The organism is Moraxella haemolytica (genome assembly GCF_030177935.1).
GTDB classification, from domain to species: Bacteria; Pseudomonadota; Gammaproteobacteria; order Pseudomonadales; family Moraxellaceae; genus Moraxella; species Moraxella haemolytica.
Genome location: NZ_CP089974.1, coordinates 980,414 through 1,038,084 on the forward strand (window position 1 = coordinate 980,414; position 57,671 = coordinate 1,038,084).

Annotated in this window: 48 protein-coding genes (2 of these 48 running past the window's edge); 31 read left to right on the forward strand and 17 right to left on the reverse strand. The window is 42.5% G+C overall.

The annotated features are described in order from the left end of the window. Nucleotides 1-172 carry the end of a MotA/TolQ/ExbB proton channel family protein gene (locus LU276_RS04625; protein ID WP_284674468.1) on the forward strand. Its footprint begins 380 nt before the window's first position, so only the last 172 of its 552 coding nucleotides appear in the window; its start codon lies beyond the left edge, outside the window; the stop codon is at nt 170-172. 10 nt (nt 173-182) lie between these two features. Further along, complete coding sequence (locus LU276_RS04630) at nt 183-584, forward strand: ExbD/TolR family protein (RefSeq protein WP_284674469.1); 402 nt, start codon at nt 183-185, stop codon at nt 582-584. A 71-nt stretch (nt 585-655) separates the two neighbouring features. Here LU276_RS04630 and LU276_RS04635 read toward each other — a convergent pair whose 3' ends face one another. The 4 genes from LU276_RS04635 to dnaQ all read right to left on the reverse strand — a co-directional run bounded on the left by LU276_RS04635 (nt 656) and on the right by dnaQ (nt 5,116). Then, the gene (locus LU276_RS04635; RefSeq protein WP_284674470.1) at nt 656-1,945 is read right to left on the reverse strand and encodes a DUF2868 domain-containing protein; all 1,290 of its coding nucleotides are present in this window, start codon (nt 1,943-1,945) and stop codon (nt 656-658) included. A gap of 85 nt (nt 1,946-2,030) precedes the next feature. Further along, nucleotides 2,031-2,873 carry an RnfABCDGE type electron transport complex subunit B gene (locus LU276_RS04640; protein WP_284674471.1) on the reverse strand — a complete coding sequence of 281 codons (843 nt, stop codon included), beginning with the start codon at nt 2,871-2,873 and terminating at the stop codon, nt 2,031-2,033. A gap of 12 nt (nt 2,874-2,885) precedes the next feature. After that, entirely contained in the window at nt 2,886-3,746 is an 861-nt protein-coding gene (gene nudC / locus LU276_RS04645) for an NAD(+) diphosphatase (protein WP_284674472.1), read from the reverse strand. Beyond that, on the reverse strand, nt 3,743-5,116 hold the full coding sequence (dnaQ, locus tag LU276_RS04650; protein WP_284674473.1) for a DNA polymerase III subunit epsilon: 1,374 nt from the start codon (nt 5,114-5,116) through the stop codon (nt 3,743-3,745). Before dnaQ ends, nudC begins: the two co-directional genes overlap by 4 nt. 178 nt (nt 5,117-5,294) lie before the next feature. On the opposite strand from dnaQ, the gene LU276_RS04655 reads away from it, so the two are divergent. From LU276_RS04655 to LU276_RS04685, 7 genes are all read left to right on the forward strand, one after another. Next, nucleotides 5,295-5,963 (forward strand): class I SAM-dependent methyltransferase, encoded by a 669-nt coding sequence (locus LU276_RS04655; protein ID WP_284674474.1) that lies wholly within the window; start codon nt 5,295-5,297, stop codon nt 5,961-5,963. After that, on the forward strand, nt 5,953-7,179 hold the full coding sequence (locus tag LU276_RS04660) for a TIGR03862 family flavoprotein (protein WP_284674475.1): 1,227 nt from the start codon (nt 5,953-5,955) through the stop codon (nt 7,177-7,179). The genes LU276_RS04655 and LU276_RS04660 overlap by 11 nt, the downstream gene beginning before the upstream one ends. Nucleotides 7,180-7,376: 197 nt before the next feature. Continuing rightward, the gene (serC, locus tag LU276_RS04665; protein WP_284674476.1) at nt 7,377-8,459 is read left to right on the forward strand and encodes a 3-phosphoserine/phosphohydroxythreonine transaminase; all 1,083 of its coding nucleotides are present in this window, start codon (nt 7,377-7,379) and stop codon (nt 8,457-8,459) included. A 55-nt stretch (nt 8,460-8,514) separates the two neighbouring features. Beyond that, nucleotides 8,515-9,294, forward strand: coding sequence for a hydroxyacylglutathione hydrolase (gene gloB, locus LU276_RS04670; protein WP_284674477.1), 780 nt, complete (start codon nt 8,515-8,517; stop codon nt 9,292-9,294). A 9-nt stretch (nt 9,295-9,303) separates the two neighbouring features. After that, a complete protein-coding gene (locus LU276_RS04675) occupies nt 9,304-9,888 on the forward strand; it encodes a manganese efflux pump MntP (RefSeq protein ID WP_284674478.1) in 585 nt (194 codons plus the stop codon). Between the two features lie 149 nt (nt 9,889-10,037). Further along, nucleotides 10,038-10,895, forward strand: coding sequence for a 16S rRNA (adenine(1518)-N(6)/adenine(1519)-N(6))-dimethyltransferase RsmA (gene rsmA, locus LU276_RS04680; RefSeq protein ID WP_284674479.1), 858 nt, complete (start codon nt 10,038-10,040; stop codon nt 10,893-10,895). An 8-nt stretch (nt 10,896-10,903) separates the two neighbouring features. Continuing rightward, nucleotides 10,904-11,752, forward strand: coding sequence for a symmetrical bis(5'-nucleosyl)-tetraphosphatase (locus LU276_RS04685; RefSeq protein ID WP_284674480.1), 849 nt, complete (start codon nt 10,904-10,906; stop codon nt 11,750-11,752). A gap of 96 nt (nt 11,753-11,848) precedes the next feature. Here the strand turns inward: LU276_RS04685 and rpsT are convergent, their stop codons facing one another. Beyond that, complete coding sequence (rpsT, locus tag LU276_RS04690) at nt 11,849-12,115, reverse strand: 30S ribosomal protein S20 (protein WP_284674481.1); 267 nt, start codon at nt 12,113-12,115, stop codon at nt 11,849-11,851. Nucleotides 12,116-12,424: 309 nt separating this feature from the next. On the opposite strand from rpsT, the gene LU276_RS04695 reads away from it, so the two are divergent. The 5 genes from LU276_RS04695 (at nt 12,425) to LU276_RS04715 (ending at nt 18,858) form a co-directional block, all read left to right on the forward strand. After that, nucleotides 12,425-13,165, forward strand: coding sequence for a Rossmann-fold NAD(P)-binding domain-containing protein (locus LU276_RS04695; protein WP_284674482.1), 741 nt, complete (start codon nt 12,425-12,427; stop codon nt 13,163-13,165). Nucleotides 13,166-13,283: 118 nt separating this feature from the next. Next, complete coding sequence (gyrA, locus tag LU276_RS04700) at nt 13,284-15,992, forward strand: DNA gyrase subunit A (protein WP_284674483.1); 2,709 nt, start codon at nt 13,284-13,286, stop codon at nt 15,990-15,992. Between the two features lie 126 nt (nt 15,993-16,118). Further along, on the forward strand, nt 16,119-16,733 hold the full coding sequence (locus LU276_RS04705) for an IS607 family transposase (RefSeq protein WP_284673746.1): 615 nt from the start codon (nt 16,119-16,121) through the stop codon (nt 16,731-16,733). Continuing rightward, nucleotides 16,730-17,902, forward strand: coding sequence for an RNA-guided endonuclease InsQ/TnpB family protein (locus LU276_RS04710; protein ID WP_284673747.1), 1,173 nt, complete (start codon nt 16,730-16,732; stop codon nt 17,900-17,902). Before LU276_RS04705 ends, LU276_RS04710 begins: the two co-directional genes overlap by 4 nt. 287 nt (nt 17,903-18,189) lie before the next feature. Next, nucleotides 18,190-18,858: a glutathione S-transferase gene (locus LU276_RS04715; protein ID WP_284674484.1), complete on the forward strand. Its 669-nt coding sequence runs from the start codon at nt 18,190-18,192 to the stop codon at nt 18,856-18,858. Between the two features lie 73 nt (nt 18,859-18,931). Here the strand turns inward: LU276_RS04715 and LU276_RS04720 are convergent, their stop codons facing one another. Continuing rightward, nucleotides 18,932-21,031 carry a DNA primase gene (locus tag LU276_RS04720; RefSeq protein ID WP_284674485.1) on the reverse strand — a complete coding sequence of 700 codons (2,100 nt, stop codon included), beginning with the start codon at nt 21,029-21,031 and terminating at the stop codon, nt 18,932-18,934. 118 nt (nt 21,032-21,149) lie between these two features. After that, nucleotides 21,150-22,130 (reverse strand): outer membrane protein assembly factor BamD, encoded by a 981-nt coding sequence (locus LU276_RS04725; protein WP_284674486.1) that lies wholly within the window; start codon nt 22,128-22,130, stop codon nt 21,150-21,152. 202 nt (nt 22,131-22,332) lie between these two features. On the opposite strand from LU276_RS04725, the gene LU276_RS04730 reads away from it, so the two are divergent. Next, entirely contained in the window at nt 22,333-23,343 is a 1,011-nt protein-coding gene (locus tag LU276_RS04730) for an RluA family pseudouridine synthase (RefSeq protein ID WP_418001279.1), read from the forward strand. An 8-nt stretch (nt 23,344-23,351) separates the two neighbouring features. Next, nucleotides 23,352-24,203 (forward strand): purine nucleoside phosphorylase YfiH/LACC1 family protein, encoded by an 852-nt coding sequence (locus LU276_RS04735; protein ID WP_284674487.1) that lies wholly within the window; start codon nt 23,352-23,354, stop codon nt 24,201-24,203. Between the two features lie 67 nt (nt 24,204-24,270). Here the strand turns inward: LU276_RS04735 and LU276_RS04740 are convergent, their stop codons facing one another. Next, complete coding sequence (locus LU276_RS04740) at nt 24,271-24,540, reverse strand: lipoprotein (protein ID WP_284674488.1); 270 nt, start codon at nt 24,538-24,540, stop codon at nt 24,271-24,273. A gap of 3 nt (nt 24,541-24,543) precedes the next feature. Here LU276_RS04740 and LU276_RS04745 point away from each other — a divergent pair, with 3 nt between their 5' ends. Next, the gene (locus tag LU276_RS04745) at nt 24,544-24,723 is read left to right on the forward strand and encodes a hypothetical protein (protein ID WP_284674489.1); all 180 of its coding nucleotides are present in this window, start codon (nt 24,544-24,546) and stop codon (nt 24,721-24,723) included. Between the two features lie 5 nt (nt 24,724-24,728). On the opposite strand, the gene LU276_RS04750 is transcribed toward LU276_RS04745, so the two are convergent. Next, nucleotides 24,729-25,466, reverse strand: a complete 738-nt coding sequence (locus tag LU276_RS04750) for a hypothetical protein (protein WP_284674490.1) — start codon at nt 25,464-25,466, stop codon at nt 24,729-24,731. 313 nt (nt 25,467-25,779) lie between these two features. Here LU276_RS04750 and hrpA point away from each other — a divergent pair, with 313 nt between their 5' ends. From hrpA to LU276_RS04800, 10 genes are all read left to right on the forward strand, one after another. After that, nucleotides 25,780-29,946, forward strand: a complete 4,167-nt coding sequence (gene hrpA / locus LU276_RS04755) for an ATP-dependent RNA helicase HrpA (RefSeq protein WP_284674491.1) — start codon at nt 25,780-25,782, stop codon at nt 29,944-29,946. A gap of 163 nt (nt 29,947-30,109) precedes the next feature. After that, nucleotides 30,110-31,255, forward strand: coding sequence for a beta-ketoacyl-ACP synthase III (locus tag LU276_RS04760; RefSeq protein ID WP_284674492.1), 1,146 nt, complete (start codon nt 30,110-30,112; stop codon nt 31,253-31,255). Nucleotides 31,256-31,488: 233 nt separating this feature from the next. Continuing rightward, nucleotides 31,489-32,601, forward strand: a complete 1,113-nt coding sequence (gene trmA, locus LU276_RS04765) for a tRNA (uridine(54)-C5)-methyltransferase TrmA (RefSeq protein ID WP_284674493.1) — start codon at nt 31,489-31,491, stop codon at nt 32,599-32,601. Nucleotides 32,602-32,670: 69 nt separating this feature from the next. After that, nucleotides 32,671-33,747 carry a peptide chain release factor 1 gene (prfA, locus tag LU276_RS04770; RefSeq protein WP_284674494.1) on the forward strand — a complete coding sequence of 359 codons (1,077 nt, stop codon included), beginning with the start codon at nt 32,671-32,673 and terminating at the stop codon, nt 33,745-33,747. A gap of 343 nt (nt 33,748-34,090) precedes the next feature. Then, entirely contained in the window at nt 34,091-35,617 is a 1,527-nt protein-coding gene (gene lysS, locus LU276_RS04775) for a lysine--tRNA ligase (RefSeq protein ID WP_284674495.1), read from the forward strand. A gap of 141 nt (nt 35,618-35,758) precedes the next feature. After that, entirely contained in the window at nt 35,759-37,768 is a 2,010-nt protein-coding gene (dnaX, locus tag LU276_RS04780) for a DNA polymerase III subunit gamma/tau (protein ID WP_284674496.1), read from the forward strand. A 68-nt stretch (nt 37,769-37,836) separates the two neighbouring features. Further along, complete coding sequence (locus LU276_RS04785; protein WP_284674497.1) at nt 37,837-38,709, forward strand: LysR family transcriptional regulator; 873 nt, start codon at nt 37,837-37,839, stop codon at nt 38,707-38,709. 177 nt (nt 38,710-38,886) lie between these two features. Continuing rightward, nucleotides 38,887-41,253 carry a hypothetical protein gene (locus tag LU276_RS04790; protein WP_284674498.1) on the forward strand — a complete coding sequence of 789 codons (2,367 nt, stop codon included), beginning with the start codon at nt 38,887-38,889 and terminating at the stop codon, nt 41,251-41,253. A gap of 41 nt (nt 41,254-41,294) precedes the next feature. Continuing rightward, the gene (locus tag LU276_RS04795) at nt 41,295-42,971 is read left to right on the forward strand and encodes a hypothetical protein (protein WP_284674499.1); all 1,677 of its coding nucleotides are present in this window, start codon (nt 41,295-41,297) and stop codon (nt 42,969-42,971) included. 1 nt (nt 42,972) lies between these two features. Continuing rightward, nucleotides 42,973-43,173 carry a hypothetical protein gene (locus LU276_RS04800; RefSeq protein WP_284674500.1) on the forward strand — a complete coding sequence of 67 codons (201 nt, stop codon included), beginning with the start codon at nt 42,973-42,975 and terminating at the stop codon, nt 43,171-43,173. Nucleotides 43,174-43,235: 62 nt separating this feature from the next. Here LU276_RS04800 and accC read toward each other — a convergent pair whose 3' ends face one another. From accC to yajC, 7 genes are all read right to left on the reverse strand, one after another. Continuing rightward, nucleotides 43,236-44,588, reverse strand: a complete 1,353-nt coding sequence (accC, locus tag LU276_RS04805; RefSeq protein ID WP_284674501.1) for an acetyl-CoA carboxylase biotin carboxylase subunit — start codon at nt 44,586-44,588, stop codon at nt 43,236-43,238. Nucleotides 44,589-44,595: 7 nt separating this feature from the next. Continuing rightward, a complete protein-coding gene (gene accB / locus LU276_RS04810) occupies nt 44,596-45,018 on the reverse strand; it encodes an acetyl-CoA carboxylase biotin carboxyl carrier protein (RefSeq protein WP_284674502.1) in 423 nt (140 codons plus the stop codon). A gap of 267 nt (nt 45,019-45,285) precedes the next feature. Continuing rightward, the gene (locus LU276_RS04815) at nt 45,286-45,900 is read right to left on the reverse strand and encodes an LOG family protein (protein WP_284674503.1); all 615 of its coding nucleotides are present in this window, start codon (nt 45,898-45,900) and stop codon (nt 45,286-45,288) included. 34 nt (nt 45,901-45,934) lie between these two features. Further along, complete coding sequence (locus tag LU276_RS04820; protein ID WP_284674504.1) at nt 45,935-46,834, reverse strand: DMT family transporter; 900 nt, start codon at nt 46,832-46,834, stop codon at nt 45,935-45,937. 85 nt (nt 46,835-46,919) lie between these two features. Then, nucleotides 46,920-48,056 carry a protein translocase subunit SecF gene (secF, locus tag LU276_RS04825; protein ID WP_284674585.1) on the reverse strand — a complete coding sequence of 379 codons (1,137 nt, stop codon included), beginning with the start codon at nt 48,054-48,056 and terminating at the stop codon, nt 46,920-46,922. A gap of 9 nt (nt 48,057-48,065) precedes the next feature. Continuing rightward, nucleotides 48,066-49,943 carry a protein translocase subunit SecD gene (gene secD, locus LU276_RS04830; protein WP_284674505.1) on the reverse strand — a complete coding sequence of 626 codons (1,878 nt, stop codon included), beginning with the start codon at nt 49,941-49,943 and terminating at the stop codon, nt 48,066-48,068. Between the two features lie 118 nt (nt 49,944-50,061). Then, nucleotides 50,062-50,394 (reverse strand): preprotein translocase subunit YajC, encoded by a 333-nt coding sequence (gene yajC, locus LU276_RS04835; protein ID WP_284674506.1) that lies wholly within the window; start codon nt 50,392-50,394, stop codon nt 50,062-50,064. Nucleotides 50,395-50,762: 368 nt separating this feature from the next. Between yajC and LU276_RS04840 the strand changes: the two genes are divergently transcribed. From LU276_RS04840 to LU276_RS04850, 3 genes are all read left to right on the forward strand, one after another. Then, nucleotides 50,763-51,956, forward strand: coding sequence for a CNNM domain-containing protein (locus tag LU276_RS04840; protein ID WP_418001280.1), 1,194 nt, complete (start codon nt 50,763-50,765; stop codon nt 51,954-51,956). Nucleotides 51,957-52,079: 123 nt separating this feature from the next. Beyond that, nucleotides 52,080-52,649, forward strand: a complete 570-nt coding sequence (locus LU276_RS04845) for a hypothetical protein (RefSeq protein WP_284674508.1) — start codon at nt 52,080-52,082, stop codon at nt 52,647-52,649. A 206-nt stretch (nt 52,650-52,855) separates the two neighbouring features. After that, nucleotides 52,856-55,669 carry a LysM peptidoglycan-binding domain-containing protein gene (locus LU276_RS04850; protein ID WP_284674509.1) on the forward strand — a complete coding sequence of 938 codons (2,814 nt, stop codon included), beginning with the start codon at nt 52,856-52,858 and terminating at the stop codon, nt 55,667-55,669. Between the two features lie 58 nt (nt 55,670-55,727). Here LU276_RS04850 and LU276_RS04855 read toward each other — a convergent pair whose 3' ends face one another. After that, a complete protein-coding gene (locus LU276_RS04855; protein WP_284674510.1) occupies nt 55,728-56,486 on the reverse strand; it encodes a Nif3-like dinuclear metal center hexameric protein in 759 nt (252 codons plus the stop codon). A 247-nt stretch (nt 56,487-56,733) separates the two neighbouring features. On the opposite strand from LU276_RS04855, the gene LU276_RS04860 reads away from it, so the two are divergent. Then, nucleotides 56,734-57,671, forward strand: the 5' portion of a protein-coding gene (locus LU276_RS04860) for a trypsin-like peptidase domain-containing protein (protein ID WP_284674511.1). The gene runs 235 nt beyond the window's last position; only the first 938 of its 1,173 coding nucleotides appear in the window; the start codon lies at nt 56,734-56,736; its stop codon lies off the right edge, out of view.

The following is a 57,671-nucleotide window of genomic DNA, read 5'->3' on the forward strand; positions in this document are numbered from 1 at the left end:
CTTGGCACAGGTGGCAGGACCGGTGGGCGAAGCACTGATTATGACAGGTTTAGGCTTGGCGGTTGCTATCCCTGCGGTACTATTTTACAATATTGCCACTCGCATGAACCGCCGTGCCATTCATGTTGCTAATGATACCGCACATCAAATCTTGGCAGAAACCGCCAAATAAGGAGTAAGCGATGGCTTTTGAACTGGGAGACAGCGACAATCAAGGCATGAGTGAAATGAATCTTATTCCACTCATTGACATCATGCTTGTACTCATGATTATCTTTTTGGTAACGGCAACGGTTCTAAATCCGACTGTACCACTAGATCTGCCAAAGACCACTGCTACCGTCAATGAACAACCACCCCAAGTACTACAAATTAGTATTGATAGTCATGGTGATATCTACTGGGACAGTGAGAAAATTAGCCTTGCTGAGCTGGAACAACGCTTTGGGAATGAAGTCGCTAAGGGCGATGACCCACAAGTGCATCTGCGTGCTGACCGTGAAGGCAAATACGATATGGTTGCACAAGTATTGGCAACGGCAAGTAGTGCAGGACTATCTAAAATTGCTTTTGTGAGTGAGTGATTCTAAATAAAAAATAAGCCTTGATGACAGGCTTATTTTTTACAAAGATTTTGCCGATGAAGAAAAGTTGTTCATTCAACCATCATCACACCAAGCTCTTTTAGTTTTTGTTGCCATGTATGATGATGGCTATTTTGAGCATCATCAATACCTGCTAAGCGAACCACTAAGCCTGTCTGTGCCAATGCCATAATCCGTCTTACCATGCCACGGTCGGGCAAAATATGCACATCAATGATAAGATAAATGAAAGCATTGGCTTGTTTGGCGGTGTTGATGGCAAGCATTAAGCTATTTTTATCGTTAATTACTCCAAATTCATGGCAGATATTCACAGGTTCTGTTGTGTTAATGGCATCATTCATGGGGTATTCTAACGTTGCTAAGATGAATGATTTATCATGCACATCAATGATGGGCTGGCTACTTAGTGTGTCTGGGCGATGATCATCTTGATCAATGATATGCTGACTAAATTGACGAATTAAATTGGCATAATAATAAGACTTGATATCAATCGTAAAATAAGTAGCAGATTTCACCACGCATACCACATAACCCATCAATCTAGGCAAGATACCATATAAAACGATACATAGCATGGTAAGCCAAGCAAACCGAGCGTTCTGTTCGCTTTTGGGCATATCCGCACTGGGTAAATCAAAACCAAAAACAGTAGGCAAGGCCCCAAACAAATTCATGAACTTGGCAAAATGTATGTCGGTCAATAAGGTAGATTCCCATATAAAGTCATAATGACGAAATAAGAATAAACACAGCAATGCCACTAATGTTCCAAACAAAGACGACAGCCAAGCTTGATGTATGATTTTGCCTATATACCATCTTTTGATGGGGCGATGAATGTCGGATTGCAGAGCGAATGCGTGTTCAAGAACAGTGGGGTTGTCAGGATTGATGAGTTGGTACAGCAATGGTTTTTTTAGAGTAAGTTGTTCATAAACCACCATAAAAAAAGACTCATCATCTCGTCTAAATAGGCTGTATAGCCACCAAAGCATTGATAAAGTATGCCAGCCTAGTACTGCCAGTACCACATAAAAGAAATTCACCACCTGTGAGCCAAGCAATCCAAAAACACCGACAAACCCAAGCAAAAAACATCCCATACTAAGCAGTTGCGATGAGCCTTTGATGAGTTTTTTGGACTGGGTTAGTGTGCTTGCAATTTTACCATTACTGTCAATCCTGTATGCTCTGGTTAGGATTTTGTCAAGGGGTGTACCAGTATCTGTTTTGATGGCGTCTGTGATGGTCTTTGGATTTTGAGCAAAAATAAAACGGTTTTCTTCAAGTCGGCGTACCAATTCGGTATGCTCGTGGTTTGGGGCGTGTGTCATAACATCACCTGATTAAAGTGGCGTTGGAGAGATGATTTAAGATGATTAAAAGCAATTGTCTGGTAAATAATGACTCAATCAAGCGTCATGAGTCATGTTCTAATGATTGTAACTGCTCGGTTAATTGTGCTAACTTTGTCCGTATTTCGTCATTATCATGTATAGATAACTGCTTATTGAGTTTTTTAATCTGAGTTCTAAGTTTGGCAGCAACGATGGTGTTTTTTGCTGTGATTGGGTCAATGTTTGGCGTGGTGGTGTGATTGTGGGTGGTGCTTAGGACATTTGCCATCGCTGACTCGACAGTACTGACCACAGGTTTTGCACCTTGCTTAATGGTGGCTTCAACACGGTTTAAATGCTGATGGTAGCGTTGTCGGAGATGATTTTGCTCTTGGGTGCGAGCCGTATCATCAAGTGTGCGTACATGTGCAACCAAATCAATGCAGTCCACAGGGCATGGAATCAGACATAATTCGCAACCTGTACAAAGCTCGGTAATGATACTGTGCATGTGTTTGGCTGTGCCGATGATGGCATCAACAGGGCAGGCAGGAATACACTTAGTGCAGCCAATACAGTCTGCTTCTTGTATGACGGCACGCATCTCACTGGGTCGGTTTGTCTTGGGGTCGGTTTGCCATTTGCTTGGTGTGGCAGTCATGGGTAGAACACCCAAAATCTGTGTGATACCATCAGTAACCACCTGACCACCTGGTACGCATAAATTTGGTGGTTCTTGATTCATGATGACACCGTGAGCATAAGGCAGGCAACCATCGTGATGCCCACATTGCCCACATTGGGTTTGTGGCAAGATGGCATCTATCTGTGCGATGGCGATGCGTTTGTTCTTGTCAATCTCATCTAGGGTTAATGGTGAGAATAGTACAGGAAGGTTGTCTAATCGGTCGGTAGCGATGCTCATATTTTATCAAATTCAAATGGCGGATAAAGATTCGTCAATGCGAACGACTGCTTGAATAAGCTCGTAAGCTATCGTGCCTTTACTGGGTATTTTTGGCAAATGCTTGATATCAAAAAACTGTGCATCAGCCAGTTCATTCTCCTGTAGGTGAATGTTACCACTTTGATAATCAGCAATAAAGCCAAGCATTAGATTGCTTGGATAAGGCCATGGCTGACTACTTAGATATCTGGCATTCGTGATACATAGTCCAACTTCCTCTTGCACTTCACGAACTACCGCCGCCTCTAGCGACTCGCCTGCCTCTATAAAGCCTGCAATCAGACCATACATGCCTGTATCTTTGTGGTGGTGATGATGAGCAAGTAGTATCTGGCGACAATGGGTATCAGGACAAACACGAGTAATGGCGACGATGACACAGGGTTGTACTCGTGGATAGGCTCTATGATGACAATGGCGACAGACCATGGCGTGTTCGTACTGATGAACATGGGTGGGTTTGCCGCAGCGAGAACAAAAACGGTGGTCGCTTTGCCATAAGATCAGCTGTATGGCACGGCTAATGGTTTGTGCCATTGATGTATCTAGCATGCCTACGATATGACGATAGCTCAAAAACTGTAGGGACTTATGCTTGGCATGAACGCAGATATTGCCGTGCATACCGATGAGCTTGGCATTAAGAGCGTCATCTTTTGAGATGGCAAATGGATGGATATCTAGGCTACTACTGGTAGGCTTGTTACCATGAATCTCGCCAAATGCTAAGGATATCATCTGATCATGAAATGGTCCAACAAAAAGCACAGGACAGCTTTGCTCATCACACAGTACGCTGTCTTTGTCAATCACAAAGTAACGAACAGTCATGATAGCACCGATTCACGCCACGCTTGGTCGGCAGACTCATCGCTGACTGATGCTTTAAGCATGGTTGCAAATTCTGCCAAGCTAGAAAAGCCCGATGCAGCGGTTAGACCAGAGCCATCGTCATCTGTATATTCCATGTGCATGGCAATTTGTCCGCCTGTCATGGCAAGATAAACTTCTGCTAAAATCTCAGAGTCTAATAAAGCTCCGTGGAAAGTACGATCTTGTTTACCGACATCTAAACGACGCACGAGTGCATCAAGAGAGTTTTTTTGACCAGGGTAGAGTTCTTTGGCGATGGCAAGCGAGTCGGTTACTTTGACACGCTCGTGAAAATCTCTCAGTCCCACTTTGGCAAATTCCATGTTCAAAAACCGCATATCAAATGATGCGTTATGTGCTATGATTTCGCTATCCACCATGAATTCATAAATGGCATGAGCCACATCAGCAAACTTTGGTTTATCCACCAAAAATTCATTGGCGATACCATGCACTCGAATGACCTCTTCATCCATTACTTTGTCAGGGTTGATATAGACATGTAGTTTGTTGCCAGTAAAACGGCGACCAACCATCTCAACAATACCCACCTCAACAATGCGGTCGCCACCTCGGTCATCAAAACCTGTGGTTTCTGTATCCATAATCAGTTGTCGGTTGCTGACACCACGATTGACAGGTTTTGGTAATATTGCCCAAAAGTCCGGATTAACCCTGCGGGTATTGCCATCATAATTGGGATTTTGGTTGTCATCTGGGCTGATGGTAAAGCCAAGCGATGCAGATGATCTGTCGTCTGCATTGTCTGCTGATTGGTTATTATTGTCTGCTATATGAGTGTTTTTTTGACCGACAGTTGAGTCATTGTCGTTGTTATTATTTTGATTGTCATTACCATCGTGAGCAATGAATGACTCGCCTGCACCCAGAACGCCTTGATTGGCAAGTATGTCTGCCATCTCATTGCCTGCATGACCTGCATGACCTTTAATCCATTGCCAATCAATGCTACGACCTTGTGTTAATTGATCAAGCTCCTGCCAAAGCTCAACATTTAGCACGGGCTTTTTATCAGCTTTTTTCCAGCCGTTATTTTTCCAGTTAAAAATCCATTTGGTAATACCGTCTTTGACATAGCCAGAATCTGTCCAAATCTGAATGGGCATCTTAAAGGGTGTACGCTTTAGGGCAACAATTGCCGCCATTAGCTCCATGCGGTTATTCGTTGTGTCGCTCTCTCCGCCCCATATATTTAGTATATCGCCATTAGGGTATAAAATGTGTGCCCCAAAGCCACCCACTGATGCACCTTGCTTGCCATTACCCTTACAAGCCCCATCTGTATATGCAACAATAAAATCTTTCATAAACCACCACCAAAGATAAATGATGCGTCATTATAAATCATCATGCTTGTTTTGTCATTTTAAAGGCAGGGCTAAAGGTAAAAATTCGTAGATTTGTGCAGTTTTTTATGACAAATTTGTTATAATAAGGTCTTATCATTCGCCCAATTATAAAGTTTTAATCAACCAGTAATCTGCCATGACCGAATTATCTCATCGCTTTGAACGCCAGTTCCGCACTGATGCTATTTTTGCCCCAAAAGGCACTACGCCCATTTTTACTACTCGTCCCTTATTTCTTGAAATTGGTGCAGGCAAGGGAAAACATGCCTTATCGTTTGCCAAACAAAATCCTGATAAACATATTATCGCCATCGAACGCACTCAAGAGAAGTTTTTGGCATTCAAAAAACAAGCGGATGGTGAAAATCTGGATAATCTGACTGCTGTACATGCCGATGCCATTGCTTATACCGCACATCATATCCTGCCCAATTCTTTAGATGGCGTATTCATTTTATACCCCAATCCAGAACCTGCCAACAAAAATCAGCGTTGGCTGAATATGCCATTTTTTGAGTTTTTGGTATCACGACTAAAAGCAGGGGCAACCATTACAATCGCCGGTAACATTGGTGAATACATTGACGAAGCACAAAAACTACTTGATGAAGTGTGGCTACTGCCTTATGAACGATGTGTGATTAAGAGTGATTCTGTTCGTACACATTTTGAAATTAAGTACCTAGCACGGGGTGAAGTTTGTCAAGAATTGACCATCTTAAAGCCCAACTACTACCAAACTCGTTTTGATGATGCTGATGGTCAAAAAAGCAATCAAGCCATACAAGCAGACCATGACGCATAATCATACGCCCATTGTTGCCATCATTGGGGCAGGGGCATCAGGGCTTATGGCAGCAGAAATACTTTCGGCATCAGGCATTAGTGTGCAGGTCTATGAACAGATGCCAACAGCTGGTAGAAAGCTACTCATGGCGGGCAAAACAGGGCTAAACATCTCGCACAGTGAGCCACTTGATGAGTTCATCACTCGTTATAGCGATGTGCGTATCGGTAACTGGGTGCGTCAGTTTCATGCTAATGACATTCAAGCGTGGATGAGTGGACTTGGTATTGACAGTTATATTGGCTCAAGCGGACGAATTTTCCCTACGCAAATGAAAGCGTCAGCACTACTAAGAGCGTGGTTGCACCGTCTAGATGAACAGGGTGTGTGCATCTACTATCGACATCGTTGTACTGACATTCATGATGACATGGCAACTTTTAGCATACATGATAAAGATGGTCAGCCGATAGGGGTAATTAGTCGGTCTTTTGATATTATTATCTTGGCGTGCGGTGGTGGCTCATATGCTCGCTTGGGTAGTGATGGGGCGTGGCAAGCGTGGTTTGGTCAAGATGAGCTAACCCCTCTTTATGCTAGCAATGTTGGCATAGAGCGTACATGGTCGCCTTTTATGCACAGCCACTTTGGGCAGGCATTAAAGCGAGTAAGGGCAAGTGTTGGTAAGCATACAGATTATGGCGATATCATCATCAGTCATTATGGCATGGAAAGCGGTGTTATCTATAAACTTAATCGCTCCATGAAAGATGAACTAGACACGCAAGGAAAAATCTGCCTAACGCTTGATTTGTTGCCTGATAAGTCGCCCCAATTCATTACCAAAGTCTTTACGCAAACCAAAAAACAATCTTTAAATAACCTGTGTCGAAAAATAGGGCTTGACCCCATTAAAACCGCTTTATTAAGAGAATGCACCAACAAAAACGATTGGTCAGATTTTCAAAAAATGGCTAGTTTTATCAAGGCATTACCAATTTATTTTGACGGCTTTCGTCCTATAGATGAAGCGATTAGCACAGGTGGTGGGGTGAAATTATCAGCATTAAATCACACCCTGCAATCACGACACAATCCACACCTATTCGTAGTAGGAGAGATGGTGGATTGGGATGCACCTACAGGTGGTTATCTATTAACTGCTTGTCTTGCCATGGGTCGAGCGGTAGGGCATCATATAGCTACCTTATTGAATAAAAATACCAAAACATAGCCCAATAACAGCAATGATTGACTGGTGCTATGGTATGGGTGGCTTTGATGAAAAATAAATCTTACGCCATTGGCTTTCGCCCAAAAATTTAGTGCGAAAAACGCCAATTTTTGTGCACAATCTGCTACAATACCAACAGATTCATGATGAATGATGGCGATTTTAGCTGTCTACTTGATTATCTATAGGAATTTTTTATGAAGCGTCTTGCTAATTTTTGTGCAGGTCCTGCATCAATGCCGACCACTGTTCTCCAAAAAGCCCAAGCTGAACTGTTAGATTGGCGTGGCACAGGAACTTCTGTGATGGAGATTAGCCATAGAAGTGCTGATTATATTGAGATTGCCACCAAAGCTGAGCAAGACTTGCGTAAGCTGATGGGTATTGGCGATGATTATGCGGTGCTGTTTTTGCAGGGTGGGGCGGCATTGCAGTTTTCAGCCATACCACTAAATCTACTCAATGGCGGTACGGCAGACCATTTGATTACAGGTAGTTGGTCACAAAAGGCGTATACAGAAGCCAAACGCTACGAATCTCTTGGACTTGGTAAAATCAATCTGGTTGCCCAAGGCGATGGTACTGATGTGCCAAGCATGGATACTTGGCAGCTGTCCGATAAGGCGACATATTTTCACTATTGCCCAAATGAGACCATTCATGGTGTTCAGATATTTGAGACACCAAAAGTAGATGTTCCTATTGTGGCAGATTTTTCATCTTGTATTTTATCCACACCCATTGATGTTAATGACTTTGGCGTGATTTATGCAGGAGCTCAAAAGAATATCGGTCCTGCAGGGCTAACCTTAGTGATTATTCGCAAAGACCTGATGGAACAAGCATCTGCATGGTGTCCAAACATCATGAACTACAAAAATCAATTTGACAATGACAGTATGTTAAATACGCCATCAACTTATGCATGGTATCTGTCAGGTTTGGTATTTGAGTGGTTATTGGATAATGGTGGGGTAGATGCTATTGCCAAGATCAATCGTAAAAAAGCTGACTTGCTTTATCGCACCATTGATGAGAGCGATTTTTATGCCAACAAGGTCAATCCGCAGTATCGCTCCATCATGAATGTGCCGTTTCAGCTGGCGGATACAGCCTTAGATAAGCTGTTTTTAGAAGAAAGTAAAAAAGCAGGACTGCTAAACTTAAAAGGTCATCGTGTTGTTGGCGGTATGCGTGCTAGTATTTACAATGCCATCACCTTAGAGCAGGTGCAGGCACTGGTGGCATTTATGAAAGACTTTGAGCAAAAACACGCTTAATGCACATCATTACCAAAACCAAAGGTATGTGATCAAAGCCAAAACAGGAAGAAATATGCTTGCCATTACCGCCCTAAAAGCATTTAGCGATAACTATATCTGGGTAATCAGTCAGGACAATCAAGCCATCATCGTTGATCCAGGTGAAGCTACGCCTGTCATCAAACACTTGGCTCAATATCAGCTCAACCCCATCGCCATACTCATCACGCACCACCATGATGACCACATCGGTGGTGTATCAGCCATTCAAGATGTCTATCCAGACATACAGATTATTGCTCATCGTGAGCATGGTCTTGATGGGATATTTGTGGATGAGAGCGACAGATTTGAGTTGCTTGGGGCAGAGTTTACTACATGGCGAACAGCAGGGCATACCGATACGCACCTTTCTTATCTGTGCCAAGCAGATGATAAGTTGCTTGTATTTTGTGGCGATACTTTGTTTAGTGGTGGCTGTGGTCGTGTGTTTACAGGAACGATTAAAGAACTTTATGATAGCATGACTCGCTTTAATCAACTACCGACAGATACACTGTTTTATCCTGCTCATGAATACACACTTGCTAATTTAAGATTTGGTCTGTCAGTATGTACTGATGAATATAAAGATGATATTGCTCACGCCATCAATCTTACCCAAGAAAAGCTGGCACAAGGACAGCCATCACTGCCAACCACGCTTGAGCAGGAAAGACGCATCAATGTCTTTTTGCACACCCATCATGACAATCTTTATGACAGCATTGGTAAAAATCACTCCCAAAAAGACCACTCGGCTTTGGCGGTCTTTACTGCCTTGCGTGAACTAAAAAACAATTTTAGTGGTTGATATTGATTCATGAGTATCGTCTCTCTTACCGCCTTATCTTTTGGCATGTCTATGGATGCGTTTGCCAGTGCAATCGCCAAAGGAGCGACCGATCGTCAGACAACCTTGGTGCAGGCGTTTAAGGCAGGTCTTGTTTTTGGTGTGATTGAAGGTGTTGCCCCTATTATCGGCTGGTTGATTGGTGGCGTTGCCAGTCAATGGTTGTCTTACATTGACCACTGGATCGCTTTTGGTTTATTGCTTTTTCTGGGACTGCGTTTTATTCATGAGGCCGCCACCAAAACACATACACATCATCACACCACCAAGACAAATAAAGGCACTCAAGACAACTTTGGGCTGATGCTAATCACTGCCATTGCTACCAGTATTGACTCTTTGGTTGTGGGTGTGTCGTTGGCATTTTTAAAAGCGAATATATTGTTGGCGGCGACCCTTATTGGTATTGCCACGACCATCATGGCAACTCTTGGGGTGTATCTGGGCAACTGCTTGGGATTTCGCTTTGGTAGGGTGGCGATGTTTATTGGTGGACTGGTGTTGCTTGGTATTGGTAGCACGATTTTGTATAGCCATTTAACAACGCATATATGATATATCGCTAAGCTGTTTTATTATTCCTAACTGTTTTTATCCAACCCTAGCCATATGGAAAAATTAGCAAAATCATGCTATGATGGTGGATTGATGTGGATTTCATATTCACTAAGCATTCTACTTTTATTACATATTGACAAAACCTAATGCGACATATTCCAAAAACCCCCCAAGAAGCCCGCCATGCCCCAAGAAAACGCTTTGGGCAGAACTTTTTGCATGATACCAGTGTCATTCAGCAAATCGTTGCTAGCATCCGCTTGTCTTGTCAGGATAATTTACTAGAAATCGGTCCAGGACTTGGAGCATTAACCGAGCCACTATTGGCGGAGGTGAATGGCATGACGGTCATTGAGCTTGACCGTGATTTGGCAGCTCAGCTCAAAATCAACATTGGTGCAAATAGCCATGCTGATTTTACCATCATCAATGATAACGCCATGCACATTGACTATCGAGCATTGGCAAAACAGATTGGCAAAGGGGAATTTCGTGTTGTAGGCAATTTGCCTTATAACATTTCAACACCGATTTTGTTTAGACTGCTTGAATTTAGTGATGTCATCACGGATATGCACTTTATGCTCCAAAAAGAAGTGGTGGACCGTATCACTGCCGAGCCTAATAGCAAAGAGTATGGGCGATTGTCCGTCATCATGCAATACTGCTGCACAGCAGATTATCTATTGACCGTGCCAAAAGGGGCGTTTAATCCACCACCAAAAGTAACTTCGGCGGTATTTCGTCTAACACCATTTAAGCAAAAACCTTATACCGCTCAAGATGAGGCGTTGTTTGCCATCATTGTTCGTGAAACTTTTAATCATCGTAGAAAAACTTTAAGAGCTATTTTTAAGTCTGTATCTTTGTTGCCTACCTTAGAAGAAGCCGATTTTCAAGATATCGGCATCAGCCCACAAGCACGCCCAGAGTCGCTGTCGGTGGCTGATTTTGTGCGTCTGTCTGATTTGGTAGCTCAAAAGATGGCAACCTTAAAAGAGTAAGGTGGTTTATGACGCATCAAGCATACCAAACTTATCGTCATCAGTATGTCATCGGCGACCTTCAGGGGTGTTTTGGGGCATTTTTAAGCCTACTTAGACAGATAGACTTTGATGAAACCAAAGATAAAATCTGGCTAGCAGGCGATATTGTGGCTAGAGGCGAGGATTCGTTATCTACCCTAAGAGAGGCTAAGCGACTTTCTGACATTGGGGCATTGACTACCGTACTTGGTAATCACGATATCACACTTATTGCAGTGTGGCGTGGCATCATGCCACCCAAGCCAAAAGATAAAACAGCCCCCATCTTTGATGCACCTGATTGTGATGAGTTATTAAACTGGTTGCGCACACAACCACTGCTTGTCTTTCCTAGTGATGAGACGGTGCTGACCCATGCAGGCATACCGCCTAACTGGTCCATTGATGAGGCTAATTCATACGCCAAAGAGCTTCAAACTGCTTTAAGTGGCGATTTGTCAAGCCTAGATAAGCTACTACCAAAACTATACAGCAAAAAAATTGAGCCTTGGCATGATGACATAAAAGGGGCAAAACGCCTAAGACTCATCGCTAATTATCTAACCAGAATGCGTCTTTGTGATAAAAATGGTGTACTTGAATTTGGCTTTAAAGAAGGTTTGCTGGACAAAATGCCGGCTGGATATCGTCCTTGGTTTCTTTGGCACGCCCCAAGAAAAAGAAGGGTGTTATTTGGTCATTGGGCGGCACTGCAAGCAAAAGTTGCCAGTGATGATGTACGATCGCTTGATGGTGGCTGTGTATGGGGTGGTGATTTGGTGGCTTACCGTTTGTCAGATGGTGCTGTTATTCGGCTACAAGCGATGGATATTTAAGTATTGCACCAGAAGCGTTCTAAAAAATATTCCAACCGTTCAGTATAAAAAATGACATAAAAAAGACCTTGCAAGAAGGTCTTTTTTATTAAGCAATTAAGCTTGTAGTGCTTTGATTGCTTTGTTTAGACGGCTCTTATGACGAGCTGCTTTATTCTTGTGAATAACGCCTTTGTCAGCCATACGGTCAATCACAGGAACAGCTTTTTTATATGCTTCGGTAGCTAATTCGTATGATTTTGCTTCAATGGCTGCGTTCACACGCTTGATGAAAGTACGCACCATTGAACGCTGAGAAGCTAGTTGTTGGCGACGCTTGGTATTTTGACGAGCACGTTTACGAGCTTGGGCTGAGTTTGCCATGTTGTATCCTTGAGATAAAATGTTAAGGTGAAATTTAAATATGCTAAGCGTGATAACTCTGGCAGCCACCGAATTATCATTTTTCAAAAGCTCTTATAATAAAAGCCCCTAAAGTAGACACGATGCCTAACATAATAAAGCATGATTTTATCAAAATCTATAAAAATACTCAATAAAAATCAATACTTATCTGAGGATTGGTATATTTTACGGCATTTTTGGGGTATTTGGCAAGACTTTTACATGGGGATAAATATAAATTAAGTCATTTTATGTTAAAATAGGTTGATTGGTGTGTTTTTTTGTTTTATGAAAAGAAAAGCAATTTTAATTGGCAGTTCAAATCAGGTCGGTCAGGTACTCATGCGAGAGCTTGGGGCATTGTATGATACTTTGATTGTCATCACTCGAACACAGCCTTATAGCATCAGAGAAAACACACACATTTATCATGTGCAAAACTTTGATTCTTTATCCAGCATTATTGCCAGTATACCGATTGGTGCTGATACTGATGCGTTTAGCTGTCTTGATATGGATAAAAAAGACGCTGTCAGCTTTGATGAATTTTATCAAGTGAATGTCTTGTTTAATCTGGATTTTGCCAAAAGCTGTTTGGATAAAGGCGTTGCCCGAATGTTTTATTTATCGCAAGCGGGTGTTCATACCCCCAACAAAGACCCAAAGCTCACCGCCAAAGCCGATGTTGAACAACGCTTACAATCACTGGGCTTTGATAAACTTGTGGTCTTTCGTCCACATAAACTTACCTTGCCAAAAAACAAACTCTCCTTAAAAAATGCAAAAAACTTCAGTTTAAGTGCAGGCTTAGCCCTTGGCTTAAATCTTGCTAAAAATACCGTTAAAAGACTAGAGAGTCTTGTCTTGTTGGATAAACAAACTCCCCTTAGTCCCAAACGAGTCGCCACTGCAATGTCTTTGATAGCATATCGCCTACATCAAGACAATAAGCACCATAAGCATTCATCTCATTTTTTGGTATTTAGCCATGATGATATTCATGACTTGACTAAGATGGATAGACACTAGTTGCTGTTTTGATGATTTTGTGAGTAATCAACACTGTAATTCTGGGCTTTTTTGTGTTATTTTTTGTGCGTTTATGATAAAATAGACGCTTGATTTTAAAACGAAAAAAGGGTTTTTTATGACCGATAGCGTAACACCCGTTGGGATTGTTGATGAGTTAAAGCAATCCTACCTTGACTATGCGATGAGCGTCATCGTCTCTCGTGCCTTACCCGATGTACGAGATGGCTTAAAGCCTGTACACCGCCGTGTCATGTACGCCATGCACGAGCTGTCTAATGACTATAATAAACCTTACAAAAAATCTGCTCGTGTCGTGGGCGATGTTATCGGTAAATATCACCCGCATGGCGATACTGCTGTGTATGATGCGATTGTGCGTCTTGCTCAGCCATTTTCTATGCGTTATATGATGGTAGATGGGCAAGGTAACTTTGGTTCGGTAGATGGTGATCCGCCTGCCGCCATGCGTTATACCGAAGTGCGTATGCAAAAGCTGACCCACCAAATGCTTGCTGATCTTGACAAGGATACAGTGGACTGGGAAGATAACTATGATGGCTCTGAAAGAATGCCGTCTGTATTGCCCGCTCGTGTGCCAAACTTGCTTGTCAATGGGGCAACAGGTATTGCAGTAGGTATGGCGACCAACATGGCACCGCACAACCTAACCGAAGTGGTGAATGCTTGCCTTGCTTATGCTGATAACCCCATGATTGAAAAAGATGAGTTGGCTAGCCATATTAGCGGTCCTGATTTTCCTACAGGCGGCACCATCTATGGGCGTAGTGGTATCCGTGATGCCTACATGACAGGCAAGGGACGACTGCACATTCGTGGTCGATATGTCATTGAAAATATGGAAGGGAACTCAAAAGACCGTGAACGCATTGTTTTTACCGAGATTCCTTATCAAGTCAATAAAGCCAAACTCATCGAGCAAATCGCTCAGCTGGTCAATGATAAAAAACTAGACGGCATCACAGGGGTGCGTGATGAATCTGATAAAGAAGGTATGCGGATTGCCATTGATCTAAGGCGTGGTGAAAATGCTGAAGTTGTGGTCAATAATCTGTTTTTACAAACACCCCTAGAATCTAGTTTTAGTATCAATATGGTCGCTCTTGACAATGGGCAGCCACGCTTGATGACCTTGCATAACTTGATAGCAAGCTTCATTCGTCATCGCCAAGAGGTTGTTACCCGCCGTACCATTTTTGAGTTAAATAAAGCCAAAGCTCGTGGGCATCTGCTTGAGGGCTTAACCATTGCCCTTGCCAATATTGATGATATTATTGAAACCATCAAAAAGTCTGCCAATCGTAGCGAGGCTCGTGAGAACTTGCTTGGGCGGATTTGGCAATCAGGTGGTGTGGTCGCCATGCTACAAGCAGCAGGGGCAACATCGGTTCGTCCAGACATCATTGAAGGCGAGGACTTAAACGCACCATTTGGGCTAATCAATAACGATAAGGAATATCGCCTATCGCCTGACCAAATCAATGCCATCTTGGATATGCAACTTCACCGTTTAACAGGCTTGGAGCAGGATAAGCTATCTAAAGAATACCAAGAGATTTTGGGTGAGATTGCTCGTTTGCAGATGATTTTGGCAGATTTTGACAAATTGATGGGCGTGATTAAGGCAGAGCTGATTCAAATCCGTGATGATTTTGGCGATGAACGAAAAACTGATATTGTGGACGCACGAGCTGATTTTAGCCGTGAGGATTTAATCCCAGAACAGACGGTTGTGATGACTGTATCACGCACAGGCTACGCCAAAACCCAGCCAATTGGCGACTACCAAGCCCAAAAGCGTGGCGGTAAGGGTAAATCAGCCACTGCCATGAAAGAAGATGATGTGATTGATCATTTGCTTGTTACTAGCACCCATGCTCATATTTTATGCTTTACTAATACAGGGCGTGTGTTTGGCTTGCGTGGCTTTGAGGTGCCGATTGCTTCTCGTGGCTCAAAGGGAAGACCGCTTGTTAATCTTATCAACATAGAGTCTGATGAGAGCGTAACTGCCATTTTGCCTGTGGAGAGCCTTGCTGATGATGGCAAGTTTGTGTTTTTTGCCACCGCAAGCGGTACAGTCAAGCGTGTGGCATTATCGCAATTTGCTAATTTGCGTGCCAATGGGCTACGAGCCATTGATCTGGTGGATGGCGATACCTTAATTGGGGTGGCAATCACAGACGGCGAACAAGAGATCATGCTGTTCTCTAACGAAGGTAAGGCAATTCGCTTTAAAGAGTCTGTCATTCGTGCCATGGGGCGTACCGCTAAGGGCGTTCGAGGCATTCGTGTCAATTTGCTTGCCAATCTTGGCGTAGCAGGTTTAGATGACGATGAACCTACAGATGACGATACAGATGATACCAATGACGATAGTGTGGTATCCATCAGTCGTGTGGTGTCGTTGGTGGTTGCACCGCAAGCAGGCGAGATTTTGACAGCGTGTGAGAACGGCTATGGCAAACGCACGCCCATTGAAGATTATCCAACCAAAGGGCGCGGCGGTCAAGGTGTAATCGCCATCAAGACATCAGAGCGTAACGGTCAGCTTGTTAAAGCTGTGGCGGTAACTGGCGATGAAGACGTTATTTTGATTTCTGATAAAGGCACGCTCGTTCGCACACCGGTCGCCCAAATCGCTACCGCAGGGCGTAATGCACAAGGCGTTCGTCTCATTCGCATCGGCGAGAGTGAAACGCTTGTGGGGCTTGCGTGTGTGGAGCACGAAGAGCCAAGCGATGATGAGCTAAGCGAAAGTAGTGATGATGGCGAAGTGGTGGAGATTGATCAAGACGGTCAGTAACTAGCAAGGCAAAAAAGGCGGATTGATGTTCGTCTTTTTTGTTTGTAATTTTGTTTTCAACGCCATTAACCATAGGGCCTTGAACTATTCCTTGAAATCTAACTAAATCTATCTTATAATATCCAAATGAATAGATTAATTAGCATCAACGAAGCTTCCAAACAACTTGGCGTGTCCATCTCAACATTACGCAGATGGGACGAAAGTGGTGTGCTTGTTGCCGAAAGAACACCTAAAGGACACAGACGGTACGATATTAGTACAATCAACCCAAACCTACTGCATGGCATAGGCAACAAAGACCGAAAAACCATTGCCTATGCACGAGTATCAAGCCACGACCAAAAGGACGATTTAGAGCGTCAAATCCAAGTTTTAGAACTCTACTGTGCCAAACAAGGCTGGACTTATGAGGTCATCAATGATTTAGGTTCTGGCATGAGCTACCATAAAAAAGGACTTAAACAACTGCTTGACGGTATATTAAACAATGAAATCGGCAGATTGGTTTTAACCCATCAAGACCGCCTATTACGCTTTGGTGCAGAACTTGTCTTTGCTATCTGTGAAGCAAGAAATGTTGAAGTTATCATCATCAATCAAGGCGAAAACCTATCCTTTGAAGAAGAGCTTGCTCAAGATGTGCTAGAAATCATTACGGTATTTTCAGCAAGACTATATGGCTCACGAAGTAAAAAGAATAAAAAACTGCTTGAAGCCGTTAAGGTAGCATTGGAATGACGATTATTCGTGGACACATCATCCGACTTGACCCAACCAATAAACAAGCCACACATTTTAGCAAGGCGTGCGGTATCGCACGTCTAGCCTATAATTGGGCGTTGGCAGAATGGAAAAAGCAATATGAACAAGACAAAAACTACCGTGATGACTGTCAAGCAAACGGCATAACCATTGACGAAAACCGACTTAACAAACCATCACAAGGTAAACTAAGAAAACAACTTAACGCCATAAAACATGAAAAATACCCATTCATGCTAGAAGTAACCAAGTGCAGTCCACAACTTGCTATTATGCAACTAGGCGATGCCTTTAAACGCTTTTTTAAAGGCGAAAGCAAATATCCCCAATTTCGCAAAAAAGGTGTAAATGACCGTTTTAGCCTATCCAACGACCAATTTAAACTCAAAACCATCAATAACAAACCATACATTCAAATCCCAAATTTAGGTTTGGTAAGAATGCGTGAAAACTTACGCCATCAAGGGAAAATTTTATCCGCCAAAGTCTTTAAACAAGGCGAAAAATGGTTTGTCTCAGTTGCCGTTGAACTTGGTGAAATGAACAAACCATTAAACAAAACAGGCGAACAAGTTGGCATAGACTTAGGCATAAGTGATTTAGCCGTATTATCAGACGGCACAAAAGCACAAGCTCCCAAGCCATTAAAAACCAAACTCAAACAATTAAAACGACTAAGCAAACAGCTCAGCCGAAAACAAAAAGGCTCTAAAAATCGTGAAAAAGCGAAAACCAAGCTATCACGATTGCATGACAAAATCAGTTGTATCAGAAAAGACTTTACTCATAAGCTCACAACACAACTTGTCAAAAGTTATGGCGTGATTTGCATTGAAAACCTTAACGTTAAAGGTATGGTTAAAAACCGTCACTTAAGCCGAGCCATTAGCGATTTAGGGTTTTATGAGTTTAAGCGACAGCTGATTTATAAAGCCAACCAATGGGGTAAGACCATCAAAGAATTGGACAGGTTTTATCCAAGCTCTAAAACTTGTTCAAATTGCGGTTTTATGATGACAAAAGAAAACTTGACACTTGCGGTTAGACATTGGATTTGTCCTAGTTGCCATACCAATCATGACCGTGATATTAATGCAAGTATCAATATTTTAAATCAGGCAGATAAGGTTTTAACTTTATCTTAATATTAATCGTTGGTGGGTAAGTTCTATCCCCAACTAAAAACGCCTATGGAGTTGATGTCAGTCCAAGTTCAAACGAATAAGGCAAACAACATTGAAGTAGGAATTAAACGCTAAATTTGCCTTTGGGTAGGTTTAGGTAGGTTTTAAGGAACGGTTTATTAACAACCAACTGTTTGAGTGTTTGCTTTATTTTGAGTATCTTTGGTGGTATATGTATTTTGAAAACAACCAATCAGTAACTAATCAACTACAACAACCTACACAATAACCTTAAATTAAGAGGTATTATGCTGACTTTGCATCATCTAAACCATTCTCGCTCTTTTCGTATTTTGTGGCTACTGTGTGAATTACAGGCGGTATATCATACGCCATTTAATATCATCGTTCATGAACGCAATAAAAATTTTCTTGCACCCAAACAGATGCGAAAAATTCACCCTATGGGTAAAGCACCCATATTGGTGGATGAGGCTCGTCATAAAACCTTGGTGGAATCAGGTTTCATCATTGAGTATCTTTTGAAATATTATGACAATGATTGTCATTTTTTGCCCAATGAGGAGGCATGGGAAGACTATGCCTTTTGGCTACATTTTGGTGAAAGCTCAATGATGCCACCTTTGGTGATGGATTTGGTGATGACTAAAGTAGCCACCAAATCCCCTGTATTGATACGCCCTGTTGCCAAAGCGATTGCCAATAAAATCAAGCACTTGATGATTAAAGACAGTATCTATGACTGCTTTTCTTTGTTAAATCATCATCTGGCAGATAAAGATTGGGTGGCTCATCGTTTTACAGGGGCAGATATTCAGGTGTATTTTGCCGTTAAAGCCCTACAAAGTCGTGGCGGTTTGGTTCAATTTCAACACTTACAAGACTACCTAAGACGCTGTGAAAGTCGCTGTGCTTATCAAAGGGCGGTGGAGCAGGGTGGAGAGCTATTCAGCTAATAAAAATGACAATAAAGAGTGGGTTATGTCTGGTTATTTGATGTGCCATACAACCTAATTTTTGGTAAGATATTCAACAAGGTGAAACAGATTTTTTATCCAAAGCTGTAGCAAGTTTGTCTTTTTGTATTTTATCCCATTGGTTTAGTGCCAGTAGACGGCGTTTATGAATTTCAGATAAGATGATGTGCTTGCTTTGTTCATGTTGCTGTTTAAAAGTCTCCATGAGCATCTGACTTAATAGCTCGTTGGCAAGAGCGGTAATGCCGTCGTGCGACTGCTCGCCCATTTGTCTAAAGAACTCTGCCCAATGATTTGCTAACAGCTCTCTGGTATCTGCTGATAAACTCGCCATGATAAAGTGTGCCTGCTCATTGATGGCGTGCATATCAGCGGTAGGGATAAGGGGGCGAATAATGTCTCTTTGCGATAGTTTGACAAGATTCATAATAATATCGGTTAGTTCCGTCAATGTATCATCGCCCAGACTTCGCCAAGTGGGTAGGGGTGGTAGATGTAGCTGATGCTGTTCAAGTCTATCAATAAAATCCACATGCACATCAATCACGCCTGCTTGTGTCAAAATATGTGTCAATGGATCATCTGCTACAATGTGTGGTGCGTATAGTAGGCATAGGTATAGCAGTAGATTATCATTGGTGGAATGCTGATAATTGGCCTTATCAATAGATTGTCTTTCGCCTGTTTTTTTTGCCCCCAATCTTTGATAAATGTCGTTGTTTAGCCACCATTTAAAACTTGACCCCTTAGGGAATTTGGCAGTCAGCTCTTTTAAAGTTGCCATGGCGGCAGCTTTATTTTCAGGATACCTTACATCGTAGCGACTACTTAGCACACCAAATACATAATCAGAAGTGCTCATCGCCCCATCAATCTCATCTTTCATGGCATCAGCACCATGTGCTTTGATATAGGTATCTGGGTCGTGATTGTCAGGCAAGGTTAAAAATTTGAGCTGTTTGCCGTCAGCAAGTACAGGGGCTGCCACTTCTAAGGCACGCCAAGCGGCACGCTGTCCTGCACCATCGCCATCAAAGCACATGGTTAGTGTATCGTTGTATTTGAGTAGGCTTGCGATTTGCCCTTCGTTGGCGGCTGTTCCCATCGGTGCAACCGCACCATAGATGCCTGCTTGATGCAAGGCGATGACATCCATGTAACCTTCAACCATGATATAACTGTTTGCTCGAGCCTGACGAGCTTCGTATAGACCGTACAACACAAACTGCTTTTGAAAAACAGGCGATTCTGATGAATTGATGTATTTTGGCATCTCATCACCAAGCGAACGCCCTGCAAAACCTACCACTCGTCCTTGCCTATCCTTAATGGGAAATATCACTCTGTCTCGTAATAGGTTAAAATCTCGCCCTTTTTGGGAGGTGCGAACCAAACCAAGCAGTCTTAATCCTTCAATATCATGCGGAAAATTTTCTTCTAAGTGTTGCCAGCCTGAGGGTGCGTAGCCCAGTTCAAATGTGGCAATGGTCTCATGACTTAGCCCTCGAGAGGCAAAATATGCCATTGCTGATGGTGTATTGTGCAGTTGGTGCTGATAATAACGACAGATATTGCCTAGCAGAATGTACAAGTCGCCTTGTTCATCTGTTTCTTGTGGTGTATTAAGGCTTTGATGGGCTTGGTATGGGTCATATTGCTCATACATTGCATGAAGTTCTTGCCCATCATGCCAAGCGAATTCATCATCACGATGAGATAAATCATGTACACCTAATGCCTGCTCATGGGGTTGGCTAGGCAAGATTGCCATACTGCCACTGGGCATTGGCAAAGCAGAAGGGGTTTGGGCTGGTTTTTTGTTGGTTTTTTTATATTTGATGGATTGGTCAAAAGTCTCATCTTTGGGTAAATCAATGCCAGTCTGTTCAGACAAAGCATTGACTGCCTCCATGAAGCTCATGCGTTCAAAATCTTTTAAAAAAGTAACAGGGTTGCCCTTAGCACCGCAACCAAAGCAATAATACAGATTGGATTCAGGGTTTACATAAAATGATGGTGTTTTTTCGCCATGAAAAGGGCAACAGCCCTTGAACTCACGCCCTGCAGGTTTTAGGGTTGTATGACGGCGTATCATGCCCACAAGGTCGGCTTGACTGTTGATTTGCTCAATAATAGACTCTGGAATACGCATACACCACCTAAAATGACAATCAATCCCATAGTTGCTATGGGATTGATATGATTTATCTAGCCATATTTGACCATTTTTGCTTGCCTGTTTATTTGCAAGGTTTAAGCGTGAATGGGCGTTATTGTGCCAAGCTGTCGGCATCTGATGGCAGTGCCAAATTTACCGCTTGACGAATCAGCTGTGTGCGTGTCTCGCCTGTGTAATCACTACTGGCTTGCTCAAATTTATCTTTGTTTTGCCCAAGTTTACCAAAGCTAATCATTGACAAGGTTCGCTTGCCCCATGATGTTGCTGCTTGATTTGGCAGACGCACGCCACCTTGATTGTCTAGATACTGTGGGTAATTGATTTGTAGTAGAGTTTTGTACTGATTGGCAGTATCAGTCATGCCAAGCTTATGATAGCTGTACGCCATGATGGCGATTGCTTCAGGAGTCGCCTCTGATTGTGGGTAATATTGAAATACCCATTTGGCACGGTTGGCAGCGGCAAGATAAGCATCACGCTTAATGTACCAACGAGCTGCTGTCAGCTCATGTTCAGCGAAGTCATTATATAGAGCAATCATACGCTGAGCGGCGTCTGGGGTGTATGGGCTGTTTGGGTAGTTGCTGACTAAGGCTTGAAAATCACGAAATGCCAAACGCAACCAAGAAGTATCACGCTGAGACTGATCCATTTTAAATAGACGAGATGCCTTTGGCGAGCCACCCATGTGTGTTACACCTTGTGTGTACAGTGCATAGTCAATGTGGCGACTGATTGGATACGCTTTGATGAACTCCTCAGTACTTTGTGTTACCGCTTCAAAGTCATTGGCTTGATATTGAGCATACATTAAATCAAGTAACGCTGATTCTGCATAGCGACTGGTTGGATAAAAAGTGCGAATGTTATTTAATGCAGTGATGGCTTCACGATAGCGTTTGTTTGTCAAAGCGTCTTGGGCATCTTGATAGTACTCAACAGCAGACTTCTCTGCGGTAGCGACCACCTGCTCTTTTTTGCCAACAGCATTTTTTAATGTGGTACAGCCACTAACGGCAATACTGCCTGTGATAAGTGCTGCCAATAGTTTTAATTGTAGTGATGATTTCATAATGTCCTCGTGGTCTGTATTGTATTAAGTGCAAATGACAATTTTTTCATAAATTTGGGCTAGTTTACCACAATTTTCAATAAAAAAAACCCATCATTACTTTTCGCCATCATTTTACTAACAAAATCTTAGAAAAATCACAAGAAAAAAAAGCATAAATGTGCTAAAGTATTTAGTCATTTTTTAATTGCAAGCAACCACCATGACCACCACCGCCATGTCGCCTGATACCGATGGCGAATTTGAGTTTGATGATCATCAGCCACAAAAACGCATTGAGCTTAGCCATACCGTCTGTGAAAATGAACTAGGCATGAGATTAGATAAGCTAACAGCCACCGTGTTTGCCGACTTTTCACGCATGCAGCTACAGACATTCATTGAAAGCAAGCAACTGCTTGTCAATGACACCCTTCAAAAGCCAAAATATCGTGTCAAGTTGGGCGATGTGTTGCATCTTAGTGCCGTCATTGAGGATCATTCTAGCGATTTTCCAGAGAATATCGCCATTGAGGTGGTTTATGAAGATGATGAAGTGATTGTCATTAATAAGCCTGCCGGCATGGTTGTGCATCCAGGTGCAGGGAATCGAACAGGCACACTTGTCAATGCTTTATTGTATCATTATCCCGATAACGCCCATCTACCTAGGGCGGGGTTGGTGCACCGCATCGATAAAGATACAACAGGATTATTGGTTGTCGCTCGTACCAAGCCCACACAACTACACTTAATCGATCAGCTCAAGGATAAGAGTGTCTATCGCCACTACCAATGTATCTGCCAAGGCGTACCAAGCGATATTTTGCGTCATAGTACCATTGACCTTCCTATCGCTAGGCATCCGACACAGCGTACCAAGATGGCGGTACGAGATGGTGGCAAGCCTGCCATGACGCACATTATTAAGGCAACGGCATTAAACGACAGATATAGCTTGCTTGATGTTACCCTAAAAACAGGACGCACGCATCAAATCCGTGTGCATTTGTCGCATTTGGGCTTTGCTTTAGTGGGGGATAAAGTCTATGGTCAGCCCATCAAATCAGGTCTGTCTGATGAATGTCGCCAAGCCATAAAAAACTTCACTCGTCAGGCATTACACGCCTATAGGCTTGGTTTTATTCACCCAAAAACAAGAGAAGCAATGCAGTTTTATGCCCCATTGCCTAGCGACATGACCGACCTGATTGATACCTTAATGCAGCAGTAGCAAACACCATGACCACCTACGCCACAGGCACAGCATACAGCGACCCAGTACTTATCCTACACCATACACCACAAATTTTGGTGGCACAAAGCACGGCAGGAGCGTTTGAGAAATTCGCCAAAGATGACATTTATGGGCAGTTTAACCTCGCCTTGCATGTCAAAGATGACCCTAAACAGGTTTTGTCTCATCGTGCGACTTTTTTGAGAATATTAAAAGAGTATGGTGTGCATACCATTCATTGGCTTAATCAGACGCACAGCGATGTTGTGGTGAATGTTGATGAATGTTCGCCATCTATCCATGCTAGATGTGCTGATGCACTGATCGGTACACAGATAGGGCAAGCACTTGCTATCATGACGGCAGATTGTGTGCCGATTGTGATTTTTGGCGATGATAAGCATAATGACAACCAGACACCCATCGCCTGTGTGCATGCAGGCTGGCAGGGGTTGACTAACGGCATCATTAAAAATACGCTCTCTTGTATGCGACAAAAACAACCGCATCTAACCTACCGTGCCATTATTGGTGCTCATATTCGCCAGTCATCTTATCAAATCACTCGCACGCTTGGTAATGACATCATTACAAGCATACATCAAAAACAGCTCACTGCCTTTGATGTTGATGCTTTATATCACACCATCATCAAAGATAGTACCGATGATGCCAAATGCCTAATTGATCTAAACAGGCTTGCTCAATTACAGCTAAGCCATTTGGGGGTTGAGGTCATAGGTGGCGATGTGCCATGCACTTATCAAGACCCACGCTTTTACTCATACCGTGCCCAGACCCACGCCAATAAGCCATCAACAGGACGAATGGCGATGGTGGTGGTTAAGCTGATTTGACAATAATCTAAAACAACCGATTATTGGACAGTTTAAATCAACAATTCACTTAAGCAAGGCACTTGCATCAAAACCAGCTTTCTAATAGATAAAACTTGGTCAAGCCGGTGTATTTTTTAGCATCAGACTTATTTTTGATGAGTGAATTTGTTGGACTTAACATCAATGGTTGGTCGCCTGCCATCACATGGGAGTTGTCAAGCATGGCTTGTTGAGTGGCATTGGGCTTTAGGGTAACAGGAAGGGGGCTTCTGGTTACTTGAATGTGCTGACATCCTGTTAATACCAAAACAGTCAAGATTGCCAATAATATCCGAACAATAGCCATGTGTTTCATCTTATGCCTTTTGATTGGGATTGGCGATATGGGCTAAATGGGCTGAAAAGTACGCTAAGTTTGGCTGTGCCAAAAAGCATGGGTGCGATAAGTGGTTTGGTGTTAGCCATAGATAAAATCCTAGCAGGTGTGTTTTGTTTTGATGAAATCACTGTGGTTGATATATTTCATGGTTATCGCTAAACAAGCTAAGGCATACCAACCGCCCCTAATATCACCGTCATTGTCTTGGTCAGCCCTGCAACTTCACTAAACGGGGTAGCATCATAAATGGCGGCAATCGCATTAGAAGCCAACGCTTGGTCGTCGCCCACCACCTTAACTTGGGTAACATTACCCGCTTCATCAAGATATATGGTCAGTTTGATTTGTTGATCGCCAATGTTAGCATATCGCTCCCATGCCTGTATCATGCGTGCGGTTGCTTGTATGGAGGCTTGTTTGGCATCTTGACCACTTGGGAGTTGATTGATGTGGGTTGTCTGATTATGCTGGGCGGTGTCATCTTGAGTGCCATCAAAAAGCTGTGCATCATCAAAAGTGGCAGTATTCATCTCTTTGTGTATATCATCATGCTCGGTGGCAATCTTATTATCTATCTTCTGCGGATTTTGCCAAGTATTTGCCATCTTGGGCGGTGATGACCTAAGTCTTGATTGCCCATCCTTATGATGATGAGTGGTTTTTTGTTGATGGGAGGTCGCATGGCGTTGGTTGATTTGTACGGCTTGGTTATTGGACAGGATTTGAGCTTCTAGCACACGAATGGTTGGCTTAGTATCCATTATTGACCGAATAACATTCTTATTGGATAAAACAACAACAATCACAAACATATGCACAACCACCACCATCAAGACGATGACAAGCACCCATAATGGTCTGATGGGTTGAGCTTGACTGGTTGAAGATTGGGAGATGTTCATATCAATTATAAAAAATACTGCTTACATATCTTAGCATAATTTTTTACTACATTTTTTATTACATTTAAAAAACAGTCTTAAAAATGCTATTTTTTTATTAGTCATTTTACGCCATCTTGTACCTAATCCTGCCAATCTTACCAGACAAGTTTGCACACAAGATAAAAGTGCATTACAATAATCATTTTAAGTAGCCAAACTGCCACTTTATATTCACCATTATTTAATATAGCAACATAAAACATAGCCATCATTTAGCATCACTGTATTTGATGCCACTATTTCATTAACAGTTCATCATCAATCACACCTTATGAATCCATCATCCATATTAAGCAAAGACCGTCATTATCTATATCGTTTAGCCCAAGAAATCAAAAACACACATGGCGATGATCAGTCTGCCAAACAAGCCAGATATGACGAAATATTAAACCGTTCCCATGCTGCTTTTTTAAAAAGACAATCCGCCATTCCCAAAAATTTGGACGAACTTTTAAATCATGACCTGCCTGTTACCAAAGAAGCAGATATGCTCATTAACGCCATCAAGGACAATCAGGTCATCATCGTAGCAGGGGAGACAGGCTCAGGCAAGACCACGCAGTTGCCAAAACTTGCCATGCTTGCCGGTCGTGGTATCGCAGGGCAAATCGGACACACACAACCACGCCGTCTAGCCGCTCGCTCGGTGGCAAGTCGCATTGCAGAGGAGTTGGGCGAGCCTTTAGGGCAGACCGTGAGTTTTAAAGTGCGGTTTACCGAAGAGGGTGGTCAACACAGCATTGTCAAGCTAATGACAGATGGCATCTTGCTAGCTGAACTTGGCTCGGACAGATTTTTGACTCGATACGATACCATCATCATTGACGAAGCACATGAACGCAGTCTTAATATTGATTTTATTTTGGGTTATTTAAAGAGTCTGCTCCCCAAACGACCAGATTTGAAAGTCATCATCACTTCTGCCACGCTAGATACTGAGCGGTTTGCCAATTACTTTGCCAAAGAGGGTAAGCCTGCACCTGTATTTAGTGTAGAAGGCAGAAGCTACCCTGTGGAGATACGCTATCGTCCTTTGACAGACCAGATTGTTCTAAGTCATGATGACGATGCCTTTGATGAGATAGAAGATGCCCTACCTCGAGCTTTGACAGCAGCGGTTACTGAGTGTTTTGACGATGCTGCCAAAAAAGGGCATCCTCACCAAGCCGATATACTAATCTTTGCCAGTACTGAAGCACAGATTCGTGAGCTTGGTGAAATTTTGACCACTCATGCACCGCCACATACCGAGATTTTACCGCTATTTGCTCGCCAAAGTTTTGCTGAACAGCAAAGAATCTTTCACCACACAGGCAAAGGGCGACGCATCATCATCGCCACCAATGTCGCTGAGACTGCTCTTACTGTCCCTAATATTCGTTATGTGATTGATTTGGGTTTTGCACGCATCAGCCGCTATAATTATCGTTCTCGTATTCAAAGACTGCCCATTGAGGCCGTCAGTCAGGCTGCTGCCAACCAAAGAGCAGGACGATGCGGTCGTATTGGTCATGGCGTGTGTATTCGTCTGTATTCTGAAGAGGATTTTTATGCTCGTTTAGAATTTACTGAGCCTGAGATTTTGCGTACTAATTTGGCCAGTGTGATTTTGCAGATGACTCAGTTAAATCTAGGTGATGTGGCAGAGTTTGATTTTATTACACCGCCTGATTTTCGCCTTGTCAATGACGGCAAAAAACTACTCCTTGAGCTTGGGGCAATTACTGATATCCCCACAAAAACCGCCATCAAAAAACGCAAGTCCACACCGACCAAGCTGACCAAGATAGGTCAAATTATGGCAAAAATGCCCATCGATCCAAGACTTGCTAGAATGCTCATTGCTGGCAATCATTTTGATTGTTTGGCGGATATGCTCATCATTGTCTCTGCACTTGCGGTACAAGATGTGCGTGAAAGACCGATTAACAAACAATCGCAAGCCGACCAAAAGCACGCCTTGTTCCGCCGTGAACATTCAGATTTTTTGTTTTATTTAGAGCTTTATCAGGCATTGTTTGGACTGCATGAGACCAATGACCATCAGTTACTAAGCACCAATGCACGCCGTAATTTTGCCAAAAAACATTATCTTAGCTTTACTCGTATCCGTGAATGGCAAAAGACGCATGAACAGTTGTCATCTATGATGGCAGAATTGGGCTTTGAAATTAAGCCGGCACAAGCCGAGCTGAAGGCTAGTGGTAACGACAGCATAACCAAGATTGACACCAAAAAAGGCGTTAGACTATCTTTGGATAAAAATAAAAAGCACAAAAAATCCAAACAAGCCAGTCTATCCGCCCTAAAAGGCATCAGTAAGCAAGGCATACCTGACCAAACCGCCCTAGATTACTCCAATATTCATCGAGCTTTATTAACCGCCTTATTGTCTTTTGTGGCACACAAAACTGATGTCATGGGAGAGTATCTCATGGCTCGTAGCCAAAAAGCACGCATATTTCCAGCTTCCACTTTGCACAAAAAAGGTGTGGACTGGCTTATGGCGTTTGAGGTGGTGGAAACTTCTCAGGTCTATATGCGATGCAATGCCAAGATTGAACCTGAATGGATCGTGGTGGCGGCAGACGGTTTGTTAAAATATCATTATTTTGAGCCACATTGGTCAAAAAAAGTAGGGCGAGTGCGTGCTTATATGCAAATCAGTCTTTTCGGGCTTGTTATTGTTGCCAAAGAGCTGACCAATTATGAGCCTGTAGATATCGAGCATGCACGAGAGATTTTCATTCGTGATGCACTTGTGGGGGATAATTACGGTTTTAATGCCAAATTTCTTAGCCACAATACCGCTAAAATCAAAGATGTTGAACGCATTGAGGATAAGTTGCGTCGTCGAGATTTATTGGTTGATGAAGAAAGGCTTTATCAATTTTATGATGAAAAAATCCCAAAACACATCGCCAGTCGCAAGGCTTTTGAAGAATTTTATCATGAAAAAGCCAATGACGACCCAAACTATCTATTCTTTGGTGATGACGATGTTCTCACTCAAAGCATTGATACCAATCAGGATTTTCCAGAAACATGGCAAATGGGCACAATCAAGCTACCATTGTCTTATGTATTTGACCCAAACTCCGATGATGATGGCGTAACGGTGCGAGTACCCATTAAGGCACTATCCCAGATTGATTCAGTTGCACTGCTTTGGGGGATTGCAGGGTGGCGATATGAGTTGGTACTACAGCTGTTAAAGACCTTACCCAAAGAGCTACGCCGTCAAATCGTTCCCATTCCTGATACTACGGATAAGATTTTTGACCAGTTAAACGCTGATGGCAGAACAGGACTTCTTGACCAGATTTGTCAAAACCTGCTAAGACTGGGCGTGCGTGTTGTGCCTGCCGACTTTGATCCTAGTAAAGTGGATAATTACCTACGACCGCTCATCTGTGTGGTTGATGACAAAAACCATGTCATTGAAAAAAGCCGAGATTTGGCACGATTAAAAGCACGCCATACCACAACCATTCGCCAAGAAGTGATGGTGGAAGAAGGGTTGCATCATGATTTTCCTGAGCATTTTAATTTTGTGAGAAATAAGCACAGTGCTGGCGTGGTCATGCAAGAATTTTCAGCACTAAAAGCCGATAAAACAGGCGTGGCGGTATCCATCGCCCAGTTTACTGAGTTAAAGTCAGCGCTCAATACGCATCAAGCAGGCGTGCTATCGCTTATTAAAGCCAAACTAGGTGCCAAACAAAAACAACTCACAGGACAGATTGATAAAGCATTTAAGCTGTCATTTGCACCGCTTGGCGACCTTGAGAAGCTAAAAACTTTGGTCGTTGATGCAACCTTGCAAGCATGCCTTCATGACCATGCTCCTGCCTTTATGGATGATAGCCAAAGTGTCCGTGAGCATATTGACGCACTCATTGATGATGAGACTGCGTGGCTGTCAGAACATTTGCCTTTTAACAAGACAGAATTTGATTTAACTAAAGACAAATTACTAACAGAGTTTTTATTAACAGGGCAGTCCACTTTAAAGACCTTAAAAGACATCTACATCAGTTGGCAGAGTGCTCGAGGCAAGCTACTCATGCTTGATCGTGAGATTTTTGGTGAGAGTATTGAAGATATCGAGGATCAGCTAGATGATTTGAGTTTGTCTGATTTTATCTATCGTACCGATGTGGATCATTGGCGAGAATACCCCCGCTACTTACAAGCACTTAATATTCGCCTAGATAGATTGGTACACAACCTAGATGCCGACCTTGATGGGGTGTATCTGCTTGATGTACACATGGAACGCCTTGCCAATCGAGTACACGACCCCAAGGTAAGCGACTATCGTTGGGCGGTAGAAGAGTATCGCATCAATCTATTTGCCCAACCCATGAAAACTAAGTTTGCCATTTCAGAAAAACGCCTAGAAAAACTATGGGTCAGTCTAAATACAAAGTAGCAGGGCAAAAAATACATCAAATACATCATGGGTGAAAAAATGTTCACTAATTTTTGAAAAGTTGTGATAAAATTTTACAACTGGTTACATTTTTTATGGTAAACTAAATCATCATAAGTCATAAGTACGACTGATTAACAAATCGTGTAAATAAGGATAATCTATGGCAATTTATTTAACCGCCACAGGACTACATAAACCAAAAGATAAAATCACCAATGAAGAGTTGGTGTCAGCATTTAACGCCTATGTAGATAACTACAACCGTGATAATGCCACCGCCATTGAAGCAGGCGACAAGACCGCTTTACAGCATTCATCTGCCGAGTTCATTGAAAAGGCTTCTGGCATCAAATCCCGCTATGTCATTGACAAAAAAGGCATCTTAGACCCAAACATCATGGCACCAATTTTCCCTGCTAGAAAGTTGGGTGAGGAGCTGTCTATCATGGCAGAGATGGGGGTGGATGCGTTAAAGCAGGCTTTAGATAATGCAGGGCTTAAAGCAGAGGATTTGGACGGTATTATCTGTGCTTGTTCAAACTTTCAGCGTGTCTATCCTGCCATCGCCATTGAAATCCAAAATGCTGTTGGCATGACTGGAGGTTTTGCTTTTGATACCAATGTGGCGTGCAGTGCAGCGACCTTTGGCATTGCCCAAGCTACTGGCATGATTAAAGCAGGCTTGGCTAAGCGTGTGGCAGTGGTCAATGTTGAGATTACTTCCGCTCACCTTAACTGGCGTAATCGTGATAGCCACTTTATTTTTGGCGATATCGCAGCAGCGACCATCATTGAACAAAGTGATACACCAAAAGGCTATGAAATCCTAGATTGCAAGCTGTTTACGCAGTTCTCTACCAACATCAAGAATGAATATGGCTTTATGGATAGAAGTGAGTACTTGGCATCTGGGGAAGAGATGCATCACGATATTAAAGAGCCTGTAACGGACAAGTTGTTTTTGCAAGAAGGACGCAAAGTGTTCCGTGAAGTCTGCCCAAAGGTCTCTGAAATCATCAGTACGCATTTGGCGGAAAACCAGATTGCAAGTGAGCAGGTCAAACGCCTATGGCTACATCAAGCCAATATTAACATGATTGATTTGATTTTACGCACTGTGATGGGTAAAGATGCTGACAAAAACATTGCACCAATTGCCATCACCGAATATGGCAACACCAGTTCAGCAAGCCCAATGATTGCCTTTCATGAACATCAAGATGGTGTAAGTTCTGGTGATTTGGGTGTCATTTGCTCGTTTGGGGCAGGCTATTCCATCGGTTCGGTCATTGTTAAAAAAATCTAACCCACCACTTTTAAGATAGCTTGTCTAAAACAGCTCACTACGAATAATACACCCCAATCGCTTACAGCTGTTGGGGTGTATTATTCGTCAGTGTCTTCACACCTCATCATACTGCCCATTTTTAGGGGTGTAATCAGTATACAAAGGATACCCACGACTTAAACCAGAATGTTTTGGCATATCAGCTATCATCTGTTATAATGCTTAGTTATTCAAAAACAAGCCATATAGCAATGACAAAACACCAACAAGACGACTATCAAGCCCAGCTATCTGCCAAAATTCAGCGTATTGAACAGCAGTTTAGCACTTTTAATCCACCTGTTTTGCAGGTTTATCCATCGCCTATCAGTCATTTTCGCTTTCGGGCAGAATTTCGTATTTGGCATGATGAAGATGACCTGTTTTATGCCATGTTTGATAGACAAGAAAATGGCACAAAAACTGTCGTGCGTATCAATGATTTTGCCATTGCAAGTGCTGATATTAACGCACTCATGCCTGTGTTATTAGAAAAATTAAAGCAAAACCAATCTCTTAGTCAACGCTTGTTTGAGGTTCATTTCTTAAATACCTTAAGCGGTGAAATGCTTGTTACTTTAATTTATCATAAAAAATTAGATGAAAATTGGCAGGCATTGGCAAATACGCTGGCAGATGAATTAAACATTAAACTCATCGGTAGAAGTCGTGGACAAAAGATTGTATTGTCTGATGAATTTGTTACCGAAAAAATGACGGTTAAAATCAAGGAAAATGATACTGACTTTTTTTATCGTCAAATAGAAGGGGGGTTTAGTCAGCCTAACGCTTATGTCTGTCGTGATATGCTAAACTTTGCTTGTGATGTGGCAGAGTGTATTGACGGCAACAAGGACTTATTGGAATTATATTGTGGCAATGGTAATTTTACTTTGCCTTTATCCAAATACTTTAATAGAGTGCTTGCCACTGAATTGGCAAAATCTTCGGTCAATGCCGCCAAATGGGCAATTAAACATAACAATATTGATAATATTGCTATCGCCAGATTGTCAGCAGAAGAGTTTAGTGAGGCATGCACAGGTCAAAGAGAATTTCGTCGGTTAAGTGAAAGTGGCATTGATATTAAAGATTATGATTTTAATACAGTATTTGTAGATCCGCCAAGAGCAGGGGTTGATGATGATACCTTAAAGATTTTGGCGGAATTTGACAACATTATTTATATCTCGTGCAATCCTGATACTTTATTTGATAATTTGCAATTTTTAACCCAAACCCATCAAATCAAACGCCTTGCTTTATTTGATCAATTCCCCTATACACATCATATAGAAAGTGGCGTTTGGTTGGTTAGGTGCTAAAATCATTGGCAATAATCCCTAAATTATGGCAAAATAAACAGTTTTTAGACATTAATCATTGATAAAAATATGAAAGAATCCCTACGCCAACGCCTAGATCAAATGTCGGATAGATTTGAAGAGGTTACGGCACTTTTATCCGACCCTGATACCATTTCTGATAACAAGAAGTTTCGTGCTTTATCGGTGGAGCATAGCGACCTGTCCGAGCTTGTGGCACTTTGGCAATCTTTTATCCAGTGTGAAAGCGATCTCCAGACCGCTCAAGAAATGCTTGCTGACCCTGATATGAAAGAGCTTGCCCAAGAGGAAATTACCACCGCCAGAGCTAAAATTGACGAGCTTACCGAAATTTTAAATGTAGCAATGTTGCCCAAAGACCCTAATGACAAGGCAACGGCATTTTTGGAGATTCGTGCAGGCACAGGTGGGGACGAGGCGGCCATATTTTCGGGCGATTTATTTCGTATGTATCAAAAATACGCTCAATCACAAGGCTGGCAAGTGGAAGTGTTATCCGCCAATGAAGGTGAACACGGTGGTTATAAAGAAATCATCAGTCGTGTGTCGGGTGCAGGCGTGTATGGACGGCTTAAGTTTGAGTCTGGGGCACATCGTGTTCAGCGAGTTCCAGAGACCGAATCTCAAGGGCGAGTACATACTTCAGCGTGTACCGTAGCGGTAATGCCTGAGGTAGAGATTGATGATATGGTTGAGATCAATCCTGCCGATTTACGCATTGATACTTATCGTTCAAGTGGTGCAGGTGGTCAGCATGTCAATACCACAGACTCTGCGGTGCGTATTACTCACATTCCCACAGGTGTGGTGGCAGAATGCCAACAAGAACGCTCACAGCATGCCAATAAAGACAAAGCGATGAAAATGCTCATTGCGAAAATCCAACAAGCCAAAGTTCAGGCTCAAATTGACCAAACCAGCGACATGAGACGAAACCTAGTCGGCTCTGGCGATAGAAGTGAACGCATTCGTACTTATAACTTCCCACAAGGGCGAATCACGGATCATCGCATTAATCTCACCCTCTACAAGCTAGATGCCATCATGGAAGGGGATTTGGGTGAATTGCTTGATAGCTTGCTAAGAGAACATCAAGCAGATTTGATGGCGAGTGTATCAGGGTAGTTTATTTGGGGTGATGATTCTTAGTCGTTGATGCAAAAACTATCCCAAACATGACTGTCAGAAAAATCCCAAAACCAATCAAAGTAGGTAACAGATATCGTATCCAAACCATGATAAATGGTAAGCGGTACTCTAAGTTGCATAATGTACTTGCTAAGGTGTTTGCTTTTATAGTAATAGATAATAGCAAAACAACCAATGTTTAAAAAAACTGTGATAAACTTTTGCGTGCTGTAAAAACACAAATTTTTAATCTTATTTTATTTAACCACTGATGAAAAATCTTAATATATCCTTATGATTTTATCATCAAATAATAGGTACTTTTATAAAGGTTTTAATTATGTCAAACCAATCTCAAACCCCTGAACAACCAATCAGCGAAAATGATTTAATTGCAGGGCGACTCGCCAAATTACAAGTACTAGAAAATAAAGCTAAGGAAGTTGGTAAAACCGCTTATCCAAATACCTTTAAGCGTAAAGACTATGCTCAGGATTTACAGACTCAATTTGAAGGCGTAGATAAACAAGCCATTGAAGATGGCGAAAAGGTCTATGCCAAAGTCGCAGGGCGAGTCATGCTGAATCGTGGGTCGTTCATTGTCATTCAAGACATGACAGGACGCATTCAGCTGTATGTGGATAGAAAAGGATTAGGTGGCGAAACACTAGATTTAATCAAATCACTTGATTTGGGCGATATTGTTGCAGGGAGTGGCTATATTGGTCGTTCTGGTAAAGGTGATTTGTACATTCATTTGGAGCAGTTTGAGCTACTGACCAAATCTTTACGCCCCTTGCCTGATAAATTTCACGGACTTAATGACACCGAAGTCAAATATCGCCAAAGATATTTGGATCTCATGGTCAATGAAGAGACACGCAAAACTTTTGAAATTCGTTCAAAAGTCGTGGCGGGCATTCGTGATTATCTAACCAAAGAACGTTATATGGAAGTAGAAACGCCAATGATGCACATTATTCCTGGTGGTGCATCTGCCAAGCCGTTTATTACCCATCATAATGCTTTGGATATGGATTTATATCTACGCATCGCTCCAGAGCTGTATTTAAAACGCTTGGTTGTTGGTGGATTTGAGAGAGTATTTGAGATTAATCGTAATTTTAGAAATGAAGGCGTATCCACTCGCCACAACCCTGAATTTACGATGATTGAATTTTATGAAGCCTATGCTGATTATAAAGATTTGATGGCATTGACTGAAAATATGCTAGAAAAATTGGCAACTGATATTCTAGGTACGACCGATGTTCCTTATGGCGATGAAGTATTTAGCTTTAAAGCCCCATTTGCCAAAATCCCAATGAGTGAGGCGATTTTAAAATACAACCCAAACTTATCATTGGAAAATATCAACGACCGTGAGTTCTTGGCAGATTTTGTAAAAAATACGCTAAAAGAAGAGGTTAAGCCCTCTTTTGGACTGGGTAAACTTCAAACAATCGTCTTTGAAGAAACGGTAGAAACACAGCTAAGACAGCCGACTTTCATTACCGAATACCCAGCAGAAACTTCGCCATTAGCTCGCCGTAATGATGATGATCCACACATTACTGACCGTTTTGAGTTTTTTATTGGCGGACGAGAATTGGCAAATGGTTTTTCAGAGTTAAACGACCCTATTGATCAAGCCGAACGCTTTCGTGCCCAAGTCGCCGAAAAAGATGCAGGCGATGATGAAGCAATGCACTATGACGCCGATTTCATTGAAGCCTTAGAATATGGCTTACCGCCAACAGCCGGTGAAGGCATTGGTATTGACCGCCTTGTGATGATTTTTGCCAACGCTCCGAGTATTCGTGATGTCATTTTGTTTCCGCACATGAGACATAAACAAGAGAGCTGATCGATTGACTTACTTTGGAATCGGTTTACATTTTATCTAAATAAGGCATATGCCACAAGACAGCCTAAATATTAGCTGTTATACTAGCTATGCATCACTTGGCGTCTTTTAGTTGTGGTGTCATCTGCACACGAGAATCGTATGAGCGAGCAATATCAAGTCTTAGCAAGAAAATACCGTCCAAAAAACTTTGCTCAAATGATAGGGCAGACGCACATCACGCATGCCCTAACCAATGCCATTGATACAGGTCGGTTGCATCATGCTTATCTGTTTACAGGCACTCGTGGGGTGGGTAAGACAACCATCGCTAGGATTTTGGCAAAATGTCTCAATTGCGAAACAGGTATCACAAGTCAGCCTTGCGGGGTGTGTGATACTTGTGTGAGCGTGGATAATGGGCGATTTATTGACCTAATAGAAATTGATGCCGCTAGCCGAACCAAAGTTGAAGACACCAGAGACCTGCTTGAAAATGTGCCTTACGCACCCACTCAAGGACGCTATAAGGTCTATCTGATTGATGAAGTGCATATGCTTTCAACGCACTCTTTTAATGCACTATTAAAGACATTAGAAGAGCCACCTGAACATGTTAAGTTTATCCTAGCAACGACCGACCCCCAAAAACTACCCATCACCATCGTATCCCGCTGCCTACAATTTGTGTTGCGTCCGATGTCTCAAGCATTGCTACATGAGCATCTAAGTGGCATCTTAAATACTGAACGCATTGACTTTGATGAGAATGCCGTTTGGCAACTGGCTAGCTCCGCTAAAGGCTCGGTGCGTGATGCATTATCCTTAACTGACCAAGCCATTGCCTTTGGTGGCGGTCGTCTCAATGCTGATACAGTCGCACAAATGCTAGGGCTTGTTGATGGGCTTGATGTGATATCGCTGATTGACGATATTTATACCGACAGACGCCAACAGGTTGCACAGCATATCACTCGTTTGCGTGAGCAGATGGTTGATGCAGTGGCAGTACTTGATGCCATCATTGATGGACTGCATGAGCTTGCCTTGATACAATTTTTGCCATTACAGATGGATAAAAATCAAGAGCAAAGACAAGCATTTTTAAACCTATCCCAAAAAATCTCTGCCGATACTCTGCAACTGTATTATGAGATTGCCATCAAAACTCGTGAATCAGTCCGCCTTGCTAGCACGCCAATGCAGGCACTTGAAATGGGGATTTTAAGACTTCTGGCGTTTCGTCCACTACACACCTACCAAACCTTTTCCAATCAAACCACCACCAACGAAATCAATGTGGCTGATACAACCGCTGATGTAGCCGAACAAGCCGATAACCATACAGATGGCAATACGAATGATAATATCAACAATCATGCCATAGACAGCCACGCCACCGAAGAGCTGTCTGATGGTGTTGATGTAACGCATACACAAAAGGTAAGCATAGAGCCACAGATGAGTCATTACCCATCAAATGATAATGATGGGATGGCTTGCCAAGAACTAGATTTGCAACCTAAAGAGATTCAAGGGGTTCAAAGCCTAACAGATGATATTTTAACCAATGATGACTCAATCTTGGATACAGACTTGCAAAGTACTGCGGATACCAAGCACGCCCATCAAGATAGCTTACCATCTGATGTACTAGCCAATCATACAAATGAGCCAATAGAGCTGACCAATAAAGCCAGCTTGATTCAAAAATTACACGCACCAAAAGCTGAGCTGACGGGTGAATGGGATGCACAAAAGTGGGATTATTGGTTATTTTTAGCACGCCAAGAGGGCATTTTTGATAATGATGAGTTGGCGTTATTACATCATAGCCGAATGATGGGGAGTATTGACAATGTCAGTACATTATATGTACAAAGTAATAACGCACAAGTTGATACCAGCTTTGCTTCTGCTAAAGAGAAAATCGCTCGTCATTTTCCAGATATAAAACTTAGCGATGAACTGCCTTCGTTGACGGATAATGACAAACATAGCACGCCATATGTTTTACAACAAGAGCGTGCAGCAGATGTACTCATTGATGCCCAAAACCAAATTATCCAAAGTCCTGTTGTGCAGCAACTGTGGCAACTTGGCTTCATTCAAAATGACAAAAACCCCATCATCGTAAGCACCAAGCTCACTTTGGATCATTCTACTAAATAACAGATGTAGAGATTTGGCAACAAAAAGGGCGTCTTGTTTCAACCAATATCAATAACAAAAAGGTGTTTATGTTAGATAATTTGCGTAGTATGGCGATTTTTGCTAGCGTGGCTCGTCATGGGTCATTTAGCAGTGCTGCCAAGGAATTGGGCATTACCACCAGTGCGGTCAGTCAGCAGATTCGTACGCTTGAGACGGACTTGGGCGTAACGCTCATGCATCGCTCTACTCGCAAGCTGAGTCTAAGCGAGGCAGGTGAAAGCCTGTATCATGCCGCCTTGCAGATGATGAAAGCTGCCGAGCAGGGCAAAGAAAATGTCCTACAATTAAAAGATGAAATCTCAGGCAATTTGCGTATTGCTACCTCGCCTGTCATCGCCAGCAATTACCTCATTCCTGCACTAAACTCATGGCTAAAAACACATGAAAATCTAGCACTCAATATCATTTGTCGTGGCAATAATCTTGATATGATAGAAGACCGCATTGATTTTGCGTTATTGCTAGAAGAAAGTCCTCAAGGTGTTAGCTTGACCAAACTAAAACAGCTACTACTTGCTTCGCCAAGTTATCTAGACAAGCATTCAGCCATCAGTGTACCAAAAGACCTATCCACACACGCTTTTATTACCAATGATGAAAGACTCTATGATAACCTAGAGTTTCAAAAAGCTCATGATAAATTTAGCATCAAAGTATCATCACGCCTCATCAGCAACGACCAAACCGTTGCTCTAGAACTTGCCGCATCAGGCTATGGCATTGTCAAGGCAAGCGAGCTTGATGCCAAGCCATTTATTCTATCTGGTAGACTTGCTCCTGTGTTGACTGAATACTCACTACCATCACTAACTTTAAGTGCAGTATCCATCTCCAAAGAACAGTTGCCCGCCAAAGCCAAAAAGTGCCTTGAGGTTTTGTTGGATTATTTTGGTAAATAATTTAGTAAAATCATTGGATTGATGTGGTTATCCTATTTTTAAGGCAAATAGGCGATTGGTTTTGTGGTGATTTTGTGATGATGGGGCTATTTTTCACAAAGATATAAAATATCTCTGATACCAAGAGAGCTTTTTAGTATAATAAAATTCATTAGTTTATAAAATAAGGAAATAATCATGAAAAAATCAACCAAGCCCACCTTGAAGCTAGGTGTTGTCTTGATTGGTGCATTGATGTTAAGTGCTTGCCAAAGCACGCCTAGCACTCAGCCTAGTAGCTTAGCTAAGACCAATTGGGCATACGGTCAGATGCATGGAAATGCTTTAGAGTTATTCAGCGATGAGCAATCGCCTGCCACCATCAGTAAAAATAAGCTAACCAATGCCCTAAAAAACCACCTACAATCAGAGCGTTTCGCCTTATCTACCATTCATTCTAGAGCCATGCCTATGGTTGGTAAAGACAGTGTCAATCATGGTGCTGATACACTAATAGCTAGCATTCTAAAGACCTACACATACCAAAATCAAAATAAATACCAGCCTGCATATCGCTCGTATGATGACTACTTGACAGAGGAAGTATTGGGTGGTTTGCGTTATGATGATGAGGTATTGGGGAGAGTTCCTGAAGGCATTACCACCCAAAGTCATGACGCTGATGATGTTAGTCGTGCACTTATTGAGCAAGGTGCTTTTGTGCAGAGCTTGGCTTATCAGCTACAAGAAGATGTTGCTGATATCTCCTTGTCGCTTGATGACTTGATTGAAAAAGACCCTACGATTACCACCAATAACGCCGAAGTAAAACAACTGCTCGAACAGTTGGATGTCGCCATCAAAGATTTTGACACCCAAAGTCAGCCGTTGTATGGCAAAGGTGGCTATATTGCTGAAGACTTGGCATATGCCAAAAGCTGTGCAATGATGTACAACACCACCATTAGACAGGCTTTATCACCAAACCGTCAAATCCAATCCTATGCTGATGAGCAATATGATTATTATGATTTGGTCTATAAAAATTATCATGATTGTAGCGAAGTGATTACATTAAATGCCAATCTATCGCCCAGCTTTTATATCATGCAGTCAATAACAAAAGACGATTTGGATTTTTTGGTGCAAGAAAAACAGTGCCATCTGAATAAATACCGCACCATACAGTCGTTACTGAATTCAGGAAAGGGTCATCATAATGACGCAGAAGCATTCGCACAGGCATACATTGACAACATTAACTGTCTAGATGTTGCCTTGCATGACAGATATGATGAGTATCAGCCATCACAGATGACAACATTGCATGACGCCATTAGACATAGTGCCGAGCAATACCATCATCCAGAATCCAATACAGAACGCAGTCCACTCACTCAAATCAAGACGGCGTTTGATGATTACAAACGCATGAAACAAGAAGGCTTGGCAGACCAACCTGTCCTGTCATCCAAAAATTATGCGTTAGGTAACCTTCCGCCCATGCTTGCAGGGTTTTTGAGTATGTTTTTGGATAATAATAAACAGACTGACGGGCAAATATCAGCAAAAAACCTTTATGTTTATGACCGAAATGTCGTTACCGTACTTAGTCATCATCAACCACAAGCACGCCAAATCACAACGGTAGGCTCAATGGATTTTTATTCGCCAACGATGGAATACTCCATTCAGTTGCCCATACAGCTTGATTTTAATCAATCTAAACTAAAGGCTGATGTGTCTGCCATACTGCCAATCATTGCTACTAGGGCATCAAAGCATATGCCATCGCTTAGCGAGTTGCCAGAGCGGGAGATGACTTTTGCACTGCCCAATGATTTACATAAGCAGTTACCCATGCCTGTCATTTTTGATGCCATCAATCAAGGCATACTTGATACCATCAAAGAGTTAGATGATGAAAACTTCACGGCTGTTGATATCTCAAATGACAAATTTGCCAAAAAAATAGGGGCAACTTCTGCCATTAAGGTGCATTTTGATCTGCATGATTTGGGCAATGCTACAGGTGTTGTCATTAAGCATATCAGTAAAGCCCTAAAAGCCCATGTAGATGCCAATACTGCCGACTACACTGATGGTAAATCAGCTAAAATTAAGCAGGCGATTGATGATTTGGCACTCATCAATGATGGCTATCATAGCCAAGATTTGGGCAACTTAATGCAGCTCATCGAGAGCGTCTTGTCAATGAATTTGACTCAAACGAATTATTTTTATCTAGACCATCAAGGTAAGATTGTTGGTACGCAGGTTATTGAGTCGCTCAATGAGTCTTTGGAAAATGTACGCACAAAATCCATTCATCAGACACGATTTTCTAGCAAGCCATTTGCACATCCGCTAAATGATAAACTTGTCAATAGTTTTAATACCAACAAAGAGTTTGATGGCACAAAGTGGCTTATTGATACGATTGAAGACGCTAAATTACAAAAACAGGCCAAACAAGCACGCCAATCATATGAATACACTCAAGATGGTGATTATGGCGTTGTAGAAGAGATGTCTCAAGAAGCGATGGATCAATTTGACAAATAAAAAATAGCATGGTTAATATTATAAAACATCAAGGATAAGTCATGAAAAACAACCACTCATTTCAATCAGCAAAACTAGGCTCGTTGGTTCTGATGCTTAGCATGGCATTGACAGGCTGTGCTACGACGACCCAACAAAAGACGCATAGCACCCAAAGCATGAATAATCCCAAACAAATCCTATCTGATGCGGTGCAATCACAGCTACGATCATCGTTTGGCTACCAAACCACAATTAGCGTATCACTACCGCATGATGATATGGGAAAGGCAGATGCCATTGAAATTTGTCAGCGGCAACATGATACCGCCTATATTGCGTTACTAAAATCTGCCAAAGATGATGAGTTACGCATCGCAAATGATGGTAATGTCATCAAAGAAGCCTATTTGTCTTGTCTTAATGACAATATGAGCGTCAATCACTATCAGCGTTTTGATTTTGAAAATTTTTATAAACAAAATCAATCACTTGAAACATCAGAACTTGAACAAAAATTCATCGCAGAAGTACAAGAACACGCCATGGGTCAGCAAGAAATGCTGACTGGGGTGGTTATTGCTAGCGAACCAGACCCTTTAGCCATTAAAAAATCCCAACTGCTTAATGAGTACCTAATCAAGCCTACCAAGATTACCATTACAGGCAACTATCAGCCCTTATCTGGGGTCATCACCGCCATTCCAGAAGCTCGTTATGACGCTAAAAATCTTACCCTTGCCGTTAGTCAGCCGATTTATATTGACATAAAGAACGGTGTGGTTTATCTATGGGCGGATAATATCGCCTTAATTCAAAGCCTAGCATTAGATAAACAGCTTGGTGATCAGTGGAAAGATAAGTGGCTTGCCATTCCGTTAAATGATGGTAGTCTCCCCAAGACCTTTACTCAAGATTTTATTAAATCTTATTTAAAGGCAACCAAAGAAAGTTATTTGGCACTTGATGCGACGCAGATGAGACAAGTGAACGCCCAAACTGTGCTTGATTTACCGAATTTTACTAAAAATTTAGATGATCATACCAAAAATCTCATCAAAAACAGCAAAACCATCATTCAAAATGCTCCTGATAACAAAGGGTTGGCGTACAGTCGCTATGTTTTTGCTGATACTTTATATAATGAGCTGATCGCCAAATACCCACAGCTTGACAATCATGCAGGTGATCATGAATATGAAATCATTGATGGTGAGAGCCATGTTAATATCAGTACGCAAACTCAGCAGGCACAAGAGTCATCGCAAGAGATTCAAACAAAAAAAATTAATAGCCAAAAATTTGTCACATTGATTGTCAATATCTTAAAATCTCAAATCAATCATTACTATCATGTCAAGCTACCCAATCAAGATGACTACACCAAAGAGCCACCGGTGTGGCACTATGGTATTGACAATGGCAAAATCAGTTGGATACACAACCGCAAACAGTTTGGACTGGTTAATCAAATTCAACAGCTCACTAAAGCTTCGATGAGTGATAAGCCCATCTTTATTGACACATTGACGCTCATAGAGTCAGGGGTTAAATACAACTTTGACCGCCTGCCAAATCATGCACGCACCCCAAACACTGCCAATAGCATTGATGTGCTTGCCTATGCCAATGAATTTGTTGAAAACTTTACAAGCAACAACCCTTATCTACCCATCATGCATAATGGCTGGATTGAGACTCCAACACAAACAGATGATACAGAAAATGCAACGCCGTAATATGACAAAACGACTTAGAGTCAGACGCAAGTTGCGTCCTGCTAAATTGCAAACCCATCGCTTGCGTCATGCCACAAGTCAAAAACAGCTTGCTATCAAACGCCGTTGCCGTCTGTGGCGATTTGTTTGTACTAAGGTAATGTTGTCATTAAGGGTGCAAGCTATAGAGAATAAATCCAAAACAACAAACAAAGAACCATAAAAAAAGGGTGGATATTCACCCTTTTTTTATGGTTCTTTGTTTAATATTCTAGAAACTTTGAATCACTTGGTTTGTTTTGGAGCAAGTAGATGATTTTCTAGATAATGGATATTTTGTGCTTCATTGACGAATGCTTCATCTTGCAAAATCACATCACGATGTAAAGGTACATTTGTCTTGATGCCTTCAATGATTAGCTCATCTAATGCGTGCAATGTCTTAGCGATGGCTTGACTTCGTGTCTGAGCATGGCAGATGAGCTTACCAATCAAAGAATCATAATAACTTGGAATATTATATCCTTGATATAAATGCGAATCAAAACGCACGCCTGAACCACTTGGGGTAAAGAGATTTTCTATCTTACCAGGGCAGGGCATGAAAGTTGATGGGTCTTCTGCATTGATACGGCATTCAATGGCGTGCCCACGAATGGTAATTTCATCTTGATGATAAGACAAACCATAACCTGCAGCGATTTTTAACTGCTCAACCACAATGTCAATACCTGTAATCATCTCAGTAACAGGATGCTCTACTTGCACACGAGTGTTCATCTCAATAAAGAAAAACTGGTCATCTTCATATAAGAATTCAAAAGTGCCTGCACCACGATACTTAATTTGTTCGCAAGCACGCACACACGCATCTAAAATGGGTTGCCTAATGTCGTTAGGAATGTCTGGGGCAGGGGCTTCTTCTAGAACTTTTTGATGACGGCGTTGCAATGAACAATCACGATCAAACAGATGTAAGGCATTGCCATTGCCGTCCCCCAAAACCTGCACCTCAACATGGCGTGGGTTTTTTAAGAATCTCTCCATGTACACCGTGTCATCACCAAAAGCACTTTCCGCTTCGGCTTTGGCAGCTTGCACTTGGTTGATGAGTTCCTCAAACCTTTCTACCACACGCATACCACGACCGCCACCGCCAGCTGCTGCTTTGACAATGAGTGGAAAACCGATGTTTTTGGCTTGTTCTTCGGCATTGTGCAGAGTAATCGCCCCAACAGAGCCTGGTACTGTTGGTACACCTGCTTTTTTCATGGCATTGATGGCGGAAACTTTATTGCCCATTAGGCGGATGTGGTCAGCATGAGGACCTACAAAGGTTAAGCCTGCTTCTTCAACTTTTTCAGCAAATTCAGCGTTCTCGGATAAAAACCCATAGCCAGGATGAATGGCGTCAGCACCTGTAACCTCAGCTGCAGAGAGTAGGGCGTTCATGTCTAGGTAGCTTTGTGATGATGGAGCATTACCAATACAGACCGCCTCATCAACGAAACGCAAGTGCATCAAATCCTTATCAGCGGTAGAATATACGCCGACAGTTGAGATGCCAAGCTGCTTACACGCACGCACGATACGCAGGGCAATCTCGCCACGGTTTGCAATCAATAATTTTTTAATCATCGCTCACCTACGCTTTATAGCGAATAACAGGCTGACCAAATTGCACCACATCAGCATTATTGACCAAGATGTCTTCGATGATACCGCTTTGGGTGGCTTCTAGCGGATTCATGATTTTCATTGCTTCAATGATGCCAAGCTGATCGCCTGCTTGTACTTTTTGACCAACTTTAACGAACGGTGGGTCATTTGGGCTTGGTGCAGAGTAGAATACACCCACCATTGGCGAGGTCTCAACTTTGCCGCTTGGGGCTTTTGGAGTGGCAGATACTGCTGTGGTGGCAGGAGCGACCACAGGGCTAGCGGCGATGGTCTGAACAGCTACATTACGCGTTAAATTGACATAATTGTCATCATGACCATACTCAAGATTGACCAAATCTTTTTCTTCCATTAAATCAATAAGCTCACGAATCTTTTTGATGTCCATAGCCATCACCTTTTTAATTACAGTTAAAATAGAATAAATAATATCTGTTTATTGTAACAAATTTTTTCAAAAACACCTAGTCAAAAACTCAAGGTGAAATCATTTAATTTTGAATAAATTGCCAATAATCAGACAAAACACACGCATAAAGCAGATGGATATAGTGTACATTCGTTTTATTTTATTGCAAGTGTTTTTTGTATATTTTTTGCCAATTCATCTAAAAACCTGATGACTTTTATCCAAAATCGTGTTTTTGACAGCCCACTACCAAGTTGGTATGGCCTTTTTATCTAGCCAGCTTGGTTGCACCCATTTTGGTGAATCATAAAATTTAAACTTTGCCATCTTATTGAGTAGTTCAATTGGGTCATCAGAGATACAAAGCAGTGCCATGCTCTGTTGTGGCATGAACCCTTCATCAGCACATTTTTGCAAAGTATTTAACAGCGGGTCAAAAAATCCATTTGTATTTAGTATGCCAACTGGCTTGGCGTGCTGTTTTAATTGTAGCAAAGACAGTACTTCATACAGCTCTTCTAGCGTACCAATGCCACCAGCCATCGCAATAAATCCATCAGCAAGCTCAATCATCTTGCATTTGCGAGTCGCCATATCTGCTGTCTCAATCAGTGTGGTCAGACCCAGATGAGCGACTTCTTTTTGTTTTAAAAAGGTAGGGATAACACCTGTCGCCATACCACCACTTTCTAGCACGCTATCAGCAATCGTACCCATCAACCCAACATTGCCACCACCATAAACCAACTGAATGTCGTTATCGGCAAGTGTTTTACCCATCAGTTTGGCGGCTTCATAATACTTAGGCGTATTACCAAAGTTAGAACCACAATATACCGCAATGCTCTTTAAGCTATTCATAATCTCTCCTAATCAGTCAAAAATAAACAATCAATCAACGCTTTAGCCACTGCCACGGCTGTACTGTACCAAGCCCCATACCAATGAGTCCAAGCACCATCACAGGGTTTAGTGCCTCATTGAGCAGTGGTACAGCAAGTAGGGCGGAAATGAACGGAGCAAGCGATGACAGACCGCCTGCCGAGAATGCTCCAAGCCTTGCTACCGCCATCGCATAGGTTAAGGTAGCAACAATCATCACCAATACGCTATGAAAGACCCCTTGGATTACCAAATGAGTTAGGCTAGCATTAGGAGATGAAAAACCAATAAACAACCCATAAATTGGCAGATATACCACTGCCGACCAAAACACCGTACTACACATGGTTTGCCATGGTGTGAATTGCCATTCTTTTAATAAAATACCAAAACCCGACCAACAAAAAGCACAAGTAATAAAAATCACATCGCCCACATTAAAATGATATGCCCCTGATAGTATCATCGCACTCATCATAAATAATGTGGCAATGATGATGGCGAGAGCGATTTTGGTATTTACATCAGGCTTCACCCCAAAAAATATTGCCAACAGCAAAGTGGTAGCAACAGGTATCATGCCATTTAAAAAAACCGCTCCGTGTACGACAGGTGCTAGAGTAAATGCCGTATAAACCAAACTACTATAACCCACACCCCCTAGCATGGCAAGCACAAAGGCACGCCAAGTAAACAAAAAATCCCATCGCTTCATGCCCCATACCACTGGCAATAAAATCACGCCAGCAAAGGCAAACCGCATGGCAATCACATCCCATACTGATACCTGCCAATGGACATTCACTCGGGCAAACAGACTAAACCCTCCCCAAATACACATTGTAAAAAACACCAGTAAATACCCTTGTGTTTTTAAGGATAATTTGCCAAAAAAATCTTGAATGAATGTCATGTTAGCCAATCTTATGTTTGGTGGTTGGGTTTTATTATATCAAAAACAACAATCCCCAAAACAGTTTGGGGATTGTTGTTGTCCATCAGTCTTTAGCGTTTTGAATGTCGGGGTCAGCAAATACAACCACCTCTTCTTCAAATTCAGGCTTAACCTGAACAACAAAGTCTTCACGAGATAAACCCATGCGAAGCGGAATTGAACTTGCAACATATACCGATGAGTAAGTACCTGCAATCGTCCCAATAAATTGAGCCAAGGCGAACCAAAATAAGCTTTCGCCACCCAAGAATAATAGGGAGAGTACTACCACAAAGATTGTGCCTGAAGTCATGATGGTACGCCTTAGCGTCTCTGTCAATGACAAATCAACCACTTGATATGGTGTCAGTCCACGCACACGACGGAAATTCTCACGCATACGGTCATAAACAACAATCGTATCGTTCACCGAATAACCAATCAAGGCAAGTACAGAAGCTAATACTGTTAAGTCAAACGGCCAGCCAAAAAGGGCGAACAAACCACACACCACAATCACATCATGAAATAGGGCAAGCACCGCACCCAAAGCTAGCTTAAACTGGAATCGCACGGATACATAAATCATCATCAAGACAAGTGCCAGCCCAAGTGCTAAGATAGAGTCTAGATAAATCTCATTGCCCACTTGGCTACCGATGATGCTGATATTGTCTACGGTAGCGGCATTTGATGGCAAGTCTAAGGCTTGATTTAGTGCTTGGCTTAACCCTTCTGGATCCTTAGTATCTTGGGGTGGCAGACGCACGAGCAGTTCGTTGCGAGTTCCAAGATATTGCACTACGGCATCATCAAACCCTTTTTCTGAAAGTGCAGAGATGACTTGTGCTTGCTCAACAGATTGTTCATACTTAACATCCGCCGACACACCGCCTGTAAAATCAAGCCCTAAATTTAACCCTTTAACTGTGATGGCAACAATGCTAACAATCACCAACAAAGCCGAGATGATAATCATCGGTATCTCGATTTTCATAAAGGGAATGATGCGACGATTACCAATCAGCTTAACACCACCTGCTTTTTCGGCAGCCTCATCAACAGTAATGATGTCTTGCCCAGCCAGTGCTTGCTCATTAGCTCTTGCATTACTACCTTTACCATCACGGCGTGGGCCACGACGGCGACGCACAGGTTCGGCAACTGATGACTGCTCGATTGGATTATTTTCATTACTCATCATAGACTCCTAACCGATGCTAATTTTTGTTAAGTTTTTGCGATTGCCGTACCACAGTTGCATGATTGCACGAGTTACGGTAATGGCGGTAAATAATGAAGTAATAATACCGATAGCAAGCGTGATTGCAAAACCTTTGATTGGACCTGTACCAACCGCAAACAAGATGAACGCCACTAACAAAGTGGTGATTTGCCCATCAAAAATTGAATTAAATGCACGATCAAAGCCTGCTACAATCGCTGATTTTGGTTTTGCACCTGCAGCCAGTTCTTCTCGAATACGCTCAAAAATTAGCACATTAGCATCGACTGCCATACCCATCGTCAAGACCACGCCTGCGATGCCTGGCAAGGTTAATGATGAACCCAGAATTGACATCAAAGCAATCAACATCATGATGTTTAACGCCAATGCAATATTAGCAATCACACCACACGCACGATAGAAGATAATCATCCATAAGAACACCAGCAGATAACCAATCATCGACGCTGTCAGACCTTTATCAATATTATCTTGACCTAAAGAAGGGCCGATGGTACGCTCTTCAACAAAGTACATCGGTGCTGCCAATGCACCTGAACGAAGCAGTAGGGCAAGCTCGCCAGCTTCAGCATGAGAATCAATACCTGTAATGACGAATGAAGAGCTAAGCACATCATTGATGGTTGCACGGTTGATGACGCGCATCTCGGCATATGGCGTACGAACTTCTTTGGTTTCGCCTGTTTGTGGGTCGGTCTCATAGCCAATGCGTTGTTTGTTCTCAATGAACAATACAGCCATTTGTTTGCCAACACTTGTACGAGTGGCGTTCTGCATCATTTTACCGCCCGCTGTATCTAGTCTGATAGACACCTGCGGACGACCATGGTCATCTAGACCTGGCTGAGCATCTTGTACTTTTTCACCCGTAACAATCGCTTGGCGATTAAGGAGTACTGGTGGACCATTCAAATCACCAAACGGATAAGCCTCTGTACCTGCAGGTGCGATTCCACCTGCATAGTTATCTGATTCATCACTAACCAGACGGAACTCAAGATTGGCTGTACGACCAAGCACACGCTTCGCCTCGGCGGTATCTTGAACACCTGGCAATTCAACAACGATGCGGTTTTCTCCTTGAGACTGTACCAATGCTTCTGCCACACCCAGCTCATTGATGCGGTTACGCAAGGTGGTCAAGTTTTGCCCAACAGCATAGTCGTTAATCTCTTGAAGGCGTGCCTCCGTATAAGACATCTGCAATGCTGCACCTTCAGCATCTGCCAATGGACGCAAGGAGAATTCATCTGCCATGCTAGCTTGTAAAATGCTTTGAGCACGGTCACGAGTTTCACTCCCATTAAAAATCAACACTAAACCATCGTCAGTAGTTCTTAGGCTTTTAATGGCAACTTTGTCGGCTCGCAAGGCACGACGCACATCTTGACTGGCAGTAGCTAGGCGTTGCTCTAGGGCTTTATCCATATCCACTTCAAGCACAAAACGCACACCACCACGCAAGTCTAATCCAAGTTTCATTGGCTTAGAACCGATATTGCGTAACCACTCTGGAGTGGTTTGGGCAAGGTTTAGTGCCACGACATAGTTTTCACCAAGCTCACGGCGTAGCACTTCTTGTGCTTTTAGTTGGTCTTCGGCTGTTTTTAAGCGAAGTAGGGCACTGTTATTAGCAAAACTACCACCATGATGGCTAAGATTGGCTTGGTCTAGCAGTCCTTGTGATTGTGTCAGTACATCTTCGGTCAGCTCCACACCGGCAGAAGCACCTGTAACCTGTACCGCAGGTTCGTCTGGGTAAAGATTGGGCAGGGCGTACAAACCAGAAACAGCTAATACCACAGCGATGAGTATGTATTTCCAAACAGGGTAATGCATAAGTATTTCTTATGGTTAAGGCATGATGATTTGATGGTGCTTTAAGCAACTTATCGCTTAACATCATGCAAATAAAACAAAAAACAAAACCTGCCAACGCAAGTTTTGTCATTTTTAATTAAATGTTGTCAATCGTACCCGCAGGCAATACACTGATTACGCTGGCACGCTGAATTTTGATTGAGTTGGTTGGATTTAGGGCAACAACAGCATAATCGCCTTCAATCTTGGTAACTTTACCCATCAGACCGCCAGCAAATACCACTTCATTGCCGACTGCCAAAGCATCAACCATCGCACGATGCTGTTTTCTTTGCTTTGATTGTGGGCGAAGAACCAAAAAATAAAAAATCGCAAAAATTGCAATCATGGGTAAAATTTGCAAAAAAGCGTTTGGTTGGGCAGGGGCTGCTGCAGTAGCGTGAGCACTAGCGATGAAAAAATCTAACATATAAACTCCTTACTATGAATGAAAATTGGTCAGACAAAGACAAAAAATAACGCATATCATACCATAAAATCACTACATAACGCTATGCAATTCATCTAAAACACTCTATTTTGCCATGTTTTGTTCACCTTAGTGGTTACCATTGGCGACAAGAGCACAAAAAAGCTAAAAAAGTAGGTAGTGGCGACAAAGTAGGGCGAGACAAACGATACACAAGTGCGTTGTGTATCGTTATTCTTAAATGGGCAAGCACGCATCGCATCAATTTAGATGATAATCATCCATGAAAAATAGAAATTTGGCTTAAGACTTGCAGTTATGATGGATTTGCCTTAATATATTGGTTTATTTTTTTAGAACAAATTTTTATGCCCCGACACCGATTAAGCTTGACTTCTTTTTTTGTATTGCCTTTATTGCTTAGCACTTTATTCTTTACTAGCCAAGCAATCGCCAGTCAAGCCACGCCAGTAACATCTGCCAATATTGCGTTACTCATCTTTTTTATTTCCTTGTCTTTGGTTGCTTCTTTTTTGTGTTCTATTTCAGAAGCCACGCTACTGACGATGACGCCGTCCTATATTGATACACTACAAGAGACCAATCCCAAGATCGCCAATCTCTTGGCGGATGTCAAAGTTAACAATATTGAAAAATCCATTTCATCTATTTTAACTTTAAACACTGTTGCTCACACATTAGGCTCGCTTGGTGCAGGTGCTCAGGCAACCATCGTTTTTGGCGATATGTGGTTTGGCGTATTTAGTGCAGTCATGACGATTGCTATTTTGCTTGGTACGGAGATTATCCCAAAAACACTAGGCACAACTTACTGGCGACGCTTTGCTGTGCCTGTGGCATATTATGTGCGTTTTATCAATATTATTTTAATGCCAATTGTCTGGGTGGCAGAAAAAATCTCTCGTTTACTCACTCGTGGCAATACTGAAAATACTTTTAGCCGTCATGAATTCATCGCTCTTGCCAATCAAGGTGAAAGTTTGGGTGAGATAAGTGAGCTTGAGACACGCATCATCAAAAACTCATTGGCACTGAGCATGATAAATGTTGAAGATATTGTAACACCACGCTCGGTAACGATGGCGTTTGATGAGAGCATGACTGTCGGCGATGTTTTTGCCAACCACCCAAAGTTACCATTCTCACGCTTTCCAATTTTTGATGAAGATTTGGATAGTGCCACAGGCTTTGTCCTAAAATCAGACCTACTGATTGCTAAGGCTAATCAAGAGATACATACACCCATCAAAAAATTTCGCCGAGACATTAACTTTGTTTTTGCTAAGATGAAGCTGTTTGACCTGCTTGATTTGATGCTCAAAGAACGAGTACACATTGCTTTGGCGGTAGGTGAGTTTGGTGAAGTTAAAGGATTGGTCAGTTTAGAAGATGTACTTGAGACCTTATTAGGGCTTGAGATTGTTGATGAATTTGACCGTGTTGATGACATGCAGATTTTAGCTAGACAGCTTATGGAAAGACGCATGAGCCATATCGGAGCAAAGCTTGAAAACACAGATGTGCCAGAAGATACCAAATAAATATTTGATAGAATTTACGGTACATGAATACCCAATAATTGCAACAATTCGTTACAATCAGCCATCATCAGTTAAAGCACATCTGCTATTGTAGCTACAATACACCTAAAACAAGGGCTTGTTATGAATACAACACAACACAAAGACCGCACAAAAACGCTACTCAAAAAAGGAGTGTATATTGGTGCTTTGGCTACCATCATTGGTACACTGGGTAAAATGTCAGGCAAGCGATTGTTGCCATCAATGAGTATTGGTCTCATCACGGCTTTAGGGGCGACAACACTTATTTCATCGCCTGCCCACGCCATCAGTGAATCGTCCGTGCAGGCATATGCCAGTGCCATGAGTAACGCTGCCAATAGCAAAAACATCGGACAAGTTGCTCGCTTGGTGTCCAATGAAGCAATTATTTCTTTAACCAGAAACGGTAAAACCGCCAATTTGGATAAAAATAACTACTTGCAATTACTACAAACAAGCTGGGCAAAATCTACTAATTATCATTATGATATTGCCATTAGTGATATCATAGTTTCAGGCAACCAAGCTCGTGCCCAAGTCATCGCCACCGAAACTTGGCTAGAAGATGGTAAGCCTGTCAAGTTGATAACCACTTCTCGTGTAACTTTGTCATCGGTGGGTGGTAGTGCGGTATTGCTACGCTCAGTATCACAAGTTGCCATCAATTAAGATGGGCAAAAGCGTTAAGCAACCAACACTTGCGGTTATTTGCTATCTATTTGCCGTCAGTTGTGCTTTATATAAGAAAAATTGGCGGTTTTTTGATATTTTTTTAGGATGGCGATTGATAATACTGAAAAAATAAGGCATTATTACCCCTTTCATTAAGCATCTTTTTTGTAATTTTTTCATATTCATATTTAAAGGTCTTTAACATGACGCAGCTGCCTTTGTCAAAAAAAACATCAAACCTATCACAAAAAACCCCAAAGCAATCACAACTACCAAAACCACTCACCTTAGCGGTATCTGCCTGTTTGTTGGCAGCGTGTAGCACCACCAACACCACGCCTACCCCTAGTACCGCATCCGTTAGCAAACCCATCGTTACCAAGCAATCCAAACCAATCTCTCAACCATCTAGACCGGTTGCCCAACCATCGAGTTATGCTGGCGTGCTTGATGAGGGCACGCTTGATGAGCTAGAAGAGTTGCTTCAAGCCACTGATATGAGTATGGTAGAAAGCGATGCTTTGACTGTTCAACGTTATGGCAACTTATGGGATAGGCTACGCCGTGGCTATCGCATGGGCGAGACGAATAATGCTCGCATTGAAGCACAAAAATCATGGTTCTATAGCCGTCAAAGTTATCTTAATCGTCTGACTGCCCGTGCTTCACGCTATCTATATCATACTGTAACCGAAGCTGAACGCCGAGGCATCCCCACCGAACTTGCTTTGCTACCCATCATTGAAAGTTCGTATGACCCATCAGCCACTTCAAATGCAGCAGCAGCAGGTCTGTGGCAGTTTATCCCTAGTACAGGGCGTATCTATGGTCTAAACCAGACATCAGGCTATGATGGTCGCCGTGATGTTATTGAATCCACTCGTGCTGCCTATGATTTTTTGACCAGTCTTTATAATCAATTTGGCTCATGGGAGCTAGCATTAGCCGCCTATAATGCAGGTCCAGGCAGGGTATCTCGTGCAATCAGAGCCAACGAAGCGGCAGGGCTACCGACAGACTACTGGTCACTCAACTTGCCCAAAGAAACCATGAATTATGTACCACGATTCATCGCTGTATCACAGATTGTGGCATCGCCATCTAGCTACGGAGTGAGTTTGCCTGCCATTGCCAACCATTCGCATTTTAGAACTGTGCCTGTCAACTATGGGGTAAGTCTGCAGGAAGTTGCTAGCGTAACAGGTGTTAGCTTTGATGAACTGCGTCTATTAAACCCTGCATTGATCAGCTTGATGGTGGATAGTGCAGGCCCAAATCGCATTGTTGTTCCTGACAGTCTAAGCAACAGCATCAATGCCAAGCTATCCGCCCTAACAGGCTATAGTTATCATGATGGTGGCGACTATGTTGCTACCGCACCTGCCCAAAGCACACAATATGTTTTACCAAAATCAGGGGCGGTTGCCAACACCAATTCACAAAAAGAGCTAATGCAGTCAAACACACTACCGACCACCATTGCTCAGGTAACCGCTAATAATACCATCGTCCAAGAGCCAGCGTTAACCCAAGAAGAGCGTGATTTTATCGCCACACAGATTCAGTCTGCCACACCAGAAATGGTGCAGGCGGTCAATCCTAATGATGGCAATATCAAGTTAGATGCAATACAAACCGCCCAGTCGGTATTGGAAGCTCGTGGACAAACCAAGACGCTTAGTTATTCTGCACCTGCAACTACCAAGAGTACACCGCCAGCCCCCACACCAGTACCACCACCTGTCGTTCATCATGCACCAACACCTGCTGTTAACACGCCTGTGATTGTACAACCAACGCCGCCAAAGAGTACGCCTAAACCAGTTGTTGCCAATCCTAAGCCAAAAACACCGCAAACACCGCCCAAGCCGAAAGTCGCTCCTGAAAGCTATACGGTAAAATCAGGCGACACACTGACAGGCATCGCTGCCGCACACAACTTAAGTGTCAGCCAATTGGCAAGCTATAATAACATTCCAACCAACACTTATGTTCAGCGTGGTCAAAAACTTTGGCTCGTCCCTGGCAAAGTCAAAGAACAGCCTATCCAAGCAAGTACTCAAAAGCCGACTGGTGAAACCACGAAGTCCACTAACACCAAAACGACCAACTATCGTGTAAAAGCAGGCGATAGCCTAACCGTTATTGCACGCAGACATAACATCAGCTTGCATGAACTGGCAGCGATGAATGATCTTGAGCCAACTTATGGCGTGCTTATTGGTCAAGTGTTAAAAGTACCTGCGGATACAACCGCCGAACCTACACGCTCATCTCAAGTAGCAACAACCAAAACCAATGCCAAGACCAACAATACCGCCACCACGAATTATACGGTTAAGGCAGGAGATACACTAACAGGCGTAGCAAACAGTCTGGGTGTCAGCACTCAAGAGATTGCCGCCTTAAATGACTTTTCTCCGACCGCTAATCTCATCAGAGGTCAGACCATCAAAGTGCCTGCCAAGACAGTCGCCGCATCAAAAACGACTGATAAAAAGTCAACCACCCCAAGCAAATACACCGTCAAATCAGGCGATAGCTTGACATCGGTAGCATCAAAACACGGCATCAGCATTGATGAGCTAGCAGCTGCCAATAATATGACTCGCACATCAAATCTAATCTTGGGTGCAACCATCACGATTCCTGTAGCAGGCGATGCACAAAAACCATCCAAATCCGAACGCAGTGTTCGTTCAAGCACACCAAGCTTCCCTACCGAAAACTACACCGTACAAGCTGGCGATAACCTAACTGTGCTTGCCAATAAATACGACATATCACTTGCTGAGCTTGCCAAAGCAAATAACCTTTCGGCCAATGCACAGCTACGCCGTGGTCAGACCATCAAAGTGCCAAAGCTAACCACCACTTATAAGGTGAAATCTGGTGATAACTTGACTTCTTTGGCACGCCGCTATAGTATCAGTATAGAGCAACTGATCAAGATGAATAATCTTGAAAATAATACCAATTTGCGTATTGGGCAAACCTTAATTGTGCCAAATAAATAAAGCAAATGAAAAACACCCCAAAGCTCGATGCTTTTGGGGTGTTTTTTTATGACAAAAATCAAGCGGGATTATCAATGTCAATAAACTCAACCACAACACCAAGCTCTTGGGTAATAAGCTCGCCTAACGCACGAATGCCATCTTTTTCGGTGGCATGATGACCGGCAGCAAAATAATCCAAACCAAGCTCTCTGGCACTGTGTGTGGTTCGCTCTGAGATTTCCCCTGAGATAAAGGCATCACAACCCATTTTGGCTGCCTGTTCAATCATATCTTGAGCACCACCTGAGCATAGGGCGATTTTTGATAAACTATGCTTACCGCTTGAAATATGTAGTGGTTTTCTGCCTAGTTTTTTAGTAATCTTGTCAGCAAAATCACTTGGCATAATCGGCAAACAAGTTGCTATATTGCCTATAGGGTGTTTTTCATGTGGGTATAAAGCACCGGTAATGGTCAAATCCAGATTTTGTGCCAGTAGGGCGTTATTGCCAATGATAGGGTGGGCGTCTAATGGCAGATGATACGCAAGCATCGATATGCCTGATTTCATCAAAGTACGCACACGCCGACCTTTCATTCCAGTTAGAGAGGTAGGCTCTCCTTTCCAAAAATAGCCATGATGCACTAAAATTGCCTGTGCGTCTTGCTTTGCAGCTGCATCAATTAACGCCTGACAAGCCGTTACGCCTGTAATAATCTTGGTGATGGGAGTGTCTGCATCAACTTGCAAACCATTGGGACAGTAGTCGTTAAACTCGCAAACTTGTAGATAATTATCACAAAAAGTTGCCAAATCCTGTGGTGAAATCGCCATATAGCACCTTCATTTTCTCGTTAAATGTATTGATGAAACCATGAGTTTTTCGGCTAATTGTAACGACTTTTTATCTGATGTGCAAATAAGTCGCAAAAATCACGAAATCTTAACAAAAATTTTTAACAAAATTTTTAACAAAAAACCATTATTTTTTTATAAAATTTTAGCAAATTATTTTATCTTGTATCACCAACCCCAATCTTAGCCCAAAGTTTCTAATTCGTTATAACCCATAGGAAAGCCCATGAAACCAACCTTAGAACATTTTAAAAAATACGAACAAGGTATAAGCTTTTGGGTGGTCTTGCCGTGGCTGATTGCAGTAGCTTTAGCTTGCTGTTTACTTGTTTTTTGGTTATTTGCCAAAGTTGATGACAAAGCAGTTGCTATTAAAAATACAGCCACACCAACGCCCATCATTGAACAATCAGTCAGCACCGCCACACCAGTCATCTCTTATAAAAATGCGGTCAACCGTGCCGCCAAATCGGTGGTGAATATTTATACCACCCAAACCATCCAACACCCTTATATGAACGACCCTGCATTTCGTGAGTTTTTTGAGCGGTACTACGGCAATCAGATGCAACAGCAGGGTTCAAATCTAGGCTCTGGCGTCATTGTCTCAAAAGATGGCTACATCGTTACCAATGCCCATGTCATTAGTAAGGCAGATGAAATCATTGTCGCACTTAACGATGGCAGAAAAACACACGCCAAGGTCATCGGCAGTGATGAAGAGAGCGATTTGGCGGTCATTAAAGTAAATCTTGATGGGTTAGAGCCATTGGCATTTCGCAGTACGCCTGTCAGTGTTGGCGATGTAGCACTTGCCATCGGCAACCCCTTTGGTGTCGGTCAAACAGTAACACAGGGTATCGTCTCAGCACTTGGGCGTGCAGGGCTTGGCGTGAGTGTTTTCGAGGACTTTATTCAAACAGATGCTGCCATCAACCCTGGTAATTCTGGTGGTGCATTGGTGGATGCAGGCGGTGCATTGATTGGTATCAACACCGCCATCTATTCACGCTCAGGTGGCTCAATGGGTATTGGTTTTGCCATTCCAAACACCATCGTTGAACGAGTGATGAACGCACTCATTAAAGACGGTAAGGTCAGTCGTGGTTGGTTGGGCGTTGGAATTGCCCAATCTAATCATAGCCCCCTCAGCTTAGAATCCGC

Bases quoted from the DNA above. Each gene is read 5' to 3' on its own strand.
- LU276_RS04785 (WP_284674497.1), top strand. From the start codon at position 37,837: ATGTTAGATAATTTGCGTAGTATGGCGATTTTTGCTAGCGTGGCTCGT.
- LU276_RS04675 (WP_284674478.1), top strand. From the start codon at position 9,304: ATGAGTATCGTCTCTCTTACCGCCTTATCTTTTGGCATGTCTATGGAT.
- LU276_RS04720 (WP_284674485.1), bottom strand. From the start codon at position 21,031: ATGCGTATTCCAGAGTCTATTATTGAGCAAATCAACAGTCAAGCCGAC.
- trmA (WP_284674493.1), top strand. From the start codon at position 31,489: ATGACAAAACACCAACAAGACGACTATCAAGCCCAGCTATCTGCCAAA.
- serC (WP_284674476.1), top strand. From the start codon at position 7,377: ATGAAGCGTCTTGCTAATTTTTGTGCAGGTCCTGCATCAATGCCGACC.
- LU276_RS04640 (WP_284674471.1), bottom strand. From the start codon at position 2,873: ATGAGCATCGCTACCGACCGATTAGACAACCTTCCTGTACTATTCTCA.
- LU276_RS04760 (WP_284674492.1), top strand. From the start codon at position 30,110: ATGGCAATTTATTTAACCGCCACAGGACTACATAAACCAAAAGATAAA.
- hrpA (WP_284674491.1), top strand. From the start codon at position 25,780: ATGAATCCATCATCCATATTAAGCAAAGACCGTCATTATCTATATCGT.
- nudC (WP_284674472.1), bottom strand. From the start codon at position 3,746: ATGACTGTTCGTTACTTTGTGATTGACAAAGACAGCGTACTGTGTGAT.
- LU276_RS04710 (WP_284673747.1), top strand. From the start codon at position 16,730: ATGACGATTATTCGTGGACACATCATCCGACTTGACCCAACCAATAAA.
- LU276_RS04840 (WP_418001280.1), top strand. From the start codon at position 50,763: ATGCCCCGACACCGATTAAGCTTGACTTCTTTTTTTGTATTGCCTTTA.
- LU276_RS04730 (WP_418001279.1), top strand. From the start codon at position 22,333: ATGACCACCACCGCCATGTCGCCTGATACCGATGGCGAATTTGAGTTT.
- LU276_RS04750 (WP_284674490.1), bottom strand. From the start codon at position 25,466: ATGAACATCTCCCAATCTTCAACCAGTCAAGCTCAACCCATCAGACCA.
- gyrA (WP_284674483.1), top strand. From the start codon at position 13,284: ATGACCGATAGCGTAACACCCGTTGGGATTGTTGATGAGTTAAAGCAA.
- LU276_RS04855 (WP_284674510.1), bottom strand. From the start codon at position 56,486: ATGGCGATTTCACCACAGGATTTGGCAACTTTTTGTGATAATTATCTA.
- LU276_RS04695 (WP_284674482.1), top strand. From the start codon at position 12,425: ATGAAAAGAAAAGCAATTTTAATTGGCAGTTCAAATCAGGTCGGTCAG.
- LU276_RS04850 (WP_284674509.1), top strand. From the start codon at position 52,856: ATGACGCAGCTGCCTTTGTCAAAAAAAACATCAAACCTATCACAAAAA.
- LU276_RS04815 (WP_284674503.1), bottom strand. From the start codon at position 45,900: ATGAATAGCTTAAAGAGCATTGCGGTATATTGTGGTTCTAACTTTGGT.
- lysS (WP_284674495.1), top strand. From the start codon at position 34,091: ATGTCAAACCAATCTCAAACCCCTGAACAACCAATCAGCGAAAATGAT.
- yajC (WP_284674506.1), bottom strand. From the start codon at position 50,394: ATGTTAGATTTTTTCATCGCTAGTGCTCACGCTACTGCAGCAGCCCCT.
- rpsT (WP_284674481.1), bottom strand. From the start codon at position 12,115: ATGGCAAACTCAGCCCAAGCTCGTAAACGTGCTCGTCAAAATACCAAG.
- LU276_RS04740 (WP_284674488.1), bottom strand. From the start codon at position 24,540: ATGAAACACATGGCTATTGTTCGGATATTATTGGCAATCTTGACTGTT.
- LU276_RS04795 (WP_284674499.1), top strand. From the start codon at position 41,295: ATGAAAAACAACCACTCATTTCAATCAGCAAAACTAGGCTCGTTGGTT.
- LU276_RS04630 (WP_284674469.1), top strand. From the start codon at position 183: ATGGCTTTTGAACTGGGAGACAGCGACAATCAAGGCATGAGTGAAATG.
- LU276_RS04845 (WP_284674508.1), top strand. From the start codon at position 52,080: ATGAATACAACACAACACAAAGACCGCACAAAAACGCTACTCAAAAAA.
- LU276_RS04745 (WP_284674489.1), top strand. From the start codon at position 24,544: ATGCCTTTTGATTGGGATTGGCGATATGGGCTAAATGGGCTGAAAAGT.
- LU276_RS04725 (WP_284674486.1), bottom strand. From the start codon at position 22,130: ATGAAATCATCACTACAATTAAAACTATTGGCAGCACTTATCACAGGC.
- prfA (WP_284674494.1), top strand. From the start codon at position 32,671: ATGAAAGAATCCCTACGCCAACGCCTAGATCAAATGTCGGATAGATTT.
- LU276_RS04800 (WP_284674500.1), top strand. From the start codon at position 42,973: ATGACAAAACGACTTAGAGTCAGACGCAAGTTGCGTCCTGCTAAATTG.
- secF (WP_284674585.1), bottom strand. From the start codon at position 48,056: ATGAGTAATGAAAATAATCCAATCGAGCAGTCATCAGTTGCCGAACCT.
- LU276_RS04660 (WP_284674475.1), top strand. From the start codon at position 5,953: ATGACGCATAATCATACGCCCATTGTTGCCATCATTGGGGCAGGGGCA.
- gloB (WP_284674477.1), top strand. From the start codon at position 8,515: ATGCTTGCCATTACCGCCCTAAAAGCATTTAGCGATAACTATATCTGG.
- LU276_RS04685 (WP_284674480.1), top strand. From the start codon at position 10,904: ATGACGCATCAAGCATACCAAACTTATCGTCATCAGTATGTCATCGGC.
- LU276_RS04790 (WP_284674498.1), top strand. From the start codon at position 38,887: ATGAAAAAATCAACCAAGCCCACCTTGAAGCTAGGTGTTGTCTTGATT.
- LU276_RS04715 (WP_284674484.1), top strand. From the start codon at position 18,190: ATGCTGACTTTGCATCATCTAAACCATTCTCGCTCTTTTCGTATTTTG.
- accC (WP_284674501.1), bottom strand. From the start codon at position 44,588: ATGATTAAAAAATTATTGATTGCAAACCGTGGCGAGATTGCCCTGCGT.
- dnaQ (WP_284674473.1), bottom strand. From the start codon at position 5,116: ATGAAAGATTTTATTGTTGCATATACAGATGGGGCTTGTAAGGGTAAT.
- LU276_RS04655 (WP_284674474.1), top strand. From the start codon at position 5,295: ATGACCGAATTATCTCATCGCTTTGAACGCCAGTTCCGCACTGATGCT.
- dnaX (WP_284674496.1), top strand. From the start codon at position 35,759: ATGAGCGAGCAATATCAAGTCTTAGCAAGAAAATACCGTCCAAAAAAC.
- rsmA (WP_284674479.1), top strand. From the start codon at position 10,038: ATGCGACATATTCCAAAAACCCCCCAAGAAGCCCGCCATGCCCCAAGA.
- LU276_RS04735 (WP_284674487.1), top strand. From the start codon at position 23,352: ATGACCACCTACGCCACAGGCACAGCATACAGCGACCCAGTACTTATC.
- LU276_RS04705 (WP_284673746.1), top strand. From the start codon at position 16,119: ATGAATAGATTAATTAGCATCAACGAAGCTTCCAAACAACTTGGCGTG.
- LU276_RS04635 (WP_284674470.1), bottom strand. From the start codon at position 1,945: ATGACACACGCCCCAAACCACGAGCATACCGAATTGGTACGCCGACTT.
- LU276_RS04820 (WP_284674504.1), bottom strand. From the start codon at position 46,834: ATGACATTCATTCAAGATTTTTTTGGCAAATTATCCTTAAAAACACAA.
- secD (WP_284674505.1), bottom strand. From the start codon at position 49,943: ATGCATTACCCTGTTTGGAAATACATACTCATCGCTGTGGTATTAGCT.
- accB (WP_284674502.1), bottom strand. From the start codon at position 45,018: ATGGACATCAAAAAGATTCGTGAGCTTATTGATTTAATGGAAGAAAAA.